Origin of the sequence: Pseudomonas sp. D4002, from assembly GCF_013385665.1 — a bacterium.
Classification (GTDB): domain Bacteria; phylum Pseudomonadota; class Gammaproteobacteria; order Pseudomonadales; family Pseudomonadaceae; genus Aquipseudomonas.
Map to the genome: position 1 here is coordinate 57,672 of NZ_JACAPN010000017.1, position 55,591 is coordinate 113,262.

The 55,591-nt window shown below is 58.5% G+C and carries 60 protein-coding genes, 1 tRNA gene and 4 pseudogenes (2 of these 65 only partly in view); 45 read left to right on the forward strand and 20 right to left on the reverse strand.

The features are described from left to right. The 5 genes in view from HX824_RS10360 to HX824_RS10380 are tightly spaced (at most 37 nt apart) and all read right to left on the reverse strand, a layout consistent with a single transcriptional unit that may run on beyond the window. Positions 1-710: the 5' portion of an SRPBCC family protein gene (locus HX824_RS10360; RefSeq protein WP_177051145.1), read on the reverse strand. The gene continues 634 nt to the left of window position 1, outside the view; 710 of the gene's 1,344 nt are visible here — the first part of the coding sequence; the start codon lies at positions 708-710; the stop codon falls past the left edge of the window. Positions 711-747: 37 nt separating this feature from the next. Continuing rightward, the gene (locus HX824_RS10365) at positions 748-1,101 is read right to left on the reverse strand and encodes a non-heme iron oxygenase ferredoxin subunit (protein ID WP_177051147.1); all 354 of its coding nucleotides are present in this window, start codon (positions 1,099-1,101) and stop codon (positions 748-750) included. After that, a complete protein-coding gene (locus tag HX824_RS10370; RefSeq protein ID WP_177051150.1) occupies positions 1,098-1,952 on the reverse strand; it encodes a protocatechuate 3,4-dioxygenase in 855 nt (284 codons plus the stop codon). Before HX824_RS10370 ends, HX824_RS10365 begins: the two co-directional genes overlap by 4 nt. Before the next feature lie 4 nt (positions 1,953-1,956). Then, the gene (locus tag HX824_RS10375; protein WP_177051152.1) at positions 1,957-2,253 is read right to left on the reverse strand and encodes an extradiol ring-cleavage dioxygenase; all 297 of its coding nucleotides are present in this window, start codon (positions 2,251-2,253) and stop codon (positions 1,957-1,959) included. Positions 2,254-2,259: 6 nt separating this feature from the next. Further along, a complete protein-coding gene (locus HX824_RS10380) occupies positions 2,260-3,078 on the reverse strand; it encodes an alpha/beta fold hydrolase (RefSeq protein ID WP_256346969.1) in 819 nt (272 codons plus the stop codon). A gap of 459 nt (positions 3,079-3,537) precedes the next feature. Here HX824_RS10380 and HX824_RS10385 point away from each other — a divergent pair, with 459 nt between their 5' ends. The 11 genes from HX824_RS10385 to HX824_RS10435 all read left to right on the forward strand — a co-directional run bounded on the left by HX824_RS10385 (position 3,538) and on the right by HX824_RS10435 (position 12,557). Beyond that, positions 3,538-4,113 (forward strand): TetR/AcrR family transcriptional regulator, encoded by a 576-nt coding sequence (locus HX824_RS10385; protein ID WP_177051154.1) that lies wholly within the window; start codon positions 3,538-3,540, stop codon positions 4,111-4,113. A gap of 870 nt (positions 4,114-4,983) precedes the next feature. Continuing rightward, positions 4,984-5,448: a hypothetical protein gene (locus HX824_RS10390; protein ID WP_177051156.1), complete on the forward strand. Its 465-nt coding sequence runs from the start codon at positions 4,984-4,986 to the stop codon at positions 5,446-5,448. Next, positions 5,445-6,182, forward strand: coding sequence for a hypothetical protein (locus tag HX824_RS10395; RefSeq protein WP_177054517.1), 738 nt, complete (start codon positions 5,445-5,447; stop codon positions 6,180-6,182). Before HX824_RS10390 ends, HX824_RS10395 begins: the two co-directional genes overlap by 4 nt. A 113-nt stretch (positions 6,183-6,295) precedes the next feature. Further along, positions 6,296-6,511 (forward strand): AlpA family transcriptional regulator, encoded by a 216-nt coding sequence (locus HX824_RS10400; protein WP_177051160.1) that lies wholly within the window; start codon positions 6,296-6,298, stop codon positions 6,509-6,511. A 4-nt stretch (positions 6,512-6,515) separates the two neighbouring features. Then, the gene (locus HX824_RS10405; protein WP_177051162.1) at positions 6,516-7,394 is read left to right on the forward strand and encodes a ParA family protein; all 879 of its coding nucleotides are present in this window, start codon (positions 6,516-6,518) and stop codon (positions 7,392-7,394) included. A gap of 14 nt (positions 7,395-7,408) precedes the next feature. Next, complete coding sequence (locus HX824_RS10410; protein WP_177054518.1) at positions 7,409-8,950, forward strand: ParB family protein; 1,542 nt, start codon at positions 7,409-7,411, stop codon at positions 8,948-8,950. A gap of 15 nt (positions 8,951-8,965) precedes the next feature. Further along, positions 8,966-9,517, forward strand: a complete 552-nt coding sequence (locus HX824_RS10415; RefSeq protein WP_177051166.1) for a DUF2857 domain-containing protein — start codon at positions 8,966-8,968, stop codon at positions 9,515-9,517. Continuing rightward, positions 9,511-10,725, forward strand: a complete 1,215-nt coding sequence (locus tag HX824_RS10420; protein WP_177054519.1) for an STY4528 family pathogenicity island replication protein — start codon at positions 9,511-9,513, stop codon at positions 10,723-10,725. The genes HX824_RS10415 and HX824_RS10420 overlap by 7 nt, the downstream gene beginning before the upstream one ends. Positions 10,726-10,876: 151 nt before the next feature. Further along, positions 10,877-11,632, forward strand: a complete 756-nt coding sequence (locus HX824_RS10425) for a PFL_4669 family integrating conjugative element protein (protein ID WP_177051170.1) — start codon at positions 10,877-10,879, stop codon at positions 11,630-11,632. Then, complete coding sequence (locus tag HX824_RS10430) at positions 11,629-12,123, forward strand: DUF3158 family protein (RefSeq protein WP_177051172.1); 495 nt, start codon at positions 11,629-11,631, stop codon at positions 12,121-12,123. Before HX824_RS10425 ends, HX824_RS10430 begins: the two co-directional genes overlap by 4 nt. A gap of 5 nt (positions 12,124-12,128) precedes the next feature. After that, entirely contained in the window at positions 12,129-12,557 is a 429-nt protein-coding gene (locus HX824_RS10435; RefSeq protein ID WP_012052638.1) for a single-stranded DNA-binding protein, read from the forward strand. A gap of 93 nt (positions 12,558-12,650) precedes the next feature. On the opposite strand, the gene HX824_RS10440 is transcribed toward HX824_RS10435, so the two are convergent. After that, a complete protein-coding gene (locus HX824_RS10440) occupies positions 12,651-12,878 on the reverse strand; it encodes a hypothetical protein (protein ID WP_177051278.1) in 228 nt (75 codons plus the stop codon). A 141-nt stretch (positions 12,879-13,019) separates the two neighbouring features. On the opposite strand from HX824_RS10440, the gene HX824_RS10445 reads away from it, so the two are divergent. The 26 genes from HX824_RS10445 (at position 13,020) to HX824_RS10570 (ending at position 37,792) form a co-directional block, all read left to right on the forward strand. Further along, positions 13,020-13,364 (forward strand): helix-turn-helix domain-containing protein, encoded by a 345-nt coding sequence (locus HX824_RS10445; RefSeq protein WP_177051174.1) that lies wholly within the window; start codon positions 13,020-13,022, stop codon positions 13,362-13,364. Between the two features lie 97 nt (positions 13,365-13,461). Continuing rightward, positions 13,462-15,429: a DNA topoisomerase III gene (locus HX824_RS10450; RefSeq protein WP_177054520.1), complete on the forward strand. Its 1,968-nt coding sequence runs from the start codon at positions 13,462-13,464 to the stop codon at positions 15,427-15,429. A gap of 742 nt (positions 15,430-16,171) precedes the next feature. After that, positions 16,172-16,702, forward strand: a complete 531-nt coding sequence (locus HX824_RS10455) for an STY4534 family ICE replication protein (RefSeq protein ID WP_177051178.1) — start codon at positions 16,172-16,174, stop codon at positions 16,700-16,702. A gap of 67 nt (positions 16,703-16,769) precedes the next feature. Then, positions 16,770-17,027 carry a hypothetical protein gene (locus tag HX824_RS10460; RefSeq protein WP_177051180.1) on the forward strand — a complete coding sequence of 86 codons (258 nt, stop codon included), beginning with the start codon at positions 16,770-16,772 and terminating at the stop codon, positions 17,025-17,027. A gap of 68 nt (positions 17,028-17,095) precedes the next feature. Next, positions 17,096-17,590 carry a JAB domain-containing protein gene (locus tag HX824_RS10465; protein ID WP_177051182.1) on the forward strand — a complete coding sequence of 165 codons (495 nt, stop codon included), beginning with the start codon at positions 17,096-17,098 and terminating at the stop codon, positions 17,588-17,590. A 65-nt stretch (positions 17,591-17,655) separates the two neighbouring features. Beyond that, positions 17,656-18,372, forward strand: a complete 717-nt coding sequence (locus HX824_RS10470; RefSeq protein ID WP_177051184.1) for a hypothetical protein — start codon at positions 17,656-17,658, stop codon at positions 18,370-18,372. Between the two features lie 130 nt (positions 18,373-18,502). After that, complete coding sequence (locus HX824_RS10475) at positions 18,503-19,018, forward strand: PilL N-terminal domain-containing protein (RefSeq protein ID WP_177051186.1); 516 nt, start codon at positions 18,503-18,505, stop codon at positions 19,016-19,018. Beyond that, the gene (locus HX824_RS10480; protein WP_177051188.1) at positions 19,015-19,686 is read left to right on the forward strand and encodes a hypothetical protein; all 672 of its coding nucleotides are present in this window, start codon (positions 19,015-19,017) and stop codon (positions 19,684-19,686) included. Before HX824_RS10475 ends, HX824_RS10480 begins: the two co-directional genes overlap by 4 nt. 10 nt (positions 19,687-19,696) lie before the next feature. After that, the gene (locus HX824_RS10485; protein ID WP_177051190.1) at positions 19,697-20,416 is read left to right on the forward strand and encodes a TIGR03759 family integrating conjugative element protein; all 720 of its coding nucleotides are present in this window, start codon (positions 19,697-19,699) and stop codon (positions 20,414-20,416) included. After that, positions 20,398-20,952, forward strand: a complete 555-nt coding sequence (locus HX824_RS10490; protein ID WP_177051192.1) for a transglycosylase — start codon at positions 20,398-20,400, stop codon at positions 20,950-20,952. The genes HX824_RS10485 and HX824_RS10490 overlap by 19 nt, the downstream gene beginning before the upstream one ends. Continuing rightward, a complete protein-coding gene (locus tag HX824_RS10495) occupies positions 20,949-21,368 on the forward strand; it encodes an integrating conjugative element protein (RefSeq protein WP_177051194.1) in 420 nt (139 codons plus the stop codon). The genes HX824_RS10490 and HX824_RS10495 overlap by 4 nt, the downstream gene beginning before the upstream one ends. 9 nt (positions 21,369-21,377) lie before the next feature. After that, complete coding sequence (gene traD, locus HX824_RS10500) at positions 21,378-23,504, forward strand: type IV conjugative transfer system coupling protein TraD (protein WP_177051196.1); 2,127 nt, start codon at positions 21,378-21,380, stop codon at positions 23,502-23,504. Between the two features lie 34 nt (positions 23,505-23,538). Continuing rightward, positions 23,539-24,267, forward strand: coding sequence for a TIGR03747 family integrating conjugative element membrane protein (locus HX824_RS10505; RefSeq protein ID WP_177051198.1), 729 nt, complete (start codon positions 23,539-23,541; stop codon positions 24,265-24,267). 372 nt (positions 24,268-24,639) lie between these two features. Continuing rightward, positions 24,640-27,945, forward strand: a complete 3,306-nt coding sequence (locus tag HX824_RS10510; protein WP_177054521.1) for a hypothetical protein — start codon at positions 24,640-24,642, stop codon at positions 27,943-27,945. Then, on the forward strand, positions 27,942-28,433 hold the full coding sequence (locus HX824_RS10515) for a response regulator (protein WP_177054522.1): 492 nt from the start codon (positions 27,942-27,944) through the stop codon (positions 28,431-28,433). The genes HX824_RS10510 and HX824_RS10515 overlap by 4 nt, the downstream gene beginning before the upstream one ends. Next, a complete protein-coding gene (locus HX824_RS10520; protein ID WP_177054523.1) occupies positions 28,430-29,662 on the forward strand; it encodes a hypothetical protein in 1,233 nt (410 codons plus the stop codon). The genes HX824_RS10515 and HX824_RS10520 overlap by 4 nt, the downstream gene beginning before the upstream one ends. A 4-nt stretch (positions 29,663-29,666) precedes the next feature. Beyond that, complete coding sequence (locus HX824_RS10525; protein WP_177054524.1) at positions 29,667-30,170, forward strand: hypothetical protein; 504 nt, start codon at positions 29,667-29,669, stop codon at positions 30,168-30,170. A gap of 196 nt (positions 30,171-30,366) precedes the next feature. Continuing rightward, a complete protein-coding gene (locus HX824_RS10530; RefSeq protein ID WP_177051208.1) occupies positions 30,367-30,702 on the forward strand; it encodes an RAQPRD family integrative conjugative element protein in 336 nt (111 codons plus the stop codon). Further along, positions 30,689-30,928 carry a TIGR03758 family integrating conjugative element protein gene (locus tag HX824_RS10535; protein ID WP_177051210.1) on the forward strand — a complete coding sequence of 80 codons (240 nt, stop codon included), beginning with the start codon at positions 30,689-30,691 and terminating at the stop codon, positions 30,926-30,928. The genes HX824_RS10530 and HX824_RS10535 overlap by 14 nt, the downstream gene beginning before the upstream one ends. 15 nt (positions 30,929-30,943) lie before the next feature. Beyond that, positions 30,944-31,321, forward strand: coding sequence for a TIGR03745 family integrating conjugative element membrane protein (locus tag HX824_RS10540; RefSeq protein WP_177051211.1), 378 nt, complete (start codon positions 30,944-30,946; stop codon positions 31,319-31,321). A 7-nt stretch (positions 31,322-31,328) separates the two neighbouring features. Continuing rightward, complete coding sequence (locus HX824_RS10545; protein ID WP_177051213.1) at positions 31,329-31,730, forward strand: TIGR03750 family conjugal transfer protein; 402 nt, start codon at positions 31,329-31,331, stop codon at positions 31,728-31,730. Then, positions 31,727-32,368 (forward strand): PFL_4703 family integrating conjugative element protein, encoded by a 642-nt coding sequence (locus tag HX824_RS10550; RefSeq protein WP_177051216.1) that lies wholly within the window; start codon positions 31,727-31,729, stop codon positions 32,366-32,368. Before HX824_RS10545 ends, HX824_RS10550 begins: the two co-directional genes overlap by 4 nt. Further along, complete coding sequence (locus HX824_RS10555; protein ID WP_177051217.1) at positions 32,365-33,171, forward strand: TIGR03749 family integrating conjugative element protein; 807 nt, start codon at positions 32,365-32,367, stop codon at positions 33,169-33,171. The genes HX824_RS10550 and HX824_RS10555 overlap by 4 nt, the downstream gene beginning before the upstream one ends. Next, positions 33,161-34,669: a TIGR03752 family integrating conjugative element protein gene (locus HX824_RS10560; protein ID WP_177054525.1), complete on the forward strand. Its 1,509-nt coding sequence runs from the start codon at positions 33,161-33,163 to the stop codon at positions 34,667-34,669. Before HX824_RS10555 ends, HX824_RS10560 begins: the two co-directional genes overlap by 11 nt. Beyond that, the gene (locus HX824_RS10565; protein ID WP_177051221.1) at positions 34,632-35,051 is read left to right on the forward strand and encodes a TIGR03751 family conjugal transfer lipoprotein; all 420 of its coding nucleotides are present in this window, start codon (positions 34,632-34,634) and stop codon (positions 35,049-35,051) included. The genes HX824_RS10560 and HX824_RS10565 overlap by 38 nt, the downstream gene beginning before the upstream one ends. Next, positions 35,051-37,792 carry a conjugative transfer ATPase gene (locus HX824_RS10570; protein ID WP_177054526.1) on the forward strand — a complete coding sequence of 914 codons (2,742 nt, stop codon included), beginning with the start codon at positions 35,051-35,053 and terminating at the stop codon, positions 37,790-37,792. Before HX824_RS10565 ends, HX824_RS10570 begins: the two co-directional genes overlap by 1 nt. A gap of 93 nt (positions 37,793-37,885) precedes the next feature. Here HX824_RS10570 and HX824_RS32535 read toward each other — a convergent pair whose 3' ends face one another. Continuing rightward, complete coding sequence (locus HX824_RS32535) at positions 37,886-38,014, reverse strand: hypothetical protein (protein ID WP_256127447.1); 129 nt, start codon at positions 38,012-38,014, stop codon at positions 37,886-37,888. Here HX824_RS32535 and HX824_RS10575 point away from each other — a divergent pair. From HX824_RS10575 to HX824_RS10590, 4 genes are read left to right on the forward strand one after another with little or no spacing between them, the layout of a single operon-like run. After that, the gene (locus HX824_RS10575; RefSeq protein ID WP_177051225.1) at positions 38,013-38,990 is read left to right on the forward strand and encodes a TIGR03756 family integrating conjugative element protein; all 978 of its coding nucleotides are present in this window, start codon (positions 38,013-38,015) and stop codon (positions 38,988-38,990) included. The genes HX824_RS32535 and HX824_RS10575 overlap by 2 nt on opposite strands. Beyond that, a complete protein-coding gene (locus HX824_RS10580; RefSeq protein ID WP_177051227.1) occupies positions 38,990-40,345 on the forward strand; it encodes an integrating conjugative element protein in 1,356 nt (451 codons plus the stop codon). Before HX824_RS10575 ends, HX824_RS10580 begins: the two co-directional genes overlap by 1 nt. Further along, complete coding sequence (locus tag HX824_RS10585) at positions 40,342-40,647, forward strand: hypothetical protein (protein ID WP_177051229.1); 306 nt, start codon at positions 40,342-40,344, stop codon at positions 40,645-40,647. Before HX824_RS10580 ends, HX824_RS10585 begins: the two co-directional genes overlap by 4 nt. Before the next feature lie 9 nt (positions 40,648-40,656). Beyond that, complete coding sequence (locus HX824_RS10590; RefSeq protein ID WP_177054527.1) at positions 40,657-42,198, forward strand: conjugal transfer protein TraG N-terminal domain-containing protein; 1,542 nt, start codon at positions 40,657-40,659, stop codon at positions 42,196-42,198. Here the strand turns inward: HX824_RS10590 and HX824_RS10595 are convergent. Then, a complete protein-coding gene (locus HX824_RS10595) occupies positions 42,187-42,549 on the reverse strand; it encodes a hypothetical protein (protein ID WP_177054528.1) in 363 nt (120 codons plus the stop codon). The genes HX824_RS10590 and HX824_RS10595 overlap by 12 nt on opposite strands. A 439-nt stretch (positions 42,550-42,988) precedes the next feature. On the opposite strand from HX824_RS10595, the gene HX824_RS10600 reads away from it, so the two are divergent. The 3 genes from HX824_RS10600 to HX824_RS10610 all read left to right on the forward strand — a co-directional run bounded on the left by HX824_RS10600 (position 42,989) and on the right by HX824_RS10610 (position 45,001). Then, a complete protein-coding gene (locus HX824_RS10600) occupies positions 42,989-43,354 on the forward strand; it encodes a DUF3085 domain-containing protein (RefSeq protein ID WP_177051235.1) in 366 nt (121 codons plus the stop codon). 299 nt (positions 43,355-43,653) lie between these two features. Continuing rightward, entirely contained in the window at positions 43,654-43,977 is a 324-nt protein-coding gene (locus tag HX824_RS10605) for a hypothetical protein (protein WP_256346972.1), read from the forward strand. Positions 43,978-44,062: 85 nt separating this feature from the next. Further along, on the forward strand, positions 44,063-45,001 hold the full coding sequence (locus tag HX824_RS10610) for an ArdC family protein (RefSeq protein WP_177051237.1): 939 nt from the start codon (positions 44,063-44,065) through the stop codon (positions 44,999-45,001). A gap of 83 nt (positions 45,002-45,084) precedes the next feature. Here HX824_RS10610 and HX824_RS10615 read toward each other — a convergent pair whose 3' ends face one another. Then, entirely contained in the window at positions 45,085-45,450 is a 366-nt protein-coding gene (locus tag HX824_RS10615; RefSeq protein WP_177051239.1) for a histone-like nucleoid-structuring protein, MvaT/MvaU family, read from the reverse strand. Positions 45,451-45,574: 124 nt separating this feature from the next. Beyond that, positions 45,575-45,768 (reverse strand): annotated as a pseudogene (locus tag HX824_RS32540) (hypothetical protein). Positions 45,769-45,991: 223 nt separating this feature from the next. On the opposite strand from HX824_RS32540, the gene mobH reads away from it, so the two are divergent. Then, complete coding sequence (gene mobH, locus HX824_RS10620; RefSeq protein WP_177051249.1) at positions 45,992-47,713, forward strand: MobH family relaxase; 1,722 nt, start codon at positions 45,992-45,994, stop codon at positions 47,711-47,713. Between the two features lie 471 nt (positions 47,714-48,184). Here the strand turns inward: mobH and HX824_RS10625 are convergent, their stop codons facing one another. The 10 genes and pseudogenes from HX824_RS10625 to pheT form a co-directional block, all read right to left on the reverse strand. Further along, entirely contained in the window at positions 48,185-48,706 is a 522-nt protein-coding gene (locus HX824_RS10625; RefSeq protein ID WP_177051251.1) for a flavin reductase family protein, read from the reverse strand. A 13-nt stretch (positions 48,707-48,719) separates the two neighbouring features. Continuing rightward, positions 48,720-49,937, reverse strand: a complete 1,218-nt coding sequence (locus tag HX824_RS10630; RefSeq protein ID WP_177051253.1) for an acyl-CoA dehydrogenase family protein — start codon at positions 49,935-49,937, stop codon at positions 48,720-48,722. A gap of 305 nt (positions 49,938-50,242) precedes the next feature. Continuing rightward, positions 50,243-50,902 (reverse strand): TetR/AcrR family transcriptional regulator, encoded by a 660-nt coding sequence (locus HX824_RS10635; protein ID WP_177051255.1) that lies wholly within the window; start codon positions 50,900-50,902, stop codon positions 50,243-50,245. 307 nt (positions 50,903-51,209) lie between these two features. Continuing rightward, positions 51,210-51,362, reverse strand: a pseudogene (locus HX824_RS32900) (transporter); the annotation flags it as partial. A gap of 476 nt (positions 51,363-51,838) precedes the next feature. Continuing rightward, a pseudogene (locus HX824_RS10645) lies at positions 51,839-52,206 on the reverse strand (hypothetical protein). An 828-nt stretch (positions 52,207-53,034) separates the two neighbouring features. Continuing rightward, positions 53,035-53,823, reverse strand: a pseudogene (locus HX824_RS10650) (extracellular solute-binding protein); the annotation flags it as partial. 784 nt (positions 53,824-54,607) lie between these two features. Beyond that, a tRNA-Pro gene (locus tag HX824_RS10655) sits at positions 54,608-54,684 on the reverse strand. Positions 54,685-54,774: 90 nt separating this feature from the next. Then, positions 54,775-55,131: a MerR family transcriptional regulator gene (locus HX824_RS10660; protein WP_003219935.1), complete on the reverse strand. Its 357-nt coding sequence runs from the start codon at positions 55,129-55,131 to the stop codon at positions 54,775-54,777. After that, complete coding sequence (gene ihfA, locus HX824_RS10665) at positions 55,112-55,414, reverse strand: integration host factor subunit alpha (RefSeq protein WP_002553164.1); 303 nt, start codon at positions 55,412-55,414, stop codon at positions 55,112-55,114. The genes HX824_RS10660 and ihfA overlap by 20 nt, the downstream gene beginning before the upstream one ends. A gap of 3 nt (positions 55,415-55,417) precedes the next feature. Further along, positions 55,418-55,591 carry the final stretch of a phenylalanine--tRNA ligase subunit beta gene (gene pheT, locus HX824_RS10670; RefSeq protein WP_177054529.1) on the reverse strand. 2,205 nt of this gene lie beyond the right edge of the window, so 174 of the gene's 2,379 nt are visible here — the last part of the coding sequence; its start codon lies beyond the right edge, outside the window; the stop codon is at positions 55,418-55,420.

Sequence of the window (55,591 nt, forward strand, 5' to 3'; positions counted from 1 at the left end):
CCGAGCATGGCCTTGGCCGCCGAGTCGTGCGTCCAGCCGCCGTGGAGGATGTCACCGACGAAGTTCTCGGCTGCGATCTTCCAGTTACATTCGATGGTCGAGCGGATGCAACCGCCGAAAAACTCGCTGCCGCCCTCGTCCATGTCGAGCATCACATCCAGGTACCAGGTCATCGGTCCGAGGTATTCTTCCAGTGTCGGCGCATCTGCCGCGAAGGTGGCGAACACTAAGCCCTTGTAACTGGCCACACGCGCCTGGCGCAGGCCGTGCTGGGACTTGTCGAAGCCGCTTTCCTCGTAGCACTTGGATTCGTGCATACCCATTAGCCGGCCACCATCGGCACCGAATGACCAGCCGTGGTAGTTACAGATGAAACCACGCGCGTGGCCCGCTTCGGCGAAGCACACCTTGTTACCACGGTGCGGGCAGGCATTAAGCATGACGCGGATCGAAGCATCCTTCTGCCGCACTACTAGAACCTCGTCCTCACCCATGGTGGTGGTCAGGTAGTCACCGGCTTTGGGTAGCTGCGACTCATGGGCAACGAACAACCAGCAACGAGCGAAGACCTTCTCCAGCTCCTGCTCGTAGATTTCCTTGTCCCAGAAGATTTTGCCGGACATCCGACCCGACTCCATGTCGCAGATACGGTCGAGGTTCTTCAGCGGTTCGCTGCTTTCGATCGGCCGGAGTTTGATGATCTCATTCATGGCGCTCACACGGTCTTTTTCTTGTTGGGTGGTTGGTTCAGATCGGGCTGGCGGCGGCCAGCTCGGCCTCTTCCGACTCGGCCGAGGTATCGGCGAATACCTCCTTGTCGGTGGTGATGATGCGGTAGGTACGCACCGCTCTCTCGCAAGGGAAAGTCACCGCTTGGCCGCTGGGAATGTGAAACTGTCCCCAGTGCACCGGGCAGGTGATCAGGTCACCTTCCAGGTCACCTTCGGCCAGCGAGGCTGTGGCATGAGTACACATATCGGCGGTGGCATAGAACTTGCCATCGAGGTTGTACACGCAGATGTCACCCGCCTCGCCACCGGCAACCTTCTTCAAGGTGCCCGGTTCGAGCTCATCGCGTTTACAAAGGAATATCTGGCTCATCGGGTCATCTCCTGGGGATACAACTGAAGAAAACCGAGGCCGGTCACCCAGGCTGGCACCGGCTCGTAGGCGATCACTTCACCACGAGCGTTGGGCACGGCCGCCATGGCCAGGGCGAAGTTGCGGATTTCCATTGCGCCATTGCCACCACGCTCGAGAATATCCTCGTCGCGATAGGCGCACAGCGCCTCAAGATCACCCTTGATGCCCAGGCTCAGCACTTCGTGGTCGAAGTCTTCGCTGACCCGGCCCATGTCGTGGGTGCCGACGCGGTGGCTGATGCCGCCACTGCCGATCACCACCACGCGCTCGTCTGCGGCGAAGCTCTCGACGGCTGCACGGATTTGGCGGCCAAGGTCGGCGGCGCGACGGAGACTAATGTAAGGGTCGACGCCGCAGGCCAGATACACCGGGATGCTCGGCAGCTCACGGCCCAGATGCTGTTCGGCGACCTGGACGATCAGTTGGTGCGGGATGGCGAAGGAGTGATCCATGGTGAAGCTGCGCGCCACCGTCCAGTCGATGTTCTGCTTCTCACCCTGCGCGACAATGTGATTGGCCAGTTGCTCCTGATTCTTCACCACTCGGCGCGGCAACCCTGGTAGGCGGTCAATCGGTCCGTCGACGTCGCCTGTACCGATCAGGTAGCGCGGCAGGCAGTGGGTGCCGAAGAGGATGTAATGGTCGCAACCGACGATGATCACAGAAGTGGCGTCCAACTCGGCCAGGCGCTCACCACACTGCCGGTAAGCATCCCAGATCACGTCACGTTGCGCCTGCGTCGGCGCCTCAGGGGCAACGAACATCACTGGGTCATGCGGCACCCAGAAACCGCCAACGATCTTGCCCATGACTCTACCCCTTCAAGGCCGCGGAGAAACCCGCGCTGTTTTCATCGGTCGCCCCGAGCAGAGCTTTGTACTGCTTCATGCTTGGAGTGGGCGACAATTCCTGCCAGAAACCCATGGTCAGCATAGGATTGACCCCAATGCGCTGAAGGGCGGCAACATCAAAACCGGCAACCATTTCTACTTCCTCTTCACTCAAGGCGAAGCGAGACAGAAAATGGCGAGGATCTTCACGAAACTTGTCCTTCGCCGCGCGCTCGGTGGACAACTGCCAGAGCACACGCTCCAACGTATTGCGACTCATGGCGCATCACTCCGAAAGAAAGTCGCGCACCAAGGCGACAAAGCGGCGCGGCTGCTCGGCCTGCACCCAGTGGCCGCAACGGCCGAACAGATGCAGGTCGGCATCCGGCACACTGTTGGCGATCAGCAACCCGCATTGGGGCGGCACCACACGGTCTTCGCGGCCATGTACCACCAGGGTCGGCGCGGTAATCTTGGCGAGCGCGGCGGCCGGGAAGCCCTTGACGATGGTTTCGCCATCCGGGTTCGGCTGCGGGATCAGCTTGCGCAGCGCAGCTTGGGCACCAGGACGGGCTGAGGCTTCGTAGCGACTCTGAACCAGCTCGGGCGTGATCAAGTCCTGCTCATAGGGAAAAAGCGCCATCAGCTCACGCATGTTGTCCAGCGACGGCTCATATTCCCAAGCACCACGCAGGCCAGCGGTCTGCACAAATTCGCCAGCAGGCGTTCCAAGCAGCACCAGGCGCTTGACCCGCTCCGGCGCAAACACCGCCAGACCGATGGCCAGAGCACCGCCGAAGGAATTGCCGACGAAAGACGCCTTATCGATATCGAGCGCGTCCATGATGCCGACCAGATGGGATACCCATAGTTTGATATCATATTTGATGTCATTCTTGAGCTCAGTAAAGCCAAAACCGGCGATATCCGGAACGATCACCCGCCACTTGTCGGAGAAAGCCGGCATGCTCTTCGCCCAGTTACTCCAGCCAGAAACCCCAGGGCCCGAGCCATGCAGCAGAAACAGCGCCTCACCCTGGCCAGCCTCGTGATAATTGGTCTTATGACCTGCCGCAACCAAGCTCTTGCCGATATCTTCCATCATGCCTCCACGACTCTTGTCCCATCAGAATACAGATGTGTATGTGTATGTGTATGTGTATGTGTATGTTAGAGAAGCAAGCCAACGTCGTCAACACTCTTCAATACACCAATGTACGCTCCCATAGCCAAATGAGAAGGCCAATGCAGCGGAAAGCCCTAAAAATGCGGAATACACCACTGCTTACCAACCGTCACCCCACCAAAATAAAAACATACATTTATGTACCTTGATGGCGTTTACGCATAGAAGATTCGCTGATCCATCCATCGTAGGGTGCTGGAGACCTTCAGGAAGCTGAGATGCAGCAATGAATGCTGGATGAGAAATGGTGACAATTGCGGGCTCGCGACATGCATACCATGCCCAGGGGGGAAACATGAGTTAGAATCCCAACCTCGTAGCCGACCGTCAGCCATACACGGCCGAACCTTTTTAACCCTCAGTACAAGGCCCCCAACAATGTCTGTACGCCCCAATCTGACCCGAGAAGATTGGATCCATGCCGCCCAGCAGGTACTGGTCAAGGGCGGCGTCGATGCCGTCCGAGTCGACATGCTGGCCAAGGAACTGAACATCACTCGCGGCAGCTTCTACTATCATTTCAAGAGCCGTAACGAGCTGCTCGAAGGCATCCTTGGAGACTGGCGCACACGTGCCACGGAAGACGTCATCCTCCACTTGAGCGATGCCAAGGCCACGCCACAGCAACAACTTCAGCGCCTGATGGAACTACCCCTGCACGGCCAGACCGCCATAGAAGCCGCTGCCATCGAGCTAGCCATCCGAGCCTGGGCGCGCCGTGACGAGCACGCCCGCCAGTCCATCGACGAAGTCGATCGCTATCGCCTCAGCTACATCAAAGGTCTGCTACTGCAGGCCGGCGTCGACCCGCAGGACGCCAGCGACCGTGCCTACCTGATCTATGCCTACCAGATAAGCCTTTCGCTGCTGAACAACAGCGAACCGGTAGGCGAGCGCATGGCACGTAATAACCGCCTCGGCGAGTTGCTGGTGCCCACCTCACACCCCGCCTGAGGCCTATAGCGGCCGACAGCGACGGCCGCACCTACAAGGCTAGGTGCCCCCAAGCGCCGCCCCTTAACTCCGCCGCTCATAATCGATACCTCAGATTGTTGGGCTGACGGCCGGTCAGTCCCATCATCTCCACGCCTCATCCCTCCATGGTCAGTTAATACAAGACCGTCTGCAGCACGTCGCCATCAGCCCCTGCGAAGCTTTCAAGCTTTACGGGCTACCCGTGTTCAACCACGTGCACTAAGTACTGACCAAGCCGATCAGGCCGCAACTTTGCTGTCCATTCCTTGCCAATACACGACCATGTCGGCGAAACGGTCGCCATTGAGCCCTCCGCCGCTCGGTGGACAGTTAAAATTCTGCGTCAGCGGCCTGAATCCGGGCAACGGGAGTGAAGGTTAAGTACTTGTCATTTAATGCATGGTGGGTTTGAATTGCGGTCTTATGCCGTAGTTCGTCAAGCATTCCACCGATGCGTTGAGCGCTCGCCGATGCAGCCCGGGCTTTTGCCGCACACGTCGAGCGTGGGGCTTTACCGGGACCGGAGCACAGGTTTTGACCTCCAGCCCATGCCCTGCTCACTGCCACTACGTCCATCGGTTGACAATCTGCACTTGAAAACGGAACGTAACAGTGTTCTGACTGTTACGCTCCGCCCTACCAACGCCGGCTGGCGGCTATCGCAATTCACTGTAAGTTGCTTGCGCCATATGGGGTAACACTGCGGGGGGGGTGATCAACGGCGTCAACTATCGACTAAATGTCAAAGGTGTTGCGTTCATCCTACGTCACGGCGAATGCAAACTGCTGCTGGTCGATCGCGAGTTTGCCAACCCCGCGGCGGCGGCAATGGAGCGGCTCTGATATCCCTTGACAGTGATCGATATCAACGACCATCTCGCGCCCATCGAGCCGGCGATTGGCGAGACCGACTATGAACGCTTGCTTGCAAGCGAAGGGCAACCGATTGCCCTCTACTATATCTCCGCCACCACCGGCGACCCCAAGGGCGCGGTTGCCAGCCATCGCGGCACCTATCTGATGAGTCTGCTGGAGCTTACCACCTGGCCAACGGGCCGAGCGTCCGCGCTATCTGCGGACGCTGCCGAAGTTCCATGCCAATGGCTAGTGCTTTGCATGGGCGATCACCGCCGCAGATACCCACGTATTCCTGCACAGCTTGTCGCTTCTGCTCCTTCGTCGCTGAACAAATGTTTTCGAGAACTGTCACGTTCATGTTGTCGAAATTATCCCGTGTTAGATCGCTCGCTGGACACATGCACCGCCCTCGCCAGCGATTTCAGGAAGAACGCAGCAGGAGGCTGTGTGCCATGATCTCGATCAGAAGCTCTTATCATCCTATCGACGCAGCCATTCTATGGTGTGGCCTTGCCGACCACGAGGAAGAAATCCTGCGGGTCGATCTTTCCCACCCAGGCAGCCTGCTCAAGCATTTTCCCCAGTGGCCGTTTCTGCACATTTACGCGGAATGTATCTACGACGCCATTGTCAGTGGTGAGCTGCCAGCGACGTGCTTGGGCCGCCCAATTACGTTGGACAACCAGGTACATCGAGAGTACTGGACTATTCGGCGTGCCGATTTGCTGGTCTGGTTCGCTCGCAACTACCCCGGTGAAAAGCCTGCGTTCCTATTCCCGCAGAATCTCAACCATTTGAACTGTGTCAGCCTTAATGCTCATCTGGTACAGGAAGCAGAAGTCTCTGCTGCCCAGCGCACGATCGAGAAGCTGCGCGACGAGCTTGCAGCAAGGGCTGAAGAGCTGGCAACGCTCACCTCATGTAATAGCGAGCTGACAACGCGACTTGAGGCCCAGGGCATTCCCTCCGAGGCCTCCGAAAGCACGCACAACATGCTCGTGGGCGCCATGCTGGCAGTGACGGTAGGCAAATCGAAGGACGGCCGCCAGCAGTCGATCTACAAGTCCCAGAGCGATCTGGTCCAAGAGATTTTGCGCCGTTTCCCGGGGTTGCCGAGCTTGAGCAAAAGCACCATTGATCGGAGATTTGCCCACGCGCGCCGGTATTTTGCCCAGGTAGGGCGGGGCTGAAATCGCATTGTCAGGCAATGCTCGGCATTGCCTGACAATGTTTTTTCTTCCGCGTCGAACTTCACTGACTGTCACATCCCACTGCGCACCACATGGTGCTAAGGAGTGACATCATGCAACCGATCAGCCCTGCCCCGCTGCCTGCCGACCGCCACATCATGCGCCGCAACGAGGTGGAGCAAAGAACCGGCTTCAAGCGTTCGCACATCTACAACCTGATGAAAGCCGGGCTGTTCCCACAATGCCGGCGCATAGGTGCTCGCGCCGTCGGTTGGGACTCGCTGGAAATCGAGCAGTGGGTGCATGATCGACTGTCGGCCAGGGAGTAGCGTCATGGACGTCCTCTCGCTGATCTCAACCAAGGGCGGCGCGGGCAAAACCACTATCGCCGCCAACCTGGGCGGTATGCTCGCCGATGCGGGCCTTCGTGTCCTGTTGCTGGATCTGGACAGCCAACCGACGCTGTCCAGCTACTACGCGTTGCGTGAATCCCGTGAGGCTGGTGGCTACGAGTTTATCGCGCAACGACTCACGGCACCTGAACAGGTGATTTCCGCCACCGTCATCCCGCATCTGGACCTGATCGTCTCCAATGACCGCGCCGGGCACATCAGCACCCTGCTATTGCACGCCGCCGACGGTCGTCTGCGCCTCCGCAATATGCTGCCGGCTTTCTCGAGTCTCTACGACGTGCTGATCATCGATACCCAAGGCGCGCGCAGTGTCGTCGTGGAGATGGTTATCCTCGCGTCCGACTGTGCGCTGTGTCCGGTCCCCCCAGAAATGCTCGCCGCACGTGAACTGCGGCGTGGCACGCTGGCGCTGTTTGAAGAGTTGGAGCTCTACCGCTACCTGGGCGTCGCTTTACCATCGGTGAAGCTACTGCTCAACCAGGTCAACGCCAATCGTCGTGACACGCGCTTGATCATGCAGAGCCTGCAAGCTTCTTTCCACGCCGATCCCCATGTCAGCGTCTGCACCACGGTCATCCCCGACCGTGTGGCCTACCCCAATGCCGCCTCGCTGGGACTGCCGGTTCACCGCGTCGAGCCCACTCCACCATCCGGCAGCAGCGGCCCTTGCGGTGCGGCGGTCATGCGCGCGCTGGCCATCGAATTATTTCCGCACTGGGCTGAGCGACTTGTCGACTCGGGCGCACAGGAGCCGGGCCAATCGTTCGTAGCCGACCGCCGGCTCAGTCGTCGTGGCTGAAGGGAGAGTCTGTGATGAAGCCGCCCTCCTCCAACGACATCACCCGTCAATTGCAGCAGGCGCATTTTCCGCAGAATCATGGCCGCGACACTACGCCTATGCCCATCGGTGACACACCGCTGGTGGTCAGCCTCGAACAACTGCGCCCGTACGAACTCAACCCACGGGTGGTCCGCAACCCGCTGTATGACCAAATCAAAGCCTCGATCCGCGAACGCGGCCTAGACCAGCCCCCCGCGATAACACGCCGCCCGGGTGAGCCGCACTTCATCATCCGCAACGGCGGCAACACGCGTTTAAGCATCCTCGGCGAACTGTGGCAGGAAACCCGGGAGGAGCGATTCTTTCACATCCACTGCCTGTTCCGCCCTTGGCTGTCCGAGTCGCATGCCTTGATCGGGCACCTGGCCGAAAGTGACCTGCATGGTCAGCTTACGTTCATTGAGCGAGCCCTGGCGGTGGCGAAACTCAAGCACATGTTGCAGGCGCCGGATACCCCTCTCAGTCAGCGAGAACTGTCCACACGCTTGAGCAAGAGCGGCTACCCGATTTCGCAGTCGCACATCAGCCGTATGTTCGACACCCTCGAGCATCTGCTTCCGGTTATTCCACAGGTGTTGTATGCCGGTCTGGGCAAGCCCACCATCGTCCGAGTCATCAACCTGCGGCGCCGGGCAGAGTCGATCTGGAATCAGTATTTGGGGGACGTTCAACAATTTGCGCTGTTGTGGTTCGAAGCGCTGTCGGCGTTCGACAGTGATAGGCCCGAGCTGAACTGGGGTGAGCTGCAGGACGAACTGATCGCCAGGATGGCGGTGCAGTTGAAGCAGACACCCCGCCTCCTAGCGCTGGAAATGCATCAGGAATCGCATCGCTCACTCCCGCCTTCTGACACGCCTCAGCCTCTCCCGCAAGCCTCACACCGCGAGTCCTTCCCCCAGACATCTGCCAGCGAAGCCGAAGCACAATCGGCGTATCAATCGCCCGCACCTGAGCCGATGAACAGCGCGGACAACACTGCGGCAGCCGAGGCGCCACGCCTCCCCAACATCCGCGAAGCGCTGAGTGATGACGAACCGCTTGCAGCGGGGTGGCCAAACACCCTTGAGGTCGGTGAGCCCTCCCCGCGCTCCGCCTCACCTCGCGCACCGATACAGGATGACATCAATGCATTGCGTGAGCGTTGCGCCGCCCTGGCGACTGACCTAGCAACCTATGCCGAAGCAAGTGCCATGGTCAAACCGCACGCAGAGGGCTTGGGTTTCACCCTGGCCATCGAACATGGCCCGCAGTTGAGCCCACGACACACCGGCATTCAGCTAGTGCTTTCGGCCCTGCTGCGACTGCAGGACGACGTGACCTGGCAGCAACGCCAGCAGTTGCCGGCCGCACTGTTCGGCCAACTGCTGATTGGCGCTTACGACCTGCCCTTCCTCGAACGCCCTGCCCTGACCGTGGGCCTTGAACGACTACCCAATACCCAGCTGGAGCAGCTGTTCAGCCTAATCCGCCACGCCCGGCAGTTGATCGACCTGACGCTGTCGTCCAATCGTTAAGTGAGGAGCCGCCTCATGAGTACGACTTTCAATCTGTTGAACCATGCGATGTTGAACCAGGTGCTGCATGAGCTGCGCCATGGCCGCCTGCAACGCTGCAAAGCACTAGGCCTTGCCGACGAGGACATCGAGGTGCTGCAATCGCTGCCTCCAACCACCCTGTCCCACTTGGCGCATTCATCGATTGCCTGGGTTGAGGTCAAGGTCGATATCACCGTGCTGCGCCGCCTGATCATCCAGGCCGAGCGCGACGAGCAGAACGAACGCCTGATCAACCGGGCGCTCAAGCTTGGCGCGAGCTCGACCATCATGTACCGCTGCTTCGGCCTGGACCATTCGGAAACGGCGTTGCGCCGCCGCGTGCTGAAAATCGAGACCCACCGCGGCCGCCCGGTCCAGCTCAGTGAAGCCCAGGAGCATGCGGTGTGGAACCGCTGGAGCCAACTGCGGAAGGAAGATCCAGACAACGATCCACTGGACACCATGATGATGCTGGCCGAGGAACAACACATCAGCCTGACGCTGGTCTGGCAACAGGTCGAACAGTACGGAGGCGCACCATGCTGAGCTTCTACGAGGTCGACTGGCAGGACGTGGTGCGCCAGTGCTACGACGCCCTTCGACGCCGAAATGAGTGTCAGGCTGCCCGGGTCCAACAAGCAACTGCTGCGGAACCGGCGCTGCGCACGATCTACTACGGCGACAACAATCCCTTGCCGCAGGCCTTGCTACTCGATCGTCGGCTGACCCCGCTGGAGCGCAACACCTGGCAGGTGCTGCACTGGCTGATCACCGAGCGCCAGGTGAAAACGCCTCGCTACCAGGACCTGCAGCCCTACCTGGCGACCAGCCCCTGTGGTACCCAGGCGTCGCGCGAGACCATCGCCCGCGCACTGAACGTCCTGCGTACCACCCGCTGGCTCAGCCTGGTCGACCGCTCGCGCGATGCCCAAGGCTGCCTGCGCGGTTGCATCTACGTGCTGCACGGCGATCCGTTGACACCGGCCGAGCAGCTGGAGCTGGACAGCGGCTACGCGGGGTTGCTGCAACAGAACCTCAGCCATGCCACCAAGGGCGTGCGTGAGGTGACGCAGCATGTGCTTAGCGAAATTCAAGCCGACCCGCAGGTTGCCCAGGGCGACAAGGACCGACTGGGCGCACTGCCGCCGGCACAGCAGCACACGCTGCCACTGATGAACGACGGCGCGCAGGCGCACCATTCCGAACCTGGTCTGCGCCACCCCGTTCGGAATGCTCACGCCTCGGCCGCCGATTGCGACCCCTGCGGCAAGGCACCTGATTCGGCTGTGGTTCGGAATGCCGACGCCGGCCGTACAGTACAGAAAGACCAAAGCAAAAAAAGTACGGTACTGGAGCAGGTGGAGTTTGGTCGAGCGCGCTGGCCTGCGGATTTACCGCTGAACACGAACGAGCGGCGCATGGCCTCGCAGGCGATGCGTCAGCTCGAGCCGGAACAGCAACAAGCGGTAATCAACGAAGCGGCGGTGCGCTGCGCCCGCGGAGAGATCCGAAAACCCGTCGCCTACCTGATGGGTTTGATCAAGCGCGCCTGCAAGGACGAGTTCACCCTGTGGGCCGCGCGTTCCGAGGAAGTAAAATCCTCAACCCCTTCCTCACGCACAGCCAAGCCTGCGTCGGAAGATCCGCCTCGCGAGCGATCCAAGCGCAGCGGTCAGCGCACTGCGTCGCCACTCGCCCTCTCTTGCCTGGAGGAATTGAAACAACGTTGCCGAGGGATCAGTGTGGCTAAATAGGGCTGGAACTCGGTGGATTTAATGCCTATGCCATCGTTTCCAGGGAAGTCCACCTTCGGGAAAATGCGAGCAATCCACCTTCAGGTTGATCCGCATCGCCAGCCAAGGATCGGCCCATCGTCGGCGTCATTCCGACGGCGAGGTACTGGCGATGGTCGATCACTACCAACTCAACCTGGGCTCCCTGCGCAGCAGCATCACCCTGACCCTGCACACCCACCATGCCGCGCGACTGTGGCAAGGGCGCAGCGGCCGCGACGGGGTACATCCGATCCTGGGCATGCCCGGTTACATCAGCGTCACCAACCTGCTCAAGCACTCCAGCAGCCAGGGCGATCCGTACGCGGACTGGTTCATGCTGCAGCTGGAGGAAAAGCTGCTGCAGGCCAGGTTGGACATGGCCACGCTGACGCAGCAAATGAGCCGCGTGGAACGGGCCCTGCCCCCGCAAGTCGATGTCGGTGACAACCTCAACATCCACCCCGTCACCCTGCCGCTGTTCATCGGCAGCCAGCTGGGCTTTCTCGCGATCTACCTGCTCACCGACTACGACACCCTCGTCCGGCGGGTACTGCTCGCCCACCACACAGCGCTGATCGGCCGGGGCGACATGGAGTCCTGGATCGATGGCGGCGCACATCTGCTGCGCAGCCTGTTCGGCCTGGCGCAGCGCTACCGCCTGGCCGGGGTGAGCCGCGACGACATGGCCGCCAACAACGCCCGCGCCCGCGAAGCCATCGACAAGTTCGGCACCCTGCCGCAGGACATTCTTGAAGGGACGCGCCGCTCACAATTCGCCCCACCGATCGCCCGCAGCAAAGCGCCGTCCGAGATCGAAGGCCCTAATCCTGCCGAAGCCGAGGAACAGCCCACAGCCGACACCCCGAACGACGGGGGTGAGGCATGACCCTGGCCGAAGCCATTGCCCGGCGGTTGTCAGCCGATGCCTATCGCGAGTTTGCACAAGGTGGCTCCCTAAAAGGCCTTTTAAAGCCTTTTAAGGGTAAGGGGGAGCTGCGGCAGTTCGCCGAGTCGATCCTGCGCCTGCGCACCCAGGTCGCCGAGTTGATGGCGGTGATGCTGGCGATCATGGCCCAGCCACCCTTCTCGTTTCTGGACCTGCGTTTGGTCGTCCAGCACAGCGCGACGGGCACCGATTTCCTGCGCTGGCGCAGCCCAGACTTTCAGCGCATGGGCGTGCAGGTGTGGCAAGAGGCGGTGGTTCAGCCGCGTCTGCACCCGGAACTGCGGCAGGCGTTGTATCAGCTGGAGACCAACCGTGTGGTGCTGAACCTGCAGATGAGCAGCCTGCAGTCGCTGTATCGCCAGGCCATCACCGGTGCCAGCAAGCTTGAGGCCGCCGAGCTCGCCCTAACCCGTTCCCCCACCGAGGAGTAACCCGCATGAGTACTTTGTTTGTTGGTGAAGGCAACATCGGCAGCGTGCCGGAGTATCAGGAGTTCAACACCAACCCGGATGAGCCGCGGCGCCTACTGCGGCTGAATGTCTATTTCGACAACCCGGTACCGCGGGAAGGCGGCTACGAGGATCGCGGCGGCTACTGGGCGCCCGTCGAGCTCTGGAACCGCGACGCCGAACACTGGGCCACGCTGTACCAGAAAGGCATGCGCGTCCTGGTTGAAGGGCGCACGGTCAAGGAGGAGTGGGAAGACAGCGAGGACAACGCGCGCGTGACGTTCAAGGTGGAGGCGCGGCGCATCGGTATTCTGCCGCACCGCCTGGCCTCGGTGACCATGCGCGAGAAAGCCAGCGACAACGCCAGCTCATCGCGCAAAGGGGGAGGCAAGAAAGCGCCACGCAAGTCCGGATAAGTGCGTGGTACTCAGTGGAATCGCCGCCCGCAGCGCGATATCACTGGAGCCATACAGTCAGCTCAGCGGGCAACATTAGCTACTGCCGTTGCTTTACTCCCGCCGGGCACTCTTTTTTCGCTCATGCTCCAGCATTTGCTTCACTTCCGCCAAATACTGGTCCAGGGCAAGGAACGCCCGCCAGTGCAGCGGACTCTCCTGAACCCATGCAATCAACCGGGCGCGAGCCTGCTCCTTGTCCGGTTCCAGATGGGTGGCCATGAACAGCTCATAGGCCTTGATCGCTAGCGCATCTGCCTCACTCTGGTGGGATCCGTGCAAGTTTGTCGCCTCCGTGGTGACGGTCGGGTCATCCAGCATTTTTCGGTGATACGCCCCACAGGGTTGTTAGTCAACCTTTTGAGTCGTTCATATCTTTGGGGTGCTGTTCGACCATATGGGTCGAATTGGAGAGCGCCCCCATTGCCAGTGAAAGAGCCTAGCCCACATCACATTGGTCGCCAGTTGGCGAAGTATCGTCGTGCCCGGCACTTGACCCAGGCGCAGGTCGGCGAGCACCTGCAGATCTCCGGCGAAGCGGTGTCGCGCCTGGAGCGAGGCTTCGTTGAGCTCTCGGTGTCCAAGCTTCTGCAATTGGCCGACTTGTACGGCTGTCCCGCCGATGAGCTGCTGCTCGCGATCAGCCCTCGGCCGCAGGACCTGGGCGTGCAGATCAACTCCATTATCAAGGAGCTCAATGAGGCGGATAAGCAGTTTGCCTTGGAGTCCTTGAAAGCGCTGGCAAACCACCTCGCGCAACGCAAGTAACACTCGCCCGCCGATATGACCTAGACACCTTCGGATTTACCCTGGCGCTCAGCGACGATATCCCCACCCTGTCGGTATCCACCGAGAGGGCCCATGTATGCGCCTGTTCATCTGCGAAAAACCTTCCCAAGCCCGCGACATCGCCCGGGTGCTGCAGGCCAGCCGCCGCGGTGATGGTTGCCTGCTGGGCCAAAACATCACCGTCACCTGGTGCGTCGGCCATCTGCTGGAAACCGCGCCGCCTGAAGCCTATGGCGATTACAAACGCTGGTCCCTGGACGATCTACCGATCATTCCCGGCCATTGGCAACTGGTAGCCAAGCCCAAGGTCGCTGGCCAGCTCAAGGTGATTAGCCAGCTGCTGCGCACCTGCAGCGAAGTAGTCATCGCCACCAACGCAGACCGCGAAGGCGAGATGATCGCCCGGGAAATCCTTGAGCGCTACCAGTACCAGGGGCCGATTCTGCGTCTGTGGTTGTCCGCGTTGGATGACGCATCGATCCGCCGGGGCTTGTCCAGCTTGCTTCCGGGGGAGCAGACCTTGCCGCTGTACCATTGTGCCCTCGCCCGCTCGCGAGCCGACTGGCTGGTCGGCATCAACCTGAGCCGGCTGTTCACGTTGCTCGGCCACCGGGCCGAGTTCGATGGCCTGCTTCCGGTGGGACGCGTACAGACACCAACCCTGCGCCTGGTGGTCGAGCGCGACCGGGCGATCGCCAGCTTTGTGCCGCAACCGTTCTGGACCGTCGATGCGCACCTGGAGCAGAACGGGATCCGCTTTAAAGCGCGCTGGCAGCCCACGACCGCGGTCAGCGATGCGGTTGGACGCTGTATCGACGAAACCGCCGCAGAGCAGGCGCTGAAACGCCTTATTCAAGTCGGCACCGCCGTGATCGACAATCTGGAAGTCGAACACGTGCGAGAAGGCCCGCCGCTGCTGTTCGACCTGGGCACACTGCAGGAGATCTGCTCGGCCAAGCTCGGGCTCGGTGCACAGGAGACCCTGGCCACCGCCCAGGCCCTGTATGAAACCCACAAGGCGACGACCTATCCGCGTACCGATTGCGGCTACATACCGGAGAGCATGCTCGATGAGGTGCCGCACGTCCTTCACGCCTTGGCCGCCGCCGCACCATCGCTGGGGGCAGTGCTCAAGGAAGTCGACCCCAGCCGCCGCTCACGCGCCTGGAACAGCAGCAAGATCACCGCGCACCACGGCATCATTCCCACCGCCGTCAGACTGGATTTGGCGCAGCTCTCCGAGCGCGAGCGGGCGGTTTACACGCTGATTCGCGCCCGCTACCTCGCGCAGCTCATGCCCGAGCACGAGTACCTGAAAACCCAGGCGCTGCTGCACAGCCAGGCAGATCACCTGGTGGCGCGCGGCAAACAGATCCTGGTCCGCGGCTGGAAGGCAGTGATCAACGAGGCCGACGGCACCGAGCCGGCCGAACAGGCGCAGCGCTTGCCGACGTTGCGTGAATCCGCGACGGTGGCGCTGATTGACGCCACGCTCAACGCACAGCGCACACAACCGCCCAAGGCGTATACCGAAGGTACGCTGGTCAAAGCGATGAAGACCATCGCCAACCAGGTGGCCGATCCGCGTCTCAAGCAGAAGCTCAAGGACAGTTGCGGGCTCGGTACCGAGGCCACCCGCGCAGCGATCATCCAAGGCCTGATCGACCACGGTTACCTGACCAAGAAGAAACGCAGCCTGGCTGCCTCAGCGGCGGCGCATACCTTGATCGAAGCGGTGCCGCCAGAAGTGGCCGACCCGGTGATGACCGCGCTATGGGAGCAGGCGCTGGACCGCATCGAATCGGGCCAGCTGAGCGTCGAGACCTTTCTCGCCAAACAGGCAGAATGGCTGACTCGACTGGTGCGCAGTAACGCCACGCTCACCCTGCGCCCGCCCCCCAGCAAGGGGCCCTTCTGCCCGGTATGCCGCAGCGGCATGCGCCAGCGCAAAGGTCGCACCGGCAGCTTCTGGTCGTGCATCCGCTACCCCGAGTGCAAGGGCACCAAACCGGTGGCGAAAGCCAAGCGGGCGAAAAACGCATGACTTGACGGCACACTGCAGCGCTGGTGTAGTGATCTAGCCCCTCGCCGCTTGGCGACCAAGACCGATTCGCTCCGGGAAGCTCGGTCAGACTCCTAGAGTTCGGAGCCATACTTCACGTCATCAGCAGATGCCTATTCAGCGTTTCCAAGTCTCCCAGGTGGATGACCCGTGCGGCTTGCACCAGGCCTCAGGGGTCATCCGCTTCGGCGACGATGCTCAGCTCCGGTGCCCGCCGGCGAAACACTGGGCACCTTTTGTGCGCGGATGCGTGCCAGTTGATTCCGACCCAGGCCACGACAAGGGTCGGTTGATCCAGGTGGATCGGCAGTGGAGGTCTGCGACGGACTCCGGTGCCACAATCGCCGGGTCAAGGGTGGTCCAACTCTTCCTAGCCTGATGACCGTCGGGCTATTTTTTCGCCGCCGACAATCCACTGAAGGCCTCCTAATTCCGCCCGTTCAAACCGCCTGAAGACCACGGTTGACGGGCCTTTTGCAGCGTTTTATAGATGAGCTGCACGCCGCTGTCGTTGACAGCACCCCGGTAGCCAGGACCTTCAAGGCTACGCCCGTTTCGGGTGGTTCTCCCACAAGTGCGACTCGCGCTCGGCAGCTCGCACGGTCACCGGCCCATCGGTGATGAGCGCCTTCTCGACCGATCATGTGTTTGCACCTCCCCTTGCGGAACTCACCAGCCGCCAAGGCCGGTGGATGTCCGCGTTCTGCTGAACAGGAGCTCCATCATGACTACTGCAAGCAATAACGCCCCCACCACCTACTTCAACCTGCACACCCAAGGCATCGGTTACCTGAACCGTGTTCGCGAAGTCCCGGTTCGCCGCGGCCAAGCGTTCATGGCCTGTGACATCGCTGCCTTGCACGGTGCCTCAGACGACGTCGAGTACACCCGCTTCGACTGCAAGGTCGCCAGCGGTGAAGCCGACCGGCTGATCCGTGAACACCTGGAGGACGTCCGCGCTGAACGCAAGGTCCTTATCGCGTTTCGCATCGGCGACATCTGGGTCGATCCGTTCATGTACGAGAAAGGCGAACGCAAGGGGCAACCCGGCGCCAGCCTCAAAGGCCGACTGATCTTCATCGAATGGATCAAAGTTGATGGCCAATTCAGCTACCGTGCGCCAGCTCGTACCGACAGCGACGCCCCTGAGGCTGCTGAATCAGGAGAGTCGGAACAGTTGGACGGTGACGCTGACCAAGGCCAGCCAACTCCAGCCGCTGCACGTAAATCCACCGCCGCACGTCAGTCTGCCTAAGGCAGGTTGACCGCCCGCAGCAGGCGCTCTTATGAGCGCCTGTTGTTCATTCACGTCGGAGGTCGCCATGGAAAGCTTCTGGCTCTGTGAGGACTGCCTGCAGGCGGACGCCTACGACGACTTCAGCGCGCTGTCGTTGTACTACAGCGAGGCTGAAGTCAAACACCGCATCGCTCACATGCGCGGCCAACTGCAGGCCCTGCTACCGCTGAGCGCCGATTTCGACCCGCATACCGGCGCCGGTATCGAGGCCTTCTCCACGCAACCGTGCGAGGGCTGCCTAAGCCCACTGCACGGCACGCGACATCGCTTCACGCGCATTTGATCACACACCTAAACCAGCCTGGGGCACGCCCCAGGGGGTGGCGCTCCATCTCTCACGAGGAATTGCCCATGAACACCGCCTTGAACCTGGTCGGCCCACTCGATCCCGTACTGGCCCAACGCGCCCGTGAGGATGCGCTGATCACCGAGGCCCTGCAACTGCTGGACCAGCGTCACTTCCAGCGTGGCGAGGTGCTGATAACCCCCGCCGATGCTGCGGCCTACTTGAAACTGCAGCTCGCCCCCTACCACCACGAGGTGTTTGCCCTGCTCTGCCTGGACTCGCGCCACCGTGTGCTGAGCTTCGACATCCTCTTCACCGGCAGCATTGACGGCGCCTCCGTGTATCCCCGCCAGGTGGTGATCAAGGCACTCGAACACAATGCCGCCGCCGTAATCTTCAGCCACAACCACCCCTCCGGCTGCTCGGAACCGAGCGGCGCCGATCGGGTGCTCACCACCCGCCTGACCGAGGCTTTGGCCTTGGTCGAGGTATGCGTCCTGGACCACATCATCGTCGGCGAAGGCACTCCGCTTTCGTTGGCCGAGTACGGCTGGATGTGACAGCCCACCTTGCCCATGAGGTCACCGCCCGTTCGGGGTGGCCTCGGCGTTTTCGGAGAACCACCATGCACCCTTCCCTGCCCAATCCGTTTCTTCGCGGTTTCCAAGACCTGCGCTATGAGCGCGTCCTGCAGATCAGCTATGCCGACGATTGCCCGCCGTGCTACCGCACGCTGCATCCGGCTCAGAACGAGCTACCCAACGAAGCCATCACCCTGCAGCCGTGTCTATTCGATGACGACGTCGCGGTGATCACCGACGGTGTGTGCGTGCCCGAGTTTGTGCGCATGCGCTGCCCCGCCGACGGTCTGGTGAACACGGTGCTCTACCAGATCATGGGCAATCAGCTCGGACGCCCGATGCATATCGGCGACCTCGGCAACGTCGAGGCTGCGCGTGACCTAATCGAGCAACTGTCCTTTGCCACCGGACACTACAGCCGCAGTTGGGAGATCAGCAGCGCGCACCTGCCCGCAGACGAGTTCGAGTTCCTGCAGGTGTGCACTTGGTGCAACTCGCCAGCGGGCTTCTTCGAGTGCTTCGAGCTCAACAGCAACCATGCCGTGGGGTGCAAGCTGTACTCGACACCCTGGGTAGCGGCACATGAAGCCAGCAGGATCGGCTGGAGCGCCAGCGAAGTCTGTGCGCGCATGCGCGATGACCATGTCCCGCCGGTGCTACTCCAGCTGCTCATGCTGGCAGGCCAGGCAGACACCCGCCTGCTGATCTTTGACCCTGACGCCGCACCAATGGCGGAGCTACCGCTCTACAACGAAGACTAATCAAGGCGCCCTCCCGGGCGCCTTTTTTGTGGTGGCCGACTGAAAATCTGGCAGGCCAGATTCGGTTTTCCAGTGGGGACTCGACTCACGCCTTCGCCATCGTATCGGCAACATTTGTCGAGACACGGTCATGCACACACCCACACTCTCCACCCTCGGACTGATGATCGCCCTGGCGGGCTGCAGCACGCCGCCACCGCCTCCGGCCCCGGAACCCGCAGCACCGCCCGCCTTGCCGGCGGCCTCGACGCAGCCGAAAACCCAGCTTCCGGCCTGGGTCCGCCAGGACCGTTACACCCTCGTCACCACCCGACCCAGGCTGGAGCAGCGCCAACCGCTGTATCAACTGGTCAACGTTCAGATCGCGCCAGCCTTGCACGCCACCGTCGGTGAAGCCCTGCGTCACGTGCTGCAACGCTCGGGCTACGCGCTATGCGCCGATAGCCCTGGGGTGGATCGCTTGTTCCGTCGCCCTCTGCCCGCGGTTCAGCACCAGCTCGGACCGGTCTCGCTGCTGGACGCCCTGACCATCATCGGCGGCCCGGCCTGGCGACTCGACATCGATCCAGTTGATCGGACCATATGCTATGCCCTGCGCGTGCCGCCGCCCGCTCCACCCTTCTCGACCCTGGAGCTCACGCCATGAAGGTCCTCCATTTTCAGGCCCTGGTGGTCGGTGCCCTCTGCCTGGGCGCCGCCGTGCTCGCCGCCGAAACGTACAACCATCATCAGCAACTGGCCGAGCTTCAGGCTGCGGCCCGTAACGCCCCGGCCGACCCAGCGCCTGCCTTGCGTCGCGATATCGATACGTTGGCCGACCGGCTCACGACGCTGCAGCCGCAGGTGTTGGCGTTGGGCGAGGCGCAAGGTAGACACACTGCGGCGCAGGCCGCCCTCGGCCAGCAACAGGGTGAGCTGGCCGTCTCGCTCAAGACGCTCCAGGCGGCACCGCCAGGTCCAAGCAGCAACGATCTGAAGGCGCTGGAACAACGGTTGGCTGCGGCAGAGGCCACGCTCGAGAAACTGTCGGCCCGCCCTTCTGTGCCTGCGGCCGCCAACACCCAGCCAAAGGCCTCCACGGGTGAAAAAGCCAAGGCCAAGGCGCTGACACCGCCCTTCATCTTGCTCGGGATCGAGACCCGAGGTGACCTCAGGTTCGTGGCCGCCCTGCCCTCAGGTGCGCATTCATTGACGACCGTGCACCTGCTGCAGCCTGGCGACAGCTTGAACAGCTGGCAACTGCGCGCGATCCGCGCAGACCAGGTGGTGTTCCATGTCCCGGGGCATGGCGACCACACACTGCCCCTGCCGTGACGAGGTGCGTATGGCTAGGCTCTCCATTCTCTCGTTTATTCTGGTTCCCAGCTGCCTGTTCACAGGAGTGGCGTGGAGCGCGCCAAAACTGGTCGACTCGGCTCCGCAGTTCAGCGAACAATCGCTGCTGGATCGGGAGGTATCCGCTGCGGCGCGGGCAACGGCCTGGGGGCTGACGGATGATGAATGGGCCAAGTTCGAGCGCTTGCAGGCTGGACCCCGCCACTACTGGTCGCCGCAGCTCGATCCGCTCACCACCCTCGGGGTGGAAGCCGACTCGGACCAGGAACGGCAACGCTACGCCGAGCTGCAGGTCCGTCTCGAAGCCAAGCGCGCCGAGCGCGAACTGGCCTACCAGAAAGCCTACACCGCCGCCTGGGCGCGACTATTCCCGGGAATGCTGCCCGTGCAGGGCATGGCCGACGATCCAGCGGCTACCCCTGCTGGCCGCTTTGCCCTGTTTGTGGAGGAACGCTGCCCGCCCTGCGTCTCCAACACCCAGCAGTGGCTGCGTAGCGGCGCCCACCTCGATGTGTACCTGGTCGGCAGCCAAGGTGACGATACGCGTCTACGCCGGTGGGCTCGGGGGGCGGGCATTACCCCCGCCCAGGTCAGCAGTGGCCAGGTCACTCTCAACCATGACCGTGGCCGCTGGTTCGCCCTGGGCGCCAGCCGCCCCTTACCGGCGCGCTACCAGCAGGTGGACGGGAAATGGCAGCGCATCGACTGATCCTCGCGCTGGCCTTGACCTGCGCCACGACCGTTCACGCCGACGCGCTGCCGCCGCCTGCGTATCAACTGGCCGCCGCACGCGCCGGCATCCCCGCTTCCGTGCTGTTCGCCATCGCCCTCCAAGAGAGCGGCACGCCGCTGCGGGGTCACCTCATGCCCTGGCCCTGGACCCTGAATGTCGCGGGCACACCGCAGCGTTTCGCCCGCCGTGATGAGGCGTGTACTGCACTCAAGCAGGCGCTGATCCGCCACGACACCAAGCGAATCGATGTCGGGCTGGGTCAGACCAACCTCGGCTACCACCCGGATCGCTACCGCAGTGCCTGTGATGCTCTCGACCCGCGCTCCAACCTGGCTGTGACTGCCGAGTTGCTGCGCGCCCACTACGCCGACAGCGGTGACTGGGTCGTGGCAGCAGGCCGCTATCACCGTCCTGCCGGCGGTAAACCCGCAGCGCAGTACCGCCGACAGTTCAGCCAGCATTGGCAGCGGGTTCAGGCAGTCGTGGCATCTCCGAGAGGGCCACGGCCATGAGCCGTCAGTGCTGGGTAACTCTGTGTATTTGTCTCTGGTGGCCGGTTGGCGCGCTCGGGGCCCCCAGCCAGCGGCCCGATCCCCGCGCGCTGACGTGGGCCCTGCCCGTACACAGCACACGCCTATCGCCCGGTGCCGTGTCGCCAAGGACCTTAAACCTACCAGGGTTCACGCCACTGTTCCTGGTCGGGCACGACGCCGCCTCTCTGGAATGGTTGACCCAGCATGCACAGAGGCTGCAGGACCTGGGCGCCAGCGGCCTGGCTGTTGAAGTGGCCGACGCCCGGGCCTTGCGCCGCATTCAGGCGGTAGCCCCGGGCCTGGACATCTGGCCGGTGAGTGGTGACGACATCGCCGAACGCCTGGAGCTGCAGCATTACCCGGTGCTGGTCACGTCCACCGGCCTGGAACAGTGAGGGTGAACCATGGGCGAACATGCGATGGAGTCCCTGCTGCGCCCTGCGGTGGAGCTTTACACCGTGGGTATTTGCGCCGGTGCCGGCGCCCTGTGCCTGCATTCGCCCTGGGCGGTGGCGCTGTCGCCCGAGGTAGGGGCAGGCATGGCCCTGGCCTACACCGCGTTCGGCTTGAAGCGGCTCAATGAGGCGCGGATCGTCCTGCGCTATCGGCGCAATATCCGCCGCCTGCCGCGCTATTCGCTGACCAGTCGGCACATTCCAGTGAGCGGCAAGCGCCTGTTCATGGGCCGCGGCTTTCGCTGGACCCGCCTGCACACCCAGCGTCTGCTCGAGGCGCAGGATCCGGCGCTGGCCCGCTACGTCAATCAGTCGGCCGCCCACCAGTGGGCGCGGCGGATGGAACATCTGCTGGAGAAGGCCCCACCTGGGCTGTCAATGCTGCCCCGCTTGACCGCCTGGGACAGCCCATTCAATCCGGTGCGGCCACTGCCGCCGGTGGGCGGCTCGCCACTGCTGCACGGCGTCGAGCCAAAGGAACAGGAAGCCAGCTTGCCGCTGGGCGAGCGCGTCGGCCACACCCTGGTGCTGGGGACCACCCGGGTCGGTAAGACACGCCTGGCCGAGGTGTACATCACCCAGGATATCCACCGGCCGAGCCAGGAGGTAGTCATCGTATTCGACCCCAAGGGCGATGCTGACCTACTCAAGCGCATGTACGTCGAAGCGCGCCGCGCCGGTCGTGAGCATGAATTCTATGTGTTCCACCTGGGCTGGCCGGAGATCTCCGCTCGCTACAACGCCATCGGCCGCTTCGGCCGCATTTCCGAAGTCGCCACCCGCATCGCCGGCCAACTGAGCGGCGAAGGCAACTCGGCGGCGTTTCGCGAGTTCGCCTGGCGCTTCGTCAACATCATCGCCCGAGCGTTGATCGAGCTCGGCCGGCGCCCTGACTACCTGCAGATCCAGCGGCACGTGGTGAACATCGATGCGCTGTTCATCGAGTACGCTCAGCACTTCTTCGCCCGCCATAATCCGCAGGCCTGGGAAGCAATCGTGCAGATCGAAGGTCGCCTGAACGAAAAGAATATCCCGCGGCACATGGTCGGCCGAGAAAAGCGCGTGGTCGCCATCGAGCAGTACCTGACCGCCAAGCGCATCTTCGATCCAGTGATGGACGGCCTGCGCTCGGCGGTGCGCTACGACCGCACCTACTTCGACAAGATCGTAGCCTCGCTGTTGCCGCTGCTGGAAAAGCTCACCAGCGGCAAGACAGCGCAACTGCTCGCCCCCAACTACAACGACCTCGACGATCCGCGGCCGATCTTCGACTGGCTGCAGGTCATCCGCAAACGGGGCATCGTCTACGTTGGCCTGGATGCGCTGTCCGATGCTGAGGTGGCCGCCGCTGTCGGTAACTCGATGTTTGCCGACCTGGTCTCCGTCGCTGGCCATATCTACAAACACGGTATCGATCATGGTCTGCCAGGATCCTCCAGCGCCGCGGACAGGGTGCCGATCAACCTTCACGCCGACGAGTTCAACGAGCTGATGGGCGACGAGTTCATTCCGCTGATCAACAAAGGTGGTGGCGCCGGAATCCAAGTCACTGCCTACACCCAGACCTTGAGCGACATCGAGGCGCGAATCGGCAACCGGGCCAAGGCCGGCCAGGTCATCGGCAACTTCAACACCTTGCAGATGCTACGGGTACGGGAGACCGCCACCGCCGAACTGCTGACCAACCAGTTGCCCAAGGTCAACGTGCAGACCCGCACCCTGGTCTCCGGCGCGACGGATACCGCCGATCCTGATGCCCGGACTGACTTCACCTCCTCCTCGCAGGACCGGGTTACCACGACCGCCGTGCCGCTGATTGAACCCGCGCACATCATCGCCTTGCCCAAGGGGCAGATGTTTTCGTTTCAGGAAGGCGGACAATTGTGGAAGGTGCGCATACCGCTACCGAAACCGGCTAGCGACGATGCGATGCCGGCGGATCTGCAGACCCTGGCTGCGCGCATGCGCGAGTCCTACAACGCCAATGCGGGGAGTTGGTGGGGCACCACCGGAGGTGCTCCGACGGTCGATTTCAATCCGGAGCAGGCGCCACCCGGGCGCAGGCACACCCCGTAAGCGCGCCCTCAGCAACCGAGAATGTGGAGCCTGTATGCCTACCACCCCAGCCAGCTCACCTCCTCCACAGCGGAGTCCGGGGCTCATCTTCGGCATGCTCGAGCTGTGTCTGCGACTGCTCGGCCTATTGTTCGCTTCGCTGATTTTCTCCGTTTTGCTTGAGTTTGCAGGCATGCTGTGGTTCTGGCCCGAGCAGGGCTGGCATCACAGCCATGCCATGTGGCTGAGCGAGCTGGGCTGGCTCAGCGCCCATTTCAAGAGTTCGCTGATTGTGCAAGAACCAGCGCAAGCGACGGCGAAGGTACTCGAACGCCTGAACGACTGGGTCGTAGAGCGGTCCGGGTGGGCGCAATTCGATACCCAGCTGAAGCTGCTCAGTCGAGAAGCGTCAATGCAGGGGCAGTTGGCACAAGTCTACGTTGTGATACAGGACTATCTGCTGGCTGGCTTGTTTACGGTCTTTACTTTCGTGGTGCGCCTAGCCGTTCTCACCTTGGCCATGCCTCTGTTCTTGCTTGCGATTATCACCGGTACGGTCGATGGACTGATGCGCCGAGACCTCCGAAAATTTCGCGCCGACCGCGAAAGTAGTTTTGTCTATCATCGGGCTAAGCGGACATTACTGCCATCCATGGTAAGCCCTTGGCTCATCTACCTATCACTGCCTTGGTCGCTAAACCCCAACTGGGTCTTACTGCCATGTGCTGCTTTCCTCGGTTTTATGGTCATGATCACCGCCTCAACCTTCAAAAAATACCTGTGACTCGACGGCTCTCCTGCTGCGTCCATCCTTACCGCGGGTCCCCACCCCACAATTACGCGCCCATCCTAAGCAGGCAGTAATTCAAATCAGATGTCTGAGCGCTTAGGATATAGGCAAAATGCCATGACAGCGTTAAGCTACGACCATCAAGAAGTGGCGAATACCTCATAGCTGCCATCTTGAGATCATCGCGAATCTTACCTCATGAACATAACGGCAGAAAAAATGGATTTAGTCAGTGAAAGTTAAAAAGTTCACATCCGATGCCAGCATAAGTTCAGGGGAATCCTTGCAGACTTCAAGGCAAAAAAATTTGAGAAAAACCGTCGCTTTGGGAAGTCATTTAAGTTTAGAAGCAACTATCGCAACATCATGCTTGAGGCGCGAGCCGCACTACACATATCTACATTCGCAGAATATTTGTCATGGGCATCATCCCAAATAAGACAACAGATCCCCGAGCTTTCGAGATTTCCTACAGGCTATGATGAACTAGAAGGGGTTTCTATTGATGCTCCACTGGTCACGCTCGAAAGAGAGGTATTTTGGATTGTCGCGCGTGTCAGCGAAGATTTTGAAATCATTAATCAGTTTAGGGGAACAGCTGAAGTAATTGAGAAGCTATGGACTATCGGATACATCGACGAAAGCATAGAAGTGCTAAAAAAATTTGACGAAGTTATCGGGTCCAGCTTTTGGTCAGTTCAATTACGAATCGCGCTAGAAAACGCAGCCGGAGGACTTGAGAAGCAAAAAAAATATACCTCCGAAGTAAGATCCATATACAAAAACGGCCTATTAAATTTCATCGCATACAACACAAGCGTCAGGAATGAAGACCGCGTTGGCATACAAAAATTCAAGGAAGACATAAGCTCACGAATCAGCAACCACTCAAAATACAGTCCAGCTGTTAAAACTTACATGATTCATCGAATGTTGGGTGAGTGGCCAACAGCAGACGATGAGATTGCTGATGTTCTAAGAGTGGAACAAAGCCACTCCCTAGTAGACGTTTATGAAACTTTCATCAGCCTAATTCAATACGCCATCTCGAGCAACAATAATGACTTAAAAAACCTTATCAGGTCGGCGCTTTCCAGGATCAAAGGAATACATGACTTCCGCATAAAGAAAGCCTGTTTACACCTGAATATAAGCGATACATCACACAGCCTGCCCATTCGGAATGAGCAAGGCAGCGACTGTCTTTTAAATGGCGACTTAGTCGAGGCAGCCAGAATATTCGGTCAAGAGCGGAGAACCCATCAGACAGATGCCTGGTCACTTATTTACTCTGGGGTGCTTCATTCACAGCGCAAGGCCAAATCAATATCATCAATTTCACAGTCAATCCCCAAGTTAATAGGTAAAATGCTCAGACAAGACCAAACGTCACTAGAAGCTATTTCTGCACTCTCAAAAATGACGACCAACCTCTGCGGCCTCCCGCTCGCTGCGGCTATTCGTTCATTCATAAAATTTGTATATAGAGATCATCCTGATCAAGTATGGCAGCCAAGTCTGCCTTCACTCAATACCCCATTCTTAGGTAGCGAAGATCTACTTGAAAACTACCCTAGCAAAACGGGTAGCCCAACCTCCGACTGCTGGTCTTTGCTAAGAAACCCATTGGAGGACTCTGAACACCTCGGATACTCAGCCTCAATCTTTAATGCATGCGGGCATATTGCGAACCGAGAGTTCTGCTTGGCGCTTCTAAGTCTCGCACCTGAAGAGCAAAGTACGAGTAGCACAATCCCTGGCCTCAGCATCCCAATAGTTCTACATGCCCACTATGCTGAGGGAAACAAAGACGAAGTTATCCGCCTAATCGCGCACGAAGGGTCTTACTGCGAAAGTAGGTTAAACTTAATACCCATTAAAAACACCCTTTCAGGCTACTCAACTCGCGACTTTGATTATGTTACAGACATGCTGGTTTCGCCCACAGCGCTATATATGCTTTGGAACATCACCGAAAGTGATTCAACCGCTTCACACTTAAGATTCAAGATTGGGCAGATCATCAGGCGAAAAGAAATCCGAAATCCCGCCAAACTTGCCTCGTTAGAAGGGATAATCCCCAAGCATCTTTTAGTATATTTCCTGAAAAACGCTTGCATACCTTCTTTGATTGATCAAGCGCGCGTAGTCTCCACAACTGCAGCAATTTTAGAGCAAAGGCAAGATGTCTGCAGCGCCTTGCGCGTTTTAGATGCGGCAAATGCTGATGAATATGAGTCTGAGATTTACGAGATCACCAATAGGCAAATCTTGGAAGCTGGACAAAGAATTGTAGACGGCACTCGCATCCATGTAGACGTCGACGCACTAGCGCGCTGGGCAACACGTGAGCTTCAGGAAGATTTCTACCGCTACAAAGATCTTGCCCAGGTCATCACTACACTAGAGTTCGACGATGTGATGCAGGGACTACTGATTGACGGGCAACTACCGAACAGCGCATCCAGCTTTGACGAAGCTGATGCTGTTCTATATTCCCTGCTAACGAAGATCAGCAATGAATTCCTAAACAACCCACTATTCGGCCTGGACTACTACTTAAGCAAGCGCATCAGGCACCAGTCATTCATCGGACTAATCCGAGGCCCACTGCAACTGCAGAACCTGATAACAACAAAAGAAGACGATGACAAACGATACAATGACAACCAAGTATGGCTAGGGCGGTTTAGCGACTGCAACAAAGACAATCTACGCAACCTTGGCAATGAATTTCAAAAATTTTCGACCAATTTCGACCAAGCTTTACTTGACGCAAAAGATCAAAAACTTCAGATTCTTTCAAAGGACCACCCATTAGGGCTCTTCCACGTAGAAGTTAGCCCCCAAATAATCCCTGTAGTACGGATCCTGCTACAGGATAGTGACCTAAGCAGCTTCGTAAAAGGATTCATTAGCATTCTATGGGCCTATCTTGAAAAGTCATTGCGAGAGGCGCGAAAGCTCCTTTCAGAGGACCTTAAATCTAAAATAACATACATATTTGATGATTTCCGAGCGAGCATCAAACGAATTGTTCCGAACGGCCATGCTCAGCACGAACTTGATAGAGCTCTAGGCGAGTGTTCCGTTGATGTTCAGCGGGCGCTGGACGATGCTACCAGCTGGTTTCACAAGATCAATGACAGCGAAGCATTACAAAAAACGTTTGATATCGAGCAAGCGCTAGAAGTTTCGATTCAAGCTGCCAAAAAATGCTTACGCGGCTTCGACCCTAAAATCAAAACAAACTGCATTAACAATGACACCAAAGTCATGCCAAGCACGTTGGTATTCCTTCACGACGTACTATTTGTATCGCTTGATAACGCCAGAGTACACTCCGGCCTCAAACAACCGACGATAGAAATCACAATTGAGATGGACTCCACCCGAGGGACATTTACTATTAGTGTAAAGTGTAACTCAAAGCCTAGCACAAGGGTTAGTGCTGAGAAAAAGCTATCCGAAATTCGTACCAAGATCGACCGACAGGAGTATGACACTAAAACCAAAACCGAAGGCGGCAGCGGCTTATACAAAATTGCCGCGGTAGTCAACCAGTCAAGCAAAGGCAGATTAAAGTTCGGATTCGACCGGAATGGCAAGTTCTCCATGCAAGTAACTTACAACTTCCTCGTGCAAACTCGACAAGCAGCGGAAGCCAAATGACCGACATTGAACTGAAAATCCTAATAGTTGAAGACGAAACACCAAAAATAACACAGATAGAGCTTTTCCTTCGAAGCCTTTGCATGCCAATGGCCATCAAACATGCAAAGTCAGTTAACTCCGCCTTGGATGTTCTGGAAGGGGACATCCCCCATCTCATCCTGCTCGATATGTCCTTACCGACTATGGACATTGATATACCTGGAGGCGAGGCAGGGGGGCGCCCGCAAGGCTTCGGTGGTATAGAAATACTCCGCAACATGGAGTTCTCGGGCATATCTTGCCCAGTTATTGTAATTACTGGATATGAGGCTTTTCCACGCCAAGGAGGAAGCGTTGATATTTCTGGAATAACACAAGAGCTGAAAGAAGAGTTCCCCCAGCTTCTTCACAGTGTGTTGCATTACAACTCAACTTACGACACCTGGAAAAATGAGTTAAAGGTAGCATTAAAGGATTTTAAACTTCCACAGGATTCCGGCAAATGAAGATATTAATAGCTGATGACCACCCAGCAAGATATGAGCCTTTACTGGAGGAAATTAAAAGCATTGATATCAACATAGCGAAAAACATTACATTTGTAGTATGCGCTGACGACGCGGCATCAGAACTCGAATCCACATACTACGACCTTCTAATACTGGACATCATCCTTCCACTGCACAATTACAACCAAGCCACATCGCACACCTATTCTTTAGATTTGCTACATAGAATTCATATGGACGAGGAGATTCAGAAACCCGGAAAGGTCATAGGCATTACTTCTGACAAAGCTGCCGCACATGCCGCGAGCGACAAGTTTGATGAAAATACTTGGGCAATTGTAAACTACAGCCCGCAATCAGATACATGGATGAATCGCATTGCTAACTGCATTAGATACTTGAATACTAACAGGGATACGCAACCACTTGAAACCAACCAAACGACAATTGATTTAGCTATAATATGCGCCCTTGAAGATCCAGAGCTAGAAGAAATTCTTAAGCTCCCTTGGAATTGGCAGGCATCCCGACCGATCGACGACTCCGTGTTCGTTAACGACGGCTGGCTTATGCTTGGTGGAAAAAAAATAACTATTGCTGCCACATTTGCAACTCGAATGGGCATGATTTCTACAGCCATAAAAAGCTTATTAGTCATCAACTCTCTACGACCTAAACTTCTTGTAATGACCGGAATTTGTGCCGGAGTCAGAGGCAAAGCCGACCTAGGTGATGTTCTCTTTGCAGACCCTGCTTGGGACTTCCAAAGCGGCAAGCGAGTAATTGATGCAGGAACAAGAAAATTTTCAATAGCCCCTCATCAATTACCCGCAGACCACCGAGTACGATCACATTTCGAGCAGCTTCGATCCGACAGAGCTTTCTTCTCAGAACTTCCGAAAATGTTCGCAGCAGATTGCAAGTTCAAGACAACTTTACGCATTGGACCGGTCGCGTCCGGATCAGCTGTACTTGCAGACGGAATCACCATTGAGGAAATCAAAGACCAACAGCGTGACCTGCTTGGTGTGGAAATGGAAATCTATGGTCTCTACGCGGCAGCGTTCAGTACTAGCGGTGTACAACCAAAAACCTTTGCGATCAAGGGCGTTTGTGATTTTGCTGATCCTGACAAAAGAGATGAGGCTCAAAGTTATGCAGCATTTGCAAGCGCCAAAGTACTTGAGAGATTTATCAACAGATATGGCAATCGATTCTTCGGATAACATCATGAATAATAGCGAACAATATAAAATTTCCTTGGAGAATGCTTGGCGATTCTTTCAGCTTCACGCGCAGCAAAGAATGACCGTCTTCAATTTTTATCTGATAATCACCGGGCTTGTAGCAGCAGGAATTGGCGCCTGCGTTACTCAAGAAGACACGCTTTCGTTCGCAGGCGGAGCCTTAGGCACTTTCTTGAGTCTTGTTAGTTTCATTTTTTGGAAGCTGGATCAACGAGTTTCTGTCATGATAAAAAAATCAGAAGACGTGATTGTCCAAATAGAAAGCACCTTTGCTCTCCCTATTGAAAGCATCTTTTCCGAGGACCATACGCAACTCAATAGAAATATTTTACTGTTACACTCGCCATGGACTTATGGCAGATGCTTCAGAATCTCATTCCTTACAGTAGGTCTTATAGGGATTTTCTTTGCCATTAGAAATTTCGCACCTCACTTAGACCTGCATGGCATTGCATCAAGCCTCACACACTGTCTAAAAGGCCAATAATTCCACTCACCCCGCAACAAGCTCTAAGCCGCTGAATGGGCTTCTCCTGCAGCGGCCTTAACCGGACGCACCAATATCACTGGGACTCTTTCGGCCAATTTACTTTAAATTGATCATTTCGAAATCCAATTAATTCAGGCTAAGGCCTTGTTGATAAATCACGCTGGACACCAAATCGTCAGCTGGACTCTCAACAATGACACTTTCTGCCTATCCCCTGCTGTTTAGCTGCATCGTGATGCTGCCCACCTCAGCAGCTGAAGCTCACGAGCAATTGGACCTAAGCCTTGTACAACGGCAGATAATGGTCATCCAACAGTTGGCAGAACGAGCACATAGCAGCGCTACCGATGCAGATAGTGCCCGGTATCGCTTCGATTATTTACGGTTCGCTGCGGACCTAAAGCGTGTGCGTCAAGGCGTCCACAACTACCTATCCCCCTCCCGCGCGCAGCCAGCTGATCTGGTCGAGCTGACCGGTGATTACCGTGCTGAAGCACCTCACTCGGGTACTTCCAATGAGCATGACTGACGCCCAACTAAGCGCATTCTCTGCCGTGGCCGGGTTTACCCCACAGCTCAGCTCGGTGCTGTGGCGCTCATCGGTGCTGGTGCTCGCGCTGCTCTGGTGCACCTGGACGCTGTGGACCGGCTACCGCGGCTGGGCGGCCGGTAACCTCAATTTCGGCGCGCTCGGCGGCAGCACGCTGCGCCTGGCCCTCGCCTTGATCGTGTTGATGTTTTTCATGCTGTCGTAATCAGGAGATCTAGCTATGAATCTCTCTCGTCGTTGCCATCGCCCGCTCACATTGTTGCGGGGATCCTGTACGCAAGTGCTGTTCGGTGGCCTGGTGCTGCTGAGCTCGACGCTGGCTTGGGCCGATCTGCCGACCATGGAAGCGCCCTCCCGCGGCGAGGGGGCGGGACTGATCGACACCATCAAGAACTACGCCTACGACGGCGGCATTCTGCTCGGTCTTCTGATTGCTACCCTCGCCTTCCTTGGCGTGGCCTGGCACTCGCTCACCGTTTACGCCGACGTGCAAAACCAGCGCAAGACCTGGAAGGACCTCGGCGCCGTGGTCGGCGTCGGCGCGCTGCTGGTGGTGGTGATCCTGTGGTTCCTCACCAAAGCCGCGACGATCCTGTGAGGTCACCATGTCCGATGCCCCTGCCACCCTGCCTGACGGCACGCTGACCTTCCTCCCCGAGCGCCTCAACCGTGACCCGGCCGTTTTGCGCGGGCTCACCAACGACGAGATGTGGGTCGCGCTGATCATCGGCGCCGGCCTGGGTGTGATTCTCGGCGCGCCGCTGGCGGTGGCCACCTCCTCCATCGCTACCCTCCCCACCTGTATGTTCATCTGCATGGCGCTGGTGTTGCTGGGCGGCGGCAAGCTGATGCGCCGAGCCAAGCGCGCCCGCCCCGAAACCTGGTTTTACCGACGTCTGCAGTGGCACCTGGCAGTGCACTGGGGTGTTGGCACTCATCATTTGATCCTGCACTCAGGGCCTTGGACAGTGCGCCGGACGCGTCGACACGCGAGGGCTACGCCATGAGCCGCTTTCGCAACAAGGTGGATGCGCAGCAGGCACACATCTTCAGCCTGCGTCTGGCCGTTTCGATCCTGGCACTGCTGTGCTGCGGGCTTTGGTACGGCTGGCAGTCCTCGCCTTCCGAGCTAACCATCCATGTGCCGCCCGATCTACGTTCCGGCAGCACACGTAAATGGTGGGATGTACCGCCAGAAAACATCTACGCCTTCGCGCTGTACATCTTTGGCCAGCTCAACCGCTGGCCCACCGACGGCGAGGTCGACTACCACCGCGCGATCTTCGCCCTGCAGCCCTATCTGACACCGGCGTGCAAGACCTTCTTCGACGGCGACTTCGAGTACCGCAAGGCTGCCGGCGAACTGCGCGGCCGGGTGCGCGGCGTATACGAGGTGCTGGGCCGCGGCTACAGCGACGACCCTGGCCTGCGGGTGAAGCAGTTGGATAAGCACAGCTGGCTGGTCAAGCTGGACCTCAACGCTGACGAGTACTACGCCGCTGAGCCGGTGAAACGCGTGGTGGTGCGGTATCCGCTACGGGTGGTGCGCTTCGACGTCGACCCCGAGCACAACAAGTGGGGCCTGGCCCTGGACTGCTACGAAGGCACACCGCAGAAGCTGATGCTGCCTGGAGGTGCGGGATGATGCGTGTCTTGATCATGACTCTGGCGGTAGCCGCAGGCTGGTGTTCTGCAGTCAGTGCGGTCGAGGTCAAATACTGGGATCGCCTGCCGCTGGCCGTTCCACTTACGGTAGGCCAGGAGCGAGTCCTGATGCTCGATGAGGATGTCCGCGTAGGGGTGCCGGGTGCGATCGCTGGCAAGCTGCGCGTCCAGTCCGTCGGCGGCACGGTGTATCTGCGCGCCGCAGAACCCCTTCCCCCTACCCGGCTGCAACTGCAGTCGGTGAAGTCAGGCGACATCATCCTGATCGACATCGAGGCGCTCGAGGGTAGCGAGGCACTGGAGCCGGTCAAGATCGTGGCCCAGGTCTCGACACCGGACGTGGAAGCTGCGAAGGAGGCAGCACCTTCAGCAACCCCGATACCGGTGGTGCTCACGCGCTATGCGGCGCAGAACCTCTACGCACCGCTGCGTACCGTGGCGCCACTGCCCGGTGTGCGGCGGGTGCCGCTGAGCGACTCCGCCGCGTTCAGCATGTTGCTGCCGACCGAGCGGGTGTCGATCAAGACCCTCGCGGCTTGGCGGCTGGGCGACTACTGGGTGACGGCAGTAAAGATCGTGAACCGCGGCCCCGGCAAGGTCGCGCTTGACCCGCGTCACCTACAAGCCACGCTGTACGCCGCAACCTTCCAGCACGCGGACCTCGGTCTCACCGGTACGCCTGAAGACACCACCGTGGCCTACCTCGTCACCCGCGGCGGCGACCTGAAGCATGCGCTGCTGTTGCCCCCGCCAAAACCGGAGGCTGCCGATCATGAAAGCTAACAGCCTGCTCAAGTGGTTGGTACCTGGGGTCCTGTTAGGCATCGTGCTGATCATCGTCAAATCCTGGGTGGCCACGCCGGACGGCGAGCCCGCTCACGATCCGGACAAGGCCACGCTAACTGCGGAACAGGCCAAGGCCCTGGGCATCGCCGGTGACACCCCGCGCGACACCGTGGCCACGCTGATTGGTCAGGTCAAAACGATGCGCAGCGAGATGCAGACGCTGAAGAAAGGCAACGATGCGCTGCAGACCGAGAACAACCGGCTGCGCACGCGCGAAGGCAACATCGACACGCGCATCCAGAGCACGCTGAGCAGCGTCACCCAACAGGTCACCGAGCAGCGCCAGCAGGCCAACGATGCTCGACAGAAAGCCGAGCAGCAGCACCGCGAGACCCAGGGGCTGCTCTCCAGGCTCAAGGACCAGCTCACCGGCAAGCCAGCCGCAAAGTCGGATGTTCCTGCGGGATTCGGTCTTGAGCCGGGAGACGAGCAGCAGTTTGCAGGAGCTCAGGAGCAGGCAGATGTGGTGCAGTGGATCGAACCATCGAATGCCCGCGCCGGCCAAGAGAACACCGGCAAAGCCGACGGACCGCTGTCGTCGCTGACGTCGAAGTTCAAGGACCTGCACGGTCTGGACAACAATGCCATCGACCGTGGCCAGGACCGCTTGCGTGCCGTCGCCAAAGGCGAGCGTGATCTGGAGAACGCCCAGGACCGTACCGAAGGCGCCAGGCCCGTCTACACCATCCCCGAGAATTCGACGCTGATGGGCTCGATCGCCATGACCGCGCTCATCGGCCGGGTGCCGGTGGACGGCACCGTGAACGATCCCTATCCGTTCAAAGTGCTGGTGGGGCCAGACAACCTCACTGCCAACGGCATCGACCTGCCGGACGTGGTCGGCGCGGTCATGAGCGGCACTGCCGCCGGTGAATGGACGTTGTCCTGCGTGCGCGGCCAGGTCGAGTCGATCACCTTTGTCTTCAGCGACGGTACCGTGCGCACCGTACCGCAGCCGCAGAAGGTCGTCAGCCGCAATCGCAGCAGCACCCAGACCTCGGACACCGAGAAGATCCGCGGCGGTTTGGGCTACATCTCCGACCCCTACGGCATTCCCTGCATTTCCGGCGAGCGCCGCTCCAACGCCCAGCAGTATCTGGGCAGCCAAAGCCTGATCAGCGCAGCTGGCGCCGGCTTCGCTGCAGTCCTGGGCAGCGAGCAGACCAACACCTCGTTCATCAATTCGGCCAGCGGCAGTCTGGGCCTGTCCCAGAACAACGGCAACAGCGCGCTGAACTCGGTGATCAGCGGTGGCATAGGCGACATCCGTGAGTGGATCAACAAGCTCTACGGCGAAGCCTTCGCCGCCATCTACGTGCCCCCTGGGGCCAAGGTGGCTCTGCACCTGGACCACGAAATCAGCATCGACTACGAACCCAAAGGCCGGAGAGTGAACCATGAAAGCCCATCCGTCTCGGTACTGGATCTGGATTAGCCTGCTGCTCGGCCTGCACCTGACCGGCTGCTCCACCAGCAAAGAGGAAATGCTGCCCCACGGCGATCACACCATGCTGGACATCTGGAACGGCAGTGGCTCGGTCGGTACTCAGCAACAGCTGCTGGAGGCGCGTGGCGAACTGCGTCGACCGGTGCTGGATCCCGAGCGCCTGATCAACGACCAGAGCGCCTACACGCGCACGGCGGCCAACGAGATCCGTGCCCAGTTCCCGCGTCTGCCCAACCCAGACCTGGTCATGTACGTCTACCCGCATCTGGCCGGTACCCAACAGACGCCGGTGCCAGGCTACTCGACCGTGTTCCCGCTGTACGAGAAGGTCCAGTACGCGCTGCCCGGCGAGCGCCTGGACGATCTGTGATGGCCGATGACGCGAGTCGCGGCCCGCTACGCTGGAGGCCCTGGCGCGAGGCACAGCGTCGGCGCGCCACGCTGGCCGACGAGGCCGCCCAGTACGCGCACAACCCCAGCTTTGCCGACCATCTGCCCTGGGTCGAATACCTCGAGGATGAGCAGTGTTTTCTGCTCGACGACAACCGTTCGGTGGGCGCCGTGTTCGAGCTGCAGCCGATCGGTACCGAGGGTCGCGAGCCCGAATGGCTAATGGCTGCGCGCGACGCGTTGGAAGACGCGCTGCAGGACAGCTTCGACGAGCTCGACCAGGCGCCCTGGGTAGTGCAGTTCTTCTGCCAGGACGACAGTGACTTTGCCCCGTGCCTTGAACGCCTGGAGCGCTACATCGCGCCGCGCGCGCGAGGTACGCCATTCACCGAGGCCTTCCTCGCGTCGATGCAACGTCACCTTGAAGCCGTCGGCAAACCGGGTGGGCTGTTCGACGACCATGTGGTGTCTCATCTGCCGTGGCGCGGCAGCAACCGGCGGATTCGCCTGGTGGTTTACCGCTGGCTCGGAGAGCAGGCCGACGAGGATGGGCAGAGCCCGGTTCAGCTGTTGAACCGCACCTGCGACCGCTTGGTGGCCTCGCTGCAGGCCTGCGGGGTCAGCCCTCGGCGGCTGACCGGGCGCGATTTCTACGCTTGGTTGCTGCCCTGGTTCAATCCCGCTCCTGCACTCACCAGCGAATCCCCTGCCGCGTTCTTTCGGCGCGTGCCTTATCCGGAAGGGGATGACGGCGAAGAGCTACCGCTGCCGTTCGACCACGATTTCGCCGAGCGGCTGTTCTTTCAGGAACCGCGCTCCGATAGCGAGCAGGGTCTGTGGTACTTCGATCAACAGCCCCACGCCGTGATGGTGGTCGACAAGCTACGCAGGCCACCGCATATCGGCCAACTGACCGGCGAAACACGCAAGGGCGAAGCCTTGAACGCCCTATTCGATCAGTTGCCCGAGCAGGCGATCATGAGCCTGACCTTGGTGATCACACCACAAGATGTGCTCGAAGAGCAGCTCAACCGCCTGGCGCGCAAAGCCATCGGCGAGAACCTCGCCTCGACCCAGACCCGCCAGGACGTGGAAGAGGCCCGCGCGCTGATTGGCCGCCAGCACAAACTGTACCGCGGCACGTTGGCGCTGTACCTGCGCGGTGCCGATGAACAGCAGCTGCGCCAGCGTTCAGTCCAGGCCGCCAACGTCCTGCTCGGCGCTGGCCTGCAACCGGTGCGCGAGGGCGATGAAGTGGCCGCGTGCAACAGCTATCTGCGCTGGTTGCCGATGGTCTACAACCCGGCGCGGGACACACGCAACTGGTACACCCGGCTGCTGTTTGCTCAGCACGTCGCCAACCTACTGCCCCTCTGGGGACGTAGCATCGGCACCGGCAACCCGGGTATTACCTTCTTCAACCGCGGTGGCGCGCCGCTGTCGTTCGACCCGCTGTCGCGCTTTGACCGCTCCATGAACGGCCATTTGCTGTTGTTTGGCCCAACCGGTGCCGGCAAGTCGGCCACCCTGGTCTCGATCCTCATGCAGGTCATGGCCGTGTACCGGCCGCGGCTGTTCATCGTCGAAGCGGGCAACTCCTTCGGCCTACAGGGCGACTATTTCGCCACCCTCGGATTATCCGTCAACAAGATTCAGCTCAAACCGGGCAGTGATGTGAGCCTCGCGCCCTTTGCCCATGCCCGGCGTCTGATCGAACATCCGGACCAGGTCGCCAGCTTGTCGACCGAAGACTTGGATGAGGCCGCGCCGGACAGTGACGAGCAGCGCGACGTGCTGGGCGAATTGGAGATCACCGCGCGGCTTATGATTACCGGTGGCGAAGCCAAAGAAGAGGCGCGCCTGACCCGGGCAGACCGCAGCCTGATCCGCGAGTGCATCCTCGATGCCGCCCGCCACTGCGCGGCGACTGATCAACGGGTGCTAACCCGGCATGTCCGCGATGCCCTGCATAAGGTCGCCAGCGACACCCACCTGCCCGACAAACGCCGCGAGCGCGCACAGGAGATGGCCGAGTCCATCGACCTGTTCTGCCAAGGTTTCGAAGGTGCCTTATTCGACCGGCCTGGCACACCTTGGCCGGAGAGCGACGTGACGATCGTCGACCTTGCCACGTACGCCCGTGAGGGTTACGAGGCGCAGATGTCGATCAGCTACATCAGCCTGATGAACGCGGTGAACAACATCGCCGAGCGCGATCAGTACCTGGGGCGACCGATCATCATGGTCACCGACGAAGGCCACATCATCACCAAGAACCCGCTGCTGGCACCCTTCGTGGTCAAGGGCACGAAGATGTGGCGCAAGCTGGGCGCCTGGTTCTGGCTGGCAACGCAGAACATGGCCGACTTGCCCGATGCGGCGCAGACCATGCTCAACATGATTGAGTGGTGGATCTGCTTGAACATGCCGCCAGCGGAAATCGAGGAAATTGCTCGTTTCAAGAAACTCACGCCGGCGCAGAAGGCATTGCTGCTCTCCGCAAGCAAGGCCTCGGGCAAATACACCGAGGGTGTGGTCCTGTCGAAGAACTTGGAGACGCTGTTCCGCGCGGTACCACCGAGCCTGTACCTCGCGCTGGCCATGACCGAGCCCGAGGAAAAAGCTCAGCGCTGGCGATTGATGGAAGAGCACCAGCAGTCCGAGCTGGAAGCCGCCCTGCAGGTCGCGGCGGAGATTGATCGCCTGCGCGGCATCTCGTGAACGACACCGTCAGGGCTATCCGAGCCACTCTGCTGAATAAAAATCGGAAAGAGCATATCTGTACTCCTCTGGCAGTTTGCTCATCTCGCGCCGCTAAATCGAGCGCCCGACGAAACCGATCACCCCGGACTCGGTTTGTCCGCCCTCCTCCAGCACCGGATCCGGGATGCTGAAACTTGGCGCACGGATGCACACCGCTGCCACCTGCCGAGCGTTGCCCATGAACGTCACCGCCTTCACCCGAAGCAAAGCGCCGAAATCCAGAAACGCTCGCCGTGGCCGTGCCTTCACCGCCGCTGCTCTGCTGGTGGCCGCCGAGCAGTGTCTGGCATTGACCACGCCTACCATCATCGCCTCCGTCGGATCGATGCAGTGCCTGGAGTACCGAGTCGTCGGCATCTGCTACTGGCTGCTTTGTACGCCCTTCAGCTGCACGGTGCGAACCTCACCGAAGATCCGTCACTTCATTCCCGAGCTGGTCGTATCGAGCTATGCCGACACCGGCAGCAATCCCTGGAGCGAGATGTCGGCGCTGTCGACGCCGACGCCGGCGTCGCAAGGGGGTGGCAACCTGATCACGCCTTCGCCGCAGCGCGATAACCTGCTCCGGTTCAAGAATGTCGACGGCATTGGCCATCCCGGCGGGGCAGCCCTGACGGCCTTGGCGCATACATTCGGCTATGCCTGCCCAAGCGGAGCCGTGCCCTTTGCGCCCTACTACCTCAGCACACTCGACCCGCTGGCGTGGCGCCAGGCCGTTCCCGAATCCGTCTTCCCGCAGGCACTGGTCCCGGGAATGCGTGAGATCGGCAACCAGGCACTTGGGGACATGTGGGGCAGCGTGTATCCGCGACACGGTTTTCTGGTGCAGCCCGATGATTTCAAGGCAGCTGCCGTGATGGCCCAGCGCGCCAGCGATTTCATCACCCGCGCCGGCCAGCCGCACGTTTATCTACCGCTGCAGCCGATGCCGGCTCCCGGCTACTGGCCACCCCAGCCGGTGATGGAGAACAACGTCAACAACCACCGCTGGCAGTTGCTGGTCCCGGTGATCCAGAACACCTGCGCCATCTTCCCTAGCCCAACGATCCAGAGCGCCGACGGCGCCTATGCCTGGTCGCTGTGGAGGCCCTATCGCTGCTGCCAGCGTATGGGTCAGACGTTTCTGTTCAGCATCGACTTTGATGGAGGCCAATGATGAACAATCTCGCGCTCGGACTGGTGTGCTTCCTCATGTGTGCCGCAGGCCATACCGCAGAGAACGGCTACCACCTCGGTGACCAGGCGCCAGTCCTGGATGACCGCGTGATGTACACCATCGGTGGCGGTTCTGCAGCCGGTGCGCCCTCCTCGCTCTACCGCCCCAATGGCCTCGGCGTGGGCATGTCGTGGCGCGCCAACATGATGTGCGGAAACATGAACCTCTCGAACACCCTGCAGAACCAGCTCAATGGCGCCACCCAGGGCTTCCAGCAGATCATGGGCAATGTCATCCAGAACGCCACACAGGCGGTCATGTCGCTGCCGGCAATGATCATCCAGCGCGCCAACCCCGGGCTGTATGAGCTGCTGAGCAATGGCGTGCTGCAGGGGCGCATCGACTTCGATCGTTCCAAACTCACCTGCCAGGCAATGGCCGCGAAAATGGCCGACAAGGTCGACCAGGCCGGCTGGGGCGCACTGGCTCAGAATCAGGAAATGCAGCACAACCTCGAACAGTCCGGCGGCGATGCCGTAATGGCGGTGAAGGACACCGAATCGAACAACGGCAACAACGGCGTTAGCTGGGTCGGCGGGGAGAAAGCCGGCGGCAACGGCCAGCAGCCCATCCGGGTGACCTCGGACGTGGTCAAGGCCGGCTACAACCTGCTGCACAACCGGGCCGTCGAGGACACCTCCGCCCTCGGTTCGGCTTGCCAGAATGGCGCTATCTGCCAAGCCTGGTCGAGTCCCGAGGAAGCCTCGGGCTGGGCCACACGAGTGCTCGGTGAAACCGAGGTGGAAACGTGCGATGACTGCGAGACGCTGCGCGTCACCGCCGGTACGGGCCTGTCGCCGCTGATACAGGAAACCTACACGGAACACCTGGAAGGCCTGCAGCGCATGGTCTCGGGCGCCGACCAGCCTACCCCAGAGAACCTCAGCAAGGTCTCCAGCCCCTTGTTACAGGTCTCCCGCGGCGTCATCGAGGGGCTGCGCGATGACCCCGACCAAAACTTGCTGGCCCGGCGCCTGGCCAGTGAGACCGCGCTGTCCAGCGTGATCTACAAGGCGATGCTGCTACAGCGCACGCTGTTCGCCGGCAGCCACGAACCGAACGTGGCATCGGCCCAGCCCGCCACCACCGCCCTCAACAGCAACGTCGAAACCTTGGAACGGGAGATCCGCCTGCTGCAAACCGAGCTGCAGGTACGCCAGTCGCTGGCCACAAATACCGCCAGCCTGGTCCTCGATCGCCACGCCGGAGGCGCCGACGCCTCACGCAGCATTGATCAGCGCGACCCACTACCGGATCGACTGCGTCGGGCTGAACAGGGAGGGAGCACGCCATGATGCCGATTTCTGTGAGGTCGATGATCGCCCACGTGCTGCTGATCCTCGGCGCCATGCTGGCCATGTTGCTGATTGCCTGGATGGCTCTGCAACTGCCCGCCAACCACCTGGATTGGCTCGAACCAGCGCGGGCAACTGTCGCCTACTTCACGTGGTGGCGCGTCCTGCTGTACATCCTGATCTTCACCGGTTGGGCCGCTGCATTACGCATGCGGCCTGCGTCTGTGGACCAGCAACGGCTAAAGCGCCTGGGATTGATTGGCTTCAGCTCGATCATCCTGGTCGAACTGGCTCGCGTGTGAGGTGCAGCCATGAACATGAGCACCAACAGCTACCTTGAGTACTACCTGTCGCTGCTGGCCTGGATCATCAACAACGGCATCTGGAACACGCTGGCGGACACCGGGCTGTTCGCCGCCCCTTTCGGTGCGATCATCCTGCAGGAGTGGCTATCGGCCCGCCAACAGGGTGCTGACGAAGGCAACAAGGGCCTGCTGTCGATCCCTCGCGTCGAGAACCGGCTGTGGATGAGCTACGTGGTCATTCTGTTTGGGTGCATGCCATTCTTTCCGCTGAACCTGTCCTCCGTGACTTTTGACGATGCCGCGAGCCAGCGCTGTGGCGTGTCCATGGCTAGGCCCGCCGACACGGCCTGGGGTACGACCTTCAATACCATCGGCGAGAAGTCAGCGAACGTGCCAGTATGGTGGTTCCTCGTGCATGCCATGAGCAAAGGCATCACCGCCGCTGCCACCGCAGCAATTCCATGCACGCCCGACATCCGGGCGATGCGCATGGAGATCGACAGTTCGCGGATCAACGATCAAGTGCTGCTACAGGAAGTCGCCGACTTCACCCGGGACTGCTACGGTTTTTCGCGCTCGCGGCTGTTCAGCAATCGCCCCGATCTGGACGAGTCGCAGAGCTACGACGCGTCCTGGATTGGCTCGACCTACCTACTCAATACTCCGGGTTATTACGATACTGATCGCTCGCGAATGCCTAGAGTCGATTGGCCGTACGACGAAACTCGGGACACCTCCCTACCCCAGCTCGACAACGGCGCCGGCTACCCCACCTGCAAGCAGTGGTGGAGCGATGGCACGATCGGACTGCGCGATCGCTTGGTGGCCGAGGTTGATCCATCACTGCTATCGCAGCTACGGGGCTGGCTGACGGGGCGCACCTCTACGGAGGTCGAAGACGCCACCTTGCGCGAGCTGGTGAGCCCACGGCAGCAGTCATTGAGCATGGCGCCTGGGCAGGTATTCCAGGACTACGGCAGTAGCGCGCGGGGTGGTTCGCTGACGCAAGGGCTTAACAACCTGGCCACCAACACCGGCCTCGCACTGGGCTCGTTCAGTAACTTCCCGGCGATGAATGCGCTGCGCGCGGCGTTGCCGATGGTCCAGGCCTTTCTGATCATGGGCACGATCATCAGCCTGCCGCTGGTGCTGCTGATCAGCACCTACCAGCTCAAGGCGCTCATGACGATCACATTCGCGCTGTTCACCCTGCACATGCTGACGTTCTGGTGGGAACTCGCGCGCTGGATCGACTCGAGCATGCTCGAAACGCTGTACAACCAGGTATCCGCCACAGATCAGGCGCTGTTGTCGTTGCCGACAGCAGGATTCATGGATGGGACAGTTACGGCTCAGGTGATCGAATACGTCATGGGCGCGATGTTCATTGTCTTGCCGGCTTTGTTCGTGGGCACTATGAGCTGGGCAGGCTATGCCGTGGGTAACGGGATCCAGAGCATGTTGGCAAGTGGAGGCAAAAATGCGACCGACGCCGCAAGCAAAGGCACAGCGCAATTGACGAGTGCCGGCAAGAAATCAATCAGGTGACTTAAAGTCACCTATGTAATGGCCATTGCTATCGTAATCGCCAATATAGAGGTCAGCCCCCAGAGAGTCTGGAACTGATTCGTCTCGACTCGCCACAGGTTCGCCGTTCTCCCACCAGCTACGAAGCAGCGCAACTGCCAGGTTGGTGATAATCAGCAAAGCAAAACCAAGAGCTACAGCAGCAAGACCAAACAAACAGAGCAATTTGCTAGCTGCAATCACAAAGAATTGTCTACGTGGACTTTGAGCCAGACGACGAGAGTCAGATAGCTTGGAGACCAAATTTCGCCAAGCTCTGCCCAGGCTAGAACCCAGGCGGCCCGAAAATGAAGGACGGATTTGACTTGTCATCTTGCACCTCCACAGGCGAACAGCCCGTTGGATCCAAGATTAAAGTCTACTCCTTTCCGAACTACGAACAGCACCGCTCATCGTTCAGCAGCAGGCTGAAACATCGCCTTGGAACGTTGTGGACTCGCAGCCTGATTGTGCACGGTTCCTGCCGTTGACCGCAGCCATCCTGCTTGGTATTGAGTAAGTGCAATCGCTGGTTTTCCAGCACCCCAGGTAGCCATAACCTTTAAGGCTACGTCACACATGTGATGGTTACCCCGAAATGCGATTCGCGTTCGGCAGCTCGCATGGTCACCGTTCCCTGGTGATGAACGCTTTCTAATCCCCCGGGTTCACTGAACCTGCGTCGTCGTCGCACCCTACTCACATCCATTCCAGTGCTGGGAACTCTCCCACACGGGATGGCGTTCCTCCGCACCCTCTGGAGGATCTCATCATGCTGCGTTTCACAGGCACTGAACTTCACGCTGTGTTGGCCGAGGCCGGTATCAATGGTTGCAGACTGATATTGGTGAAGGACCACGGTGTTTACCTCATGTCCGAAATCGGCGAAAGCAAACCGGATGGCGGTGGCCGCAAACGCGTGGCCTATGCCACCGGCTGCAACCCCAACGTCGACGACTTCGACACCTGGTGGAATCGCGCCCGCGATGAATTCGGCGGCGATGATTTTGCCGAGTACTTCGACATCGATGATCCTGTCCTCGCCAGCCTTCGCGGTACTGGGGGATCGCTAGTGGTGGAGGCCACCCCCACCCACCTGTACCTGGCCGCCGAGGTTGACCCCGCTGGCAAATCTTGAACGCACAAGCGAGCTCCACGCGCATCCAGAGCGGCACCTTAACCGTGCCTCTCTGGACGCCTCTCGCATCATGTTTCAGTCAATTGAAGAGCGCCGTTTGTCAGGAATCCAAGGCCGAAAGTCTCCCCTGGAACACCCTGGATAGAGACCTCCATTGGAGGTAGGGATCGGAGATTGACCTCACGGCCAAGCGCGGTTTAATACATGGACGTCCCCTGCTCAATGCCTTGCTCGGATTGAGCAGATCCATGCGCAAACCTCAAATGAGGCGTCGCGGGATCAGCTACGCGGAGGTCCCAATGTCCAGGGTGAAGCGCTTTTCCGATGCGGTGGTGCTGAGCCCAGGCGTTTGGCAGCAGTTCATTGAACCTGCCACAGGCGAGGAACCGATTGGACAGTCAGGCCTGCGCTTGGCAGACCTGCTCAACAGCGTGCTGACTTCGGCACCGCGTGCTTCACACTGTCCCATCGAGCTGCAACTCGACCGCTTGCGCCACGACGGCACTTCAGTATCTGCTCACCTGCCGCAGCTTCAGCTGGCTCGCATCACGCCACACAGGGGCCCGGCTTTTCTGCTTATCCGGCTACCCGGAGAGATCGTAGTAGATGTCGCCGCCCTCTAACCCCGCAGCACCGCTACTGCCTGACTACCCCACCGGGAACCCTTCCCGGCTGGGCAGCGTTCCCCCTACACGCCCGGAGAACGCCATGTCAGATGTCTATCTGGATGTCACCAACAAGATCGTCAGCGCCTTGAGCCAAGGCGTGATCCCCTGGATCAAACCCTGGACCACCACCGGTTCAAATGCTGACTCCCCTTTTCCAATCAACGCCATCACCAGACGCCCCTACGCCGGCATCAACATTCCACTGCTGTGGGCCGAGGCGCGCCTGCGAGGTTTCACCCAGGATCGCTGGCTGACCTTCAACCAGTCACGCAAAGCTGGTGGCCATGTACGCAAGGGCGAGCAATCCACCCTCGCGGTGCTGTACAAACCGATGAGCAAGGAGGCGCACGACGAGGACGGCCAAGTCGTTCGCGATGAACAGGGCAATATCAAGATGGTGCAGTTCGCCCTTTTGCGCACGCACTGCCTGTTCAACATCGAGCAGACCGAAGGCATGCCTGACGAGGAGCCTGGACCCACTGAGCACACCGAGCCGCTCGCATTTATCGACCATGCCCCGGCCGAGCAGTTGCTGCTAGCCAGCGGCGCGCAGATCGAGCATTGCTATGGCGACAGCGCGTTCTATCAGCCGCTGCGCGATCGCATCCAGCTGCCCACCAAGGCTCAATTTGAGGACGTCGGCAGCTACTACGCGACGGCCCTGCATGAGCTGACTCACTGGTCGGGTCATCGATCGCGCCTGAACCGCGATGGCATCACCGGCGGGCACGGGTTCGGCTCCGCAGCCTATGCCTTCGAGGAACTGGTCGCGGAAATGGGTGCAGCGTTTCTCTGCGCGCTGACCGCCACACAGGGAGAGTTGCGCCACGAGGAATACCTGGCCTCCTGGCTGAAGATCCTCAAGGAAGACAAGCGTGCGATTTTCCGCGCCAGTGGCCTGGCCCGTGAGGCCTCGGAGTTCCTGCTAGCCCTACAGGCCGATCGCAGCACAGAAGCGCCGGAGCGACTCACGGCGTGATTTCCCTCAACCAGCAAAAAGGCCCCGATTTGGGGCCTTTGTTTTTCCTACAGGGCCGGTATCGACCGCTAATACGGGGTCGATTACTCCAGCCAGCTCTCGACGGCATCCGAGCCGTGTTCCTGCTTCCACTGCTTAAGGATCTTGTGATTGCCACCCTTGGTTTCCACGACCTCGCCGCTGTGCGGGTTCTTGTAGCGCTTGACTTCGCGCGGCTTGCGCTGAGCGCCGCTCGACACGCTTGCGGCACTCACGCTCACGCCCTTGGACGGATCCAGGATAGTGATCACCTGGCGCAGGCTCATGCCGTATTCTTCCAGCAAGGCTTTCAGCTTCTGTTCAAACTCGATTTCCTGCTTCAGGCCGGAATCGTTTTTCATCGCATCCAGCTGTTGAAGTTGCGCGGCCAGTTGCGCTTCCAGTGCTTTGAATTCGGCAAGTTTGGACATGAGAAATTTTTCTTAGGGATGAGACACGTGAATGAATACTAACTGAGACACACTCAATATCCGAGTATTAATTCCCAATCTAAGAGTCATTTCATGCTAATTAATTGCAAAACTCTGTGACAGATCAGTCTGCCAAGTTCTGACAGAGATGCGCCACCACTTCGCGAGGCGCCGAGCTGCTGCAGATCTTGAACAAGATGTGGCGCTGGCCGCGCGGCCCTTTTGCGCACAGCGCTTGGCGGCAGACCGAATGGCAGCATCTGTGCCATGAATTCGGTCCGCCAGCAGCACGATCAGTACAGCATCACTCAGCGTCATCAGCGCCCCAGCTCAGAAAAACGATGCCGGGCAGTCTACCCCCACTCGAAAGGATCGGCTATGCCGATCGGCCGGCTAACCCGATGCGCCAGACTTCGGAATAGCGCACTCACGAAAAAGGCCAAGGCGGTAAAGGGTAAAGGTGTCAATGGAAGGGGGCACAAGGGTAAGAGGCTTACCCGAAAAGGCAAAAGGATCTTTTGAACGCAAGGCAGGTACTGTGATGAAACGCTGGTGGTTCAAACCGCAAAAAGGCCTTCCCGAAGAGACCATCCCCGCCGCCGTGGGTTTTCATCAACCACTGTCGGCGGAATCACTGCTCGCTGCCAGCCACCGAAAAAGGCTGCTCGAGCGCATCTGGCAATACACGGCTCTCTCCCCGCTACAGTTCGAACAACTCTACCTCGAACCGATTCGTCGCTACGCCACCTATGTACAGCAACTACCGGCCAGTGAGAGCCATCACCATGCCTATCCAGGCGGCATGCTCGACCATGGCTTGGAGCTGGTAGCGTGCAGCCTGAAGCTGCGCCAGTCCTACCTGCTTCCCAGTGGTGCCGCACCGGAAGACCAGGCCGCGCAGGCTGATGCCTGGAGCGCCGCCATTGCCTACGGCGCCCTGCTCCATGATGTGGGAAAAATTGCCGTCGATCTCCAGGTGGAATATCAGAATGGTGAACGCTGGCACCCGTGGCACGGCCCCCTGAAGCAGCCTTATCGCTTCCGTTACAATACCGACCGGGACTACAAACTACACGGTGCCGCCGCTGGGCTGCTGTATACGCAGATCCTGACGCCCGCCCTACTCGATTGGCTCAGCAGCTACCCGACCTTGTGGGGACATCTGCTCAACTTGCTGGCCGACCACTACGAGCATGCCGGCACCCTCGGAGAGTTGGTGTTGCAAGCAGACCGGGTGTCCACGGCGCAAAACATCGGCGCCAACCCGATGAAGGCACTGCAAGCACCCAAGCACTCGCTGCAGCATCACCTGTTGACGGGGCTGCGCCACCTGCTCAAAAACGAATTCAAGCTCAACCAGCCCGGCGCGGCCGGCTGGCTCACCGAGGAACACCTGTGGTTGGTCAGCAAAACCGCAACCGACAAACTGCGTGCCTACCTGCTGGCTCAATCGGTGGATGGTATCCCCTCCTCCAATATCGCCTTGTTCGATGAACTGCAATCACACGGATTAGTGGACACGACACCGGAGGGCAAAGCGGTATGGAGTGCCAACGTAACAGAAGATGACTGGCAACATCGCTTTACCTTTCTCCGCCTGCAACCTAGCATGATTTGGGCAGATGAACCCCGGCCAGCCTGCTTTAACGGAACGGTTGAGCCGATGGTGGAACATCCTCTGCCGGCCGGTGAAACCTGCGAGTCGGCTTTGGATCGACTGCAACCAAGGCCGGAAGAAGAACAGCCCGAACCCGAGCACCCGAACCAGGATTTTGACTACCTCAACGATTTGATGGACATGTTGCAAGAACCGAGCGAGGTCGACACTGGACCAAGCGCGGGAAGCCTGCAATCCACCACTGCGCCATCCAAGGATACCCAGGGGGTGGCCTTCATCGAATGGCTACGCCAAGAAGTTCTCAATCATCGCTTGGTGGTCAACGACAGCAAGGCCAAGGTCCATATCGTAAACGGCACTTTTTTCCTGGTCACCCCTGGAATTTTCCAACATTACGTCGCCGAACACCCCGAGTCAGCCGAAGCAGCCCCTCAAAGCGACGCCTGGCGACGAATCCAACGTCAATTTGAAAAGCTGGATGCTCATCTGAGAAAGCCCAATAGCCAGAACATTTGGACTTGCACTGTACGAGGCCCGCGGAAAACCACATCCCTCAACGGCTACCTCCTGCGTGACGTGAATCTCCTTGGTCTGCCGCCTCGTCCAAATAACCCCTTTCTTTCGCTCCAGACTCCGACGCCTTGAGCTTCTTGCGTTTCACTTTGTGCAAGCTACATTTTTTGTAAGCACTGCCATGATCCGAATGCGCTTGTGAGGGGCGATCAACGACGATCAAAGAACCCCGCGCTCGCACTGAGCTACTCAACACCTTCTTGCTTTTGGGGTGGACGCCTTGGCAATGCTCGACTGCGTGAGCTGCTCGGCATGAAAGTTACCCGGGTCAGCCAGTTGATCAGTGAGTTTCATCAAGCACGCCCTGGTTGGGTGGACTGGTTTGCAATCTCAGCCGGCTATCGAGCCACACCAGTCCTTTACCGCAGTAGTTTCGATTCAGCAGCGACACTAAGCCAATATTTGTAACTTGTACGGTGAAAAACCGACAGTGGCCTCGCCCAACCATCTCGCGCGGCAGTTCAAGGTCAGTGAGCCGAACAAGGCCCAACCAAGCCGACACAAGTCGGCTTGGTGCCTCAGTGTTTCGACTTATTGAAAGGATCAGTCCAACTTGGGAGCATGTAGCTTTCCATAGGCGCCGCTAAAGAACAGCAAGGGCTGCTTATCCGGGTTGGTGTGGAGGTACTGAACCTCACCCACATACAGGAAGTGATCACCTGCATCATGGACGTCCCTGGTTCGGGCAATCACGTGCGTCATACTGCCGGTGAGCAGTGGCACTTCACGGTCAACATCAAACGGGAGCACGAGTTCAGGGTTCTGCTTGCCACCAAAGTGGGAGCTCAGGTGCAGCTGGTCTTCGACCAGGATGTTTACACCGTAGCTAACCCCTTTCTTCACCCACTCGTTGAAGCGTGACTGCTTGCGTACTGAGACTACTACCAGCGCCGGATCAAGCGACACTGACATGAACGCATTGGCGGTCATACCAGCTGGTTCACCTTCTGCGAAAAACGTCACTACGGTTACACCGGTCGCGAACGTGCCCATCGCTTTGCGCATGAGCATGCCGTCGATAGTCGCCGGAGCTGCTTTTGATACATCCACTTTTGCCAAATGCATGACGTCGCCCTCCTCAGACAAGATTGGTGACCTTGCTTTCAAGACCCAGCAGAGCCTCGCCAAACACTTCTTTGCCTACGGCGGGCAGGACAATAGCGTGCCGTGCTGCGGCGTTGGCATCGCGCCAATAGCGCTGAAGAGGATTCGATTCGGCGAAGGTGCCGGCGCCGTGGGCGGAAACTAGGATGTCGATAGCGTCCGTCACGGTCTTGGCTACCTCGCCTGTGATGGCCCGGATACGCGCCCGGTCGACGTACTCCATTTTTCGCAGATCTGCGCCACAGGCGTCGATCTCATCGGCAGCACTCAGGGCAAGCAACTCAGCGGTGTGGAGCTTAATGGCAGCATCAGCTACTTGGGCCTGGAAAATGACCGAGTCCGATTGGCGGCCATAGTTTGTATAGGCGATCCCGCGTTGATGGGCTTTGCCAAGCACGTGTTTCAAAGCGGCACGACCTAACCCTAATTGCGCACCCACCAAGATAAGGGCGGCGATAGGCATCAGAGGTTTCTGATAGGCAGTTTCGGAGGAAAATTCGGTTGCATAGTCGCTGGAGAGGGCTGCACGCATGTTCAGAAGTCGGTGATCAGGAACGAACACGTCCGAAGCGACGATGCAGTTGCTCCCTGAAGCCCTCATTCCGGAGGTGAACCAGGTATCGTCAATTGAGAAATCGTCCTTGGGGATGAGGGCCATATAGTGACCGACGACCTGTTTCTGCTCGTTCAGCTCAAGCACACCGACCATTGCCCAGTGAGCATGGAGAATGCCAGACGAGGAGTACCATTTACCGCTGACACGCAGCCCGCCAGAAACGCGCAGTGTAGTGGAGGACGGCGCAAAAACACCTGCTACGCGGGCCTCAGGGTTCTGGCCAAACACATCATTCTGTGCCTGCTCACAGTACAGCCCGGACAGCCAAGCACACACGTTTGTCAGCGCTGTCACCCATGCAGTGCCACCACAACCCTCTGCGAGGATGCCTGTAACTTCCAGGTGAGCACGAATGGTCGACTCCATCCCGCCGAAACGCTTCGGTACCATCAGCTTGAAGGCGCCGGCTTCGGCGATTGCTTGGATGTTTTCTTCATGCGCTCGGCGATTTTGTTCAGACTCAACGGCATTTTTTGACAAGGTGCTTTGGAGTGCAACAAGGCGCTCCTTGAGGAGGGGCAGGGAACCAGCTTCAGCTGGGGAAATTTCACGAAGTTTAGTTGCATTGCTGAGCATGGTAGTTCTCTCTTTATTATTCTTGGACTTTATGGGGCGTTGCTTCGAATGTCTCCAACCGTAAGCAAGCTCTTCGTCAGCCGGGCCGATCTAGCGATCCGTCTTAGAAACCCAAGATAAAGAGGCAATCATTCGACTGCAAATCAGCAGATCTTTAGCTAACTGCATGTTTTATAGAGCTAAAATTCGCAAAAATTGACATTTTGTCAAAAGCTATCCGCAAACCTCAGAGCTCTAGGCAACCAGAGCATCCATGCACTCGATCATTTCCATTGACCAAATCCATGAGCACGTGCTTACGCCGCTCAGCAGTCAGATGAATCTCCGAACCTAAGAAAAGCTTTTCCTAGGGAGGAATGTATATTTTTCGCCCAATTCGGCTTTGAAGGCTTGCCAACAAGATCTCCCTTGGCCCACAACTTAAGGTAAGTCAAAGAAAATTCAGAAGCTAATTCACATACTTCCCGCGGGCAGCCCATACTGCCGATGATCATCTGAACCTGAGTCTCCATATATAGGCCAGGAAGCTGAACGCCTCGTCTAATACAATCAACTGCCCTGGCTGAAGCCCCCATTAAAAAATCGGTACCAGCTGGGATTGACATGACGTTGAAGATACCTTTCGATACACCTTCCTGTATGTCCCTGGAGACATAATTTGAAACTAATGTGTTTCGCCCCCACGCTTCATGACGCGTTACAAAGGTCGCCCACGCCGGATCCATGAAGGCACGCACCATAAACAACCTGTATCCCACTGAAATTCGTTGCCAAGGTTCCAAGAGAACACCATACATTGGTAATATATCTTGCACCATTTCATCGCTCAGTTCATGGCTAAGCTCATGAAGTAGTTCTTCAACACTTTCAAAATAAGTGTAGAAACTGCCTCTTGATACACCCGCTACCTTCACTGTCTCATCGATAGTCAATTTACAATCAATATCATTTTCAATCAGACTCAATGCGGCATCCATGAGTCTTGTGCGGATGGGGGCTTTACGCTCAGATTTGTCGGTTCTAGACTTAGACATTTGATTGACCAAAATTATAATTTTGAGGAGGTCAGGTGGGAGGCCGAACCATACAGTACGGACGATGGCGAGACGGCTCGAGGTCGCTTAACGCTCCACCCCTGCAGTGTATCTCGAAAATGGAGGAACATCAGGTGGTTTAGAATGAAAAGCGGGGCTGACCTTGTGAGCGCCGGTTAGCATCGGAGGATGCAGTGACAGTTTTAAACTGCGTTCAAAAAGGGAATGCAAACTGTAATCAAAACCTATCACCTTTTGAGCGATTTTCGACCGCGAACTCATGCTGATACTTCGCGATCACAGCGACCGCTGGCGAAATACTATAACGAATATGTGGGTAAATGGCTGCGCTCTCACCTCGAAAACCATCAAGATACTTATCGCCATCAAGCTTATCATCCGAGACTTACTTGGAGTAAAAGCCTTGTACACCCAGCTGCTACTTGTCGCTCAGAGAATATCCCAGCAGAAACTCACCGCTCAAAACTGTACCTGATTGATAGTCAGTTTTTTATTTGGTGTAAATTTCGGCAGTTAGTTAGGTCGATATCTCGATTTTTTTGAGTGTAGAACCAAGTTACCTGCCAGTTCGGAAGGAAACCTAAATGATTTTGTCCAGTATTGGCTATGCAATCTCTATCCTAGGAGCCTGTAGGAAGAGCCATATCAAACGGAGCCTGAAATGTGAAGAACGTGTGAGAGGGGTTCGTGTATCCAAACATAAGCGTGTGAAAAATCACGTCCCCAACGGAGTTTTTATATCCTTCTGACTATACACTTTCGATGACACGTAAAGATCGGTAGAATAGGTCAGAGTTACCTGACTCATCAACATAGGCATGCGTTCTGTCCAATCAGGTGCCCCCATCAATAAGTGGCTGTACTACTGCAAGGAGCAGGGCCTTCGCTGAATGTGTAGTTGATGACTACATCATAGCGGATCAAGACATCGAGCGTCTTCTGCGTGCCGGTGGTGGTGACCTTCATTGTTACCACGAAACTCTGAGCATGGCAGAACCATTCGTGAAGGTATAGATCCACTTCTCGTCGGTCTCACTTACGGCACTCTTCGTGTAAGGCTTACCGAAAAGCGCTTTCAGCTCGGAAGTTGTTGTCTTGTTCTTGGTGATGCTCGCCACGCTCGCCGAAGGAAAGTCACGATCTGCGGTGTCATAGGAGGTGGCGCAAGCACCCAGCATCAAGCACATCCCAATGACAGCAATGAATTTTTTCATAGTCTTCCTTGAAGGATCTGAAGTTCGAGCTTATCTCACAACAAGGCTAAATCCCATTGCCGACCATCACGCTTCCTGCTTTGTTTTTTTCAAACTGAACGCTCAGGGCCAATCATGACTCAATTGAACGCCGCCGCAGGAGCGAGGGCACCACCTGCGGAAATTCCAACGAGTCGGAACCATGATCCTCACCCTGCGCAGCTTGAAATGAGATGGGAAGCATCTTGTTCAACGCATTAGACCGCAAGTCTTTGATCACCTGCAGAGGCTGTGGCGCTGTTGCTAATCACCGCGATCTAATCGAAGCCGCAGGCCGCGCCTCATAGCCAAGCTGAAGCAGCAGTTAAAACAGGATAGTTGAAGGTGCTGGATGCTCAGTGAGCCACGTTATTTACTTGAAGCTCGTACGTCGCCTGAGTCAATTCTGATTCCACTGCTGCAGCTCCGCTTTAGCGCCCGTCCACATCAGAACCAAGGTGGCGATCTTTTCGCGAGAGGCCGTCAACTCCTCGCCCATCACGCCAGCTCGTTCTCAAGCAACAGGCATTGCTGCTCGAGCTCCTCTCGCGAGAAAAAAGGAAAGCGATCATCGGCAGCCTAGCTTGTGTCTTTCATAACGCTCTTCACCGCTAGTAGTACAAATGTTCTCCTGCCGAGCTTAGCGAGATATATTTTCCGCTGAAGCCGTATCCAGGGATGGATTCATACGTCTGTGACAGACTCTTTTGCAGGCTGTATCTAAGTACCCGCCGTAGAGGGAAAACGTCACTGCCACTCAACTAGATGCTAGATGGGCGACTGAAAGCAGCCGCCCTGCTGCTGGACAGTTTACTGCTTTGCAGCCCAAGAGTTAAAACGCTGCTCCAGCTGATCTCCATGATCCGCCCAAAAAGAAGCGCTGATGGCTACCTGGCGCGCCAAGTTCGCTTCATCCGTAGGCATATTGCTTCGACGAATCGCATCCACCATCGGCACAGCTGCACGGTTTACTGGGCCGTAGGCGATCTGATGGGCATAGGCCTTCTGAGCCTCAGGTTGAAGAACCGACTGGATGAAGCGCAGGCCCTCTTCACGGTTTTTGGCACCTTTAGGAATAGTAAATGCGTCCATGTCGTAGATCCCGCCATTCCACACAATGCGAAGATTGCTTTCCTTCTGCACCGCTGCGATGCGGCCATTGTAGGCAGAGCTCATGACGACATCGCCAGAGGCGAGATATTGAGGTGGCTGAGCGCCCGCCTCCCACCACTGAATGTAGGGTTTCAGCTTATCCAGCTTGGCAAACGCTCGATCTTGCCCTGCTTTACTCTCCAGAACCGAGTACACGTCCTTGGGCTCCACCCCATCAGCCATCAAAGCGAATTCCAAGGTGTATTTCGCCCCCTTACGCAGACCACGCTTCCCTGGAATCTTTTCAACATCCCAAAAATCGGCCCACCCTTGTGGGGCAGTTTTAAGCTTCTCTGCGTTGTAGGCCAGGACGGTCGACCAAACAAAGAATCCCACACCGCATGGCTGTACCGCCCCGTCGAGCAGTTCCGGTGCCAGCTTGGAGATAGCGGGATCTTCGCCGATTTCCTCAAGCATTCCCTCATCGCAAGCGCGGGTTAGCTCAGGCTGCATCGAGGCTATCCTGAGGAGCCACCCCTTTTTCGCGGACGACCCAAGCATTTTTGACCAACGAAGGGCCGACCTAAGTGCGTCATCGGTCTGCCTCAAAGCCAGTAAAATGAAGCCCTTCACTATCCTGAACCCGGTGCCTGGTGCCCGTCGCCTGGCAATGTGAAAGGATGTGGCACAGCGTCGCACTTGCAAGTGTCTACGCACACTTTGACGAGAAAATCGTTTACCGTGCGATCGCCCTCGCATGGAGCTTTGCCCGAGGCTCAAGCTTGAGCAGCGTACCTGGGAGTAGAAGTGGCGCCGGAATTTGGCTTGTAGCTGAAGGCCGTAACTGGCGTGAGTGAAACCTGAACGCCCCTTCCTGACATAAGTCAGCGGGCCTTCATGAATCCAACACTCCCACCACAATGCAAAGACGCCCGAGGATGCCAAACTAAAAATGCGGGACCAGATAAGGGACCAAATACACTCATACAAAAAAACCACGAAAAATCAGGGCTTTAATGAGAATTAGTGGCGGAAGCGTACGGATTCGAACCGTCGGAATTGCCTCCCTTAAAACGTGCTGGCGGCTCGTTGCCGTTCTGCATCGAGCGACTGCATTTCGCTCTAGGTTTGATTTCACGGCGTCCGAGATTCTGAAGACGTTATATTCTTGAGCGGCGGACAGATGAAAATCGGTGGGGCAAAAAGTGGGGCAAAATTGCTAACCATGATAAATCGGTCAGGCATAAAAAAATCCAGTCACTGCTAAGTGACTGGATTTTCTGGAGTTATTTGGTCGGGACGGAGTGATTCGAACACTCGACCCCTAGCACCCCATGCTAGTGCGCTACCGGACTGCGCTACGCCCCGACTAGGCGTGTTACTGGGTTCGCTTCGCAACGAAGCGATCAGGAATATACCGCAAGCTTTTGAAATGTGGAAGTATTTTAAAAGCCGGAATTACTTCTTCAAAACCACCAGCACATCTTCCAGTTCGGAGATCATCTGGCGGATCATTTGCTTGTATTGGGTGGTGTCGTCTTTGGCTTCATCACCGGACATACGCTGGCGCGCGCCGCTGATGGTGAACCCCTGGTCGTACAGCAACGCACGGATCTGTCGGATCATCAGCACATCCTGGCGCTGATAATACCGACGGTTCCCGGTGCGTTTGACGGGGTTGAGTTGAGGAAACTCCTGCTCCCAATAGCGCAGCACGTGCGGCTTTACCGCACAGAGCTCGCTGACTTCACCAATGGTGAAGTAGCGTTTGCCTGGGATGACGGGCAGTTCGTCGTTATGACTTGGTTCCAGCATAAGCCTCAACTCGGGCCTTCAACTTCTGCCCTGGACGAAAGGTGACCACACGGCGAGCCGTGATCGGGATTTCTTCTCCCGTTTTTGGATTGCGGCCAGGCCGCTGGCGTTTGTCCCGCAGGTCAAAATTGCCGAAACCGGACAATTTGACCTGTTCGTTGTCTTCAAGTGCGTGCCTGATTTCTTCAAAGAACAGCTCGACCAATTCCTTGGCCTCGCGCTTGTTCAGGCCCAGCTCTTCATACAGACGTTCCGCCATCTCAGCTTTCGTCAAAGCCCCCATACGTCACTTCCTTAACGTGGCGTTCAACCTTTGTTCGAGCGAGGTGAGGATATTTTGCGTCGTCGTATTCACCTCATCGTCATTAAGAGTGCGCGATGGATGCTGCCAGGTCAAGCCAACTGCAAGGCTTTTTCTATGCGGATCAATGCCTTTACCCTGATAGACGTCAAATAGCCT

What these genes read in the sequence shown, in the direction of transcription:
- HX824_RS10365 (WP_177051147.1), bottom strand. Translation starts at nt 1,101, where the DNA reads ATGAGCCAGATATTCCTTTGTAAACGCGATGAGCTCGAACCGGGCACC.
- HX824_RS10370 (WP_177051150.1), bottom strand. Translation starts at nt 1,952, where the DNA reads ATGGGCAAGATCGTTGGCGGTTTCTGGGTGCCGCATGACCCAGTGATG.
- HX824_RS10375 (WP_177051152.1), bottom strand. Translation starts at nt 2,253, where the DNA reads ATGAGTCGCAATACGTTGGAGCGTGTGCTCTGGCAGTTGTCCACCGAG.
- HX824_RS10380 (WP_256346969.1), bottom strand. Translation starts at nt 3,078, where the DNA reads ATGATGGAAGATATCGGCAAGAGCTTGGTTGCGGCAGGTCATAAGACC.
- HX824_RS10385 (WP_177051154.1), top strand. Translation starts at nt 3,538, where the DNA reads ATGTCTGTACGCCCCAATCTGACCCGAGAAGATTGGATCCATGCCGCC.
- HX824_RS10395 (WP_177054517.1), top strand. Translation starts at nt 5,445, where the DNA reads ATGATCTCGATCAGAAGCTCTTATCATCCTATCGACGCAGCCATTCTA.
- HX824_RS10400 (WP_177051160.1), top strand. Translation starts at nt 6,296, where the DNA reads ATGCAACCGATCAGCCCTGCCCCGCTGCCTGCCGACCGCCACATCATG.
- HX824_RS10405 (WP_177051162.1), top strand. Translation starts at nt 6,516, where the DNA reads ATGGACGTCCTCTCGCTGATCTCAACCAAGGGCGGCGCGGGCAAAACC.
- HX824_RS10410 (WP_177054518.1), top strand. Translation starts at nt 7,409, where the DNA reads ATGAAGCCGCCCTCCTCCAACGACATCACCCGTCAATTGCAGCAGGCG.
- HX824_RS10415 (WP_177051166.1), top strand. Translation starts at nt 8,966, where the DNA reads ATGAGTACGACTTTCAATCTGTTGAACCATGCGATGTTGAACCAGGTG.
- HX824_RS10420 (WP_177054519.1), top strand. Translation starts at nt 9,511, where the DNA reads ATGCTGAGCTTCTACGAGGTCGACTGGCAGGACGTGGTGCGCCAGTGC.
- HX824_RS10425 (WP_177051170.1), top strand. Translation starts at nt 10,877, where the DNA reads ATGGTCGATCACTACCAACTCAACCTGGGCTCCCTGCGCAGCAGCATC.
- HX824_RS10430 (WP_177051172.1), top strand. Translation starts at nt 11,629, where the DNA reads ATGACCCTGGCCGAAGCCATTGCCCGGCGGTTGTCAGCCGATGCCTAT.
- HX824_RS10435 (WP_012052638.1), top strand. Translation starts at nt 12,129, where the DNA reads ATGAGTACTTTGTTTGTTGGTGAAGGCAACATCGGCAGCGTGCCGGAG.
- HX824_RS10450 (WP_177054520.1), top strand. Translation starts at nt 13,462, where the DNA reads ATGCGCCTGTTCATCTGCGAAAAACCTTCCCAAGCCCGCGACATCGCC.
- HX824_RS10455 (WP_177051178.1), top strand. Translation starts at nt 16,172, where the DNA reads ATGACTACTGCAAGCAATAACGCCCCCACCACCTACTTCAACCTGCAC.
- HX824_RS10460 (WP_177051180.1), top strand. Translation starts at nt 16,770, where the DNA reads ATGGAAAGCTTCTGGCTCTGTGAGGACTGCCTGCAGGCGGACGCCTAC.
- HX824_RS10465 (WP_177051182.1), top strand. Translation starts at nt 17,096, where the DNA reads ATGAACACCGCCTTGAACCTGGTCGGCCCACTCGATCCCGTACTGGCC.
- HX824_RS10470 (WP_177051184.1), top strand. Translation starts at nt 17,656, where the DNA reads ATGCACCCTTCCCTGCCCAATCCGTTTCTTCGCGGTTTCCAAGACCTG.
- HX824_RS10475 (WP_177051186.1), top strand. Translation starts at nt 18,503, where the DNA reads ATGCACACACCCACACTCTCCACCCTCGGACTGATGATCGCCCTGGCG.
- HX824_RS10480 (WP_177051188.1), top strand. Translation starts at nt 19,015, where the DNA reads ATGAAGGTCCTCCATTTTCAGGCCCTGGTGGTCGGTGCCCTCTGCCTG.
- HX824_RS10485 (WP_177051190.1), top strand. Translation starts at nt 19,697, where the DNA reads ATGGCTAGGCTCTCCATTCTCTCGTTTATTCTGGTTCCCAGCTGCCTG.
- HX824_RS10490 (WP_177051192.1), top strand. Translation starts at nt 20,398, where the DNA reads ATGGCAGCGCATCGACTGATCCTCGCGCTGGCCTTGACCTGCGCCACG.
- HX824_RS10495 (WP_177051194.1), top strand. Translation starts at nt 20,949, where the DNA reads ATGAGCCGTCAGTGCTGGGTAACTCTGTGTATTTGTCTCTGGTGGCCG.
- traD (WP_177051196.1), top strand. Translation starts at nt 21,378, where the DNA reads ATGGGCGAACATGCGATGGAGTCCCTGCTGCGCCCTGCGGTGGAGCTT.
- HX824_RS10505 (WP_177051198.1), top strand. Translation starts at nt 23,539, where the DNA reads ATGCCTACCACCCCAGCCAGCTCACCTCCTCCACAGCGGAGTCCGGGG.
- HX824_RS10510 (WP_177054521.1), top strand. Translation starts at nt 24,640, where the DNA reads ATGCTTGAGGCGCGAGCCGCACTACACATATCTACATTCGCAGAATAT.
- HX824_RS10515 (WP_177054522.1), top strand. Translation starts at nt 27,942, where the DNA reads ATGACCGACATTGAACTGAAAATCCTAATAGTTGAAGACGAAACACCA.
- HX824_RS10520 (WP_177054523.1), top strand. Translation starts at nt 28,430, where the DNA reads ATGAAGATATTAATAGCTGATGACCACCCAGCAAGATATGAGCCTTTA.
- HX824_RS10525 (WP_177054524.1), top strand. Translation starts at nt 29,667, where the DNA reads ATGAATAATAGCGAACAATATAAAATTTCCTTGGAGAATGCTTGGCGA.
- HX824_RS10530 (WP_177051208.1), top strand. Translation starts at nt 30,367, where the DNA reads ATGACACTTTCTGCCTATCCCCTGCTGTTTAGCTGCATCGTGATGCTG.
- HX824_RS10535 (WP_177051210.1), top strand. Translation starts at nt 30,689, where the DNA reads ATGAGCATGACTGACGCCCAACTAAGCGCATTCTCTGCCGTGGCCGGG.
- HX824_RS10540 (WP_177051211.1), top strand. Translation starts at nt 30,944, where the DNA reads ATGAATCTCTCTCGTCGTTGCCATCGCCCGCTCACATTGTTGCGGGGA.
- HX824_RS10545 (WP_177051213.1), top strand. Translation starts at nt 31,329, where the DNA reads ATGTCCGATGCCCCTGCCACCCTGCCTGACGGCACGCTGACCTTCCTC.
- HX824_RS10550 (WP_177051216.1), top strand. Translation starts at nt 31,727, where the DNA reads ATGAGCCGCTTTCGCAACAAGGTGGATGCGCAGCAGGCACACATCTTC.
- HX824_RS10555 (WP_177051217.1), top strand. Translation starts at nt 32,365, where the DNA reads ATGATGCGTGTCTTGATCATGACTCTGGCGGTAGCCGCAGGCTGGTGT.
- HX824_RS10560 (WP_177054525.1), top strand. Translation starts at nt 33,161, where the DNA reads ATGAAAGCTAACAGCCTGCTCAAGTGGTTGGTACCTGGGGTCCTGTTA.
- HX824_RS10565 (WP_177051221.1), top strand. Translation starts at nt 34,632, where the DNA reads ATGAAAGCCCATCCGTCTCGGTACTGGATCTGGATTAGCCTGCTGCTC.
- HX824_RS10570 (WP_177054526.1), top strand. Translation starts at nt 35,051, where the DNA reads ATGGCCGATGACGCGAGTCGCGGCCCGCTACGCTGGAGGCCCTGGCGC.
- HX824_RS10575 (WP_177051225.1), top strand. Translation starts at nt 38,013, where the DNA reads ATGAACGTCACCGCCTTCACCCGAAGCAAAGCGCCGAAATCCAGAAAC.
- HX824_RS32535 (WP_256127447.1), bottom strand. Translation starts at nt 38,014, where the DNA reads ATGGGCAACGCTCGGCAGGTGGCAGCGGTGTGCATCCGTGCGCCAAGT.
- HX824_RS10580 (WP_177051227.1), top strand. Translation starts at nt 38,990, where the DNA reads ATGAACAATCTCGCGCTCGGACTGGTGTGCTTCCTCATGTGTGCCGCA.
- HX824_RS10585 (WP_177051229.1), top strand. Translation starts at nt 40,342, where the DNA reads ATGATGCCGATTTCTGTGAGGTCGATGATCGCCCACGTGCTGCTGATC.
- HX824_RS10590 (WP_177054527.1), top strand. Translation starts at nt 40,657, where the DNA reads ATGAACATGAGCACCAACAGCTACCTTGAGTACTACCTGTCGCTGCTG.
- HX824_RS10595 (WP_177054528.1), bottom strand. Translation starts at nt 42,549, where the DNA reads ATGACAAGTCAAATCCGTCCTTCATTTTCGGGCCGCCTGGGTTCTAGC.
- HX824_RS10600 (WP_177051235.1), top strand. Translation starts at nt 42,989, where the DNA reads ATGCTGCGTTTCACAGGCACTGAACTTCACGCTGTGTTGGCCGAGGCC.
- HX824_RS10605 (WP_256346972.1), top strand. Translation starts at nt 43,654, where the DNA reads ATGTCCAGGGTGAAGCGCTTTTCCGATGCGGTGGTGCTGAGCCCAGGC.
- HX824_RS10610 (WP_177051237.1), top strand. Translation starts at nt 44,063, where the DNA reads ATGTCAGATGTCTATCTGGATGTCACCAACAAGATCGTCAGCGCCTTG.
- HX824_RS10615 (WP_177051239.1), bottom strand. Translation starts at nt 45,450, where the DNA reads ATGTCCAAACTTGCCGAATTCAAAGCACTGGAAGCGCAACTGGCCGCG.
- mobH (WP_177051249.1), top strand. Translation starts at nt 45,992, where the DNA reads ATGAAACGCTGGTGGTTCAAACCGCAAAAAGGCCTTCCCGAAGAGACC.
- HX824_RS10625 (WP_177051251.1), bottom strand. Translation starts at nt 48,706, where the DNA reads ATGCATTTGGCAAAAGTGGATGTATCAAAAGCAGCTCCGGCGACTATC.
- HX824_RS10630 (WP_177051253.1), bottom strand. Translation starts at nt 49,937, where the DNA reads ATGCTCAGCAATGCAACTAAACTTCGTGAAATTTCCCCAGCTGAAGCT.
- HX824_RS10660 (WP_003219935.1), bottom strand. Translation starts at nt 55,131, where the DNA reads ATGCTGGAACCAAGTCATAACGACGAACTGCCCGTCATCCCAGGCAAA.
- ihfA (WP_002553164.1), bottom strand. Translation starts at nt 55,414, where the DNA reads ATGGGGGCTTTGACGAAAGCTGAGATGGCGGAACGTCTGTATGAAGAG.